Below are 57,671 nucleotides of genomic sequence, written 5' to 3' on the forward strand. Positions count from 1 at the left end.
GAGATCAGTGACGTGGCAAATGCCGTGCTAGACGGTACTGATGCTGTTATGCTAAGCGAGGAGAGTGCGATCGGTAAAAACCCAGTCGCGGTCGTGGAGGCGATGAGTAAAACGATCATCCAAACTCAAAGCATCTATCCATATAATAAATTTGATGAGTTTGACTTTTTTGACGAGACTGATATGGTGGCAAGTAGTGCCGCATCTCTTGCTGTTCGCATAAAGGCAGATGCTTTAATCTCAATCACTGGCTCAGGAAAATCGGCTATAAAATTAGCTAGAAATCGCACAAATATCGACATCATCGCAGTAGCTCACGATGAGCAAACAGCACACATGCTTACTCTTGCTTGGGGTGTTACACCAGCGCTTGTACTAGAAAAAACAAAGCTTAGCTCACTTTTAGCAAATGTCATGAAAAAGGCGTATGAAGAGGGATATGTCGAACACGACAAGACCTATCTTGTCACCGCCGGTCACCCTACGGGCGTTGAGGGTAGCACAAACCTTATACGTATCATCAGACGCGATCAGCTTGATTATTATTTGGAGCTTGCAACTGAGTAAATTTATACTCTCTTGCAAATTTTAAAATTTTGCTTGCTCGTAAGAATTGACTGCTAAGATTCGTTCTTGCTTTTTGCTTGGCTTAAATTTTAGAGCTGAAATTACTCGCTCATGAAATTTTAAAATTTGTGTGAAATTTACTTGTAAAAATAAGGTGCAAAAGTCTGTTTTAGAGAATTTGTGACGCTAAATTTCACGTCACAAATCAATTTTATTTTTTCTTTTTCTTCTTTGGCTCATCGCCTTTAAACCAGCTTTTTATCTTATCAAAGACGCTTTCATCGGTATTTGATTTGCCTGATTCTATGCCAAAGCTAGCTTGAAGCTTATTTAAAAGCTCTTTTTGCTCATCGCTTAGTTTTTCAGGCGTTTGAATAGAAATTTGCGCTACAAGCCTACCTTTTTTGCGCGAATTTACGCTTTTGATACCTTCGTTTTCAAAGATAAATTGCTGCTTATCCTTTGCTCCAACAGGTAGTTTTAGCTCAGTTTCTCCTCGAAGCGTTGGAATTTTTATGCTTTCGCCAAGTATAGCTTGCGTGAAAAAGACAGGAATTTCTAGATAAACATCGTCATTGTGACGAATGAAATGCTTATCTTCTTTTACGTTTATGCTTACATAAAGATCGCCTTGAACGCCGTTTGTGCCGATATTGCCTTTACCAGCTACTCTCATTCTCATGCCGCTATCAACGCCTTCAGGGATGGTAATCTTTACAGTTTGTTGCTGGATTTTATAAGCTTTCGCGTTACAATCGGGGCATGGTTCGCTTATTACTTCACCGCTTCCGTGACAATATGGACACTCTTGGACGATATTCATAAAGCCATTTCCGCGTGTTATCCTGCCACTTCCGCCACAGTGCTGGCAAGTCTTGCTCTTGCCATCTTTACTGCCGGTTGCATTGCATGTTGGGCAAGGCACTTTTTGATCAAATTTTATCTCTTTTTCACAACCAAAAATAGCTTCGTTAAACTCCAAATTTATAGGAATTTCAAGATCGGCTGAGTATTTTTCAGAGTATCTTCTTCTCTGCCTAGAACTACTTGCAAAACCGCCACCAAAAAATGAGTCAAAAATATCTGAAAGATCAAAATCGGCACTAAACCCGCCGCCGCTACCAAATCGACCCTCAAGGCCTTCTTTGCCATATCTGTCGTAGATAGAGCGTTTTTGCTCGTCGCTTAAAACTTGATAAGCTTCATTTATCTGTTTAAATTTTAGTTCAGCCTCTTTGTCGCCAGAATTTCTATCTGGATGATATTTTAAAGCGAGCCTTCTAAAGGCTTTTTTGATCTCATCTCCGCTTGCATTTCTTGAAATTTCAAGGATTTCGTAATAGTCAAATTCCACATTTTTCCTTGTTAATTAAGCTTATTTTAAATATGGGATTTTACCCAAAAAAGTTTAAATTTAAAAAAGAATTTACATTTTTGCCGTATAATCTCTACTATTTTTAATAAAAAGGATAATTCATGGTTAATGTTTTAATGATAGAAGACGATCCAGAATTTGCACAAATTTTATCTGAATATCTTGATAGTTTTAATATAAAAGTTACGAATTTTGAAGACCCTTATTTAGGACTTAGCGCTGGGATAAAAAACTATGACCTGCTAATACTTGACCTTACTTTACCGGGCATTGATGGGCTTGAGGTTTGTAAAGAAATTCGCCAAAAATACGACATTCCTATCATCATAAGTTCAGCTAGAAGCGATATTAGCGACAAGGTTGTTGGACTTCAGCTTGGTGCTGATGATTATTTGCCAAAACCATACGATCCAAAAGAGATGTATGCTCGTATCACAAGTCTTATAAGAAGATATAAAAAGACAAATGAAGTACAAGAAGAGGTTGTCGATAGTGCATTTAGGATCGATGATAAACGTCACGAAATTTACTTTAACAATGAGCCGTTAGCTCTTACTCCAGCTGAGTATGAAATTTTAACTTATCTCATTAAGCAACACAGCTTTTCAGTATCACGCGAACAGCTAGTTTATAACTGTAAAAGCCTAAAGGATAAAGATTCAAAGAGCTTAGATGTTATTATCGGACGCCTTAGATCAAAAATCGGTGATAGCTCAAAAGCCCCAAAACATATATTTTCAGTAAGAGGCATAGGATATAAGCTTATCGGATGAAATATTCCATAACTACGAAGATAACTATTATCTTTGCCATAGCTTTCTCGCTGATGTGCTTGCTCTTTGTAACTTTTGCAAACATTCAGCAAGAGAGCGCTTTAGAAAAGCTAAAGGATAGACAAATAAGTGCGATGAACTACCTTGTCGCACTCTATGAACGCGGAAATCCTCCAAGAGATTTAGAGCATTATTTTAAAAATTTTTACTTAGAGTATGTTGGAAATAAAAATTTAGCCACTTCAATAGCTACAAACGGGACTGTTGTTTTTACACAGCACACGCCTCTTGGAGTGGTACAATCGGTTAATTACAAAGGCGATTTGTATTTGCTTATTAAAAATCCGTCTTTTCAGCTACTTCTTGAAAGTAATGACGCAAGACACGTAAATGATCCGCTTTGGGTTGCTTTTTTGATAGTTTCAGCCCTTCTCATCTCACTTTATGTTTCTGTTCTTAGAAGTCTTTCGCCGCTTAGAAGGCTTAGTAAAGACATCAGAAAATTTGCCAGTGGAAATATGGAAATGGCGATGACGGCTAGGCTAAATGAAAATGAGCAAGATGAGATCGGTCAGGTCGCAGTGGAGTTTGATAACGCCGTTTGTAAGATAAGAGAACTCATCCGTTCAAGGCAGCTATTTTTGCGTGCGATTATGCACGAGCTAAAGACTCCTATTGGCAAGGGGAGGATCGTCTCTGAGATGGTCGCAAACGAGACTCAAAAGATGAGACTTATCAATGTATTTGAGCGACTTGAGATGCTGATAAATGAATTTAGTAAAGTTGAACAGCTCCTTTCTAAAAGCTACGCACTAAACTACCAAGAGTGCCATTTTTCGCTTATATTAGAGCAAGTGCAAGATATGCTTATGCTTGATAAATTTGAAGAGCGAGTGAGCTGTGATATCAGGGACGATGTCATATTAAGAGTGGATTTTCAGCTTTTTAGTTTAGCGATTAAAAATTTGATAGACAATGCCCTAAAATACGCAGAGGATAAAAAGGCTATTTTGATCTGCGATAGCGAATTTATTGCGGTTAAAAATTTAGGCAAAAAGCTAAATCATCCGATTGATTACTACAAACAAGCTTTTGTGCGTGGCGATAAAGTGAGCGTAGGGAGTGGCATGGGGCTTGGACTTTATATCATCGAGCAAATTTGTCAGATGCAAAAATTTGAGCTTACTTACGACTACGAAGACGGCTATCACGTCTTTAAAATTTTACTTAGATCAAAGGCGAAGCGAGCATGAAAAGAGGCTTAGAAAAATTTAACGAGCTAACTGAGTCTTTTGCAAAGCTCCCTGGTGTTGGTAAAAAATCAGCCGCAAGGTTTGCTTACTTTGTCTGCATGCAAGATAGCTTTGCAGGGCTAAGACTCGCTCAAAATATCGAAGATGCGGTGAGGTTTATTAAACGTTGTGAGCGTTGCGGTGGGCTAAGTGAAAATGAAATTTGTGATATTTGCAGCGACGAGAGCAGGGATAGCGAGGTCATTTTGCTGGTTGAGAGCCCAAAAGATATTCTAGTCTTTGAGCAAAATGGCATCTACAACGGCCTTTACTTCGTACTTGACGAGATAGATGAGGATGCCATAGAGAGACTACGAAGTGCTATCAAGCAAAATGGCTCAAAAGAGGTCGTTTTTGCCTTTACACCAGGGCTAAATTCTGACGCGCTCATGCTTTACGTCGAGGATAAGCTTGGCATGAGTGAAATTTCATTTAGCAAGATCGCCCAGGGCGTGCCAACTGGTGTAAATTTAGAAAACGTCGACATGCTTTCACTTTTAAAAGCCTACGAAAGCCGTACAAAAGCCTAATTAAACTTTCTTTTAGTTATAATTTTGCCTAAATTTATAGAAATTTAGGCAAGGCTCAACCGCTGCTAAATTTAAAGGATATAGGTTGATTTTACTCATAGATAATTACGATAGTTTTGTTTTTAATGTCGAGCAATATGTAAAAGAGCTTACTGATGAAGAGGTCAGATGTGTTAGAAACGACAAGATTACACTTGATGAGATCAAAAAACTAAACCCAAGCAAGATCGTTTTAAGCCCAGGACCAAAGCACCCAAAAGATAGCGGAGTTTGTTTAGAAATTCTAAAAGCCGACCTTGGCGTGCCTGTGCTTGGAATTTGCCTTGGACACCAAGCTATCGGCCTAAGCTACGGCGCAAAGATAAAAAGACTAGATGACCCACTACACGGCAAAACCTCATTTATCGACGTGAAAAACAAAGAGCCGCTCTTTGCTGGGCTACCTGAGCGCTTTGAGGTCATGCGCTACCACTCTCTCTATGTCGATGAGCTCCCAGCTAGCTTAAGCGCTGATGCGGTGAGCGATGATGGCGTAGTTATGGCACTTAGCGTTAAAGATAAGCCGATCTTTGGTATCCAGTTTCACCCTGAGAGCTACTTTACGCAATACGGCAAAAAGATCGTTGAAAATTTTGTAAATTATAAGGCAAAAGATGAGGTTAAAGAGCCAAAAATTCGCTCTCTTAAGCCATATCTTATCAAGCTTCAAGAGAGTATACCGCTTGATGATAGCGACTTTGAGCAAATTTGCGAGATAATAGCCAGTAAAGAGTACGAGATAGTGCAGCTTTCAGCCCTTTTGGTGCTCATTAGCGAAAAGAGCCTCTATCCAAAAAGTCTCGCTGCGCTTGCAAAAAACATCCTAAAATACTCGCAAACCTACCGCGATGATACGCCTATGATCGATCTTTGTGGCACAGGAGGCGATGGCTTTAAGACGATAAATATCTCAACAACTGTGGCATTTATCCTTGCAAGTCTTGGCATAAAGGTCGCAAAACACGGCAACAAGGCAGTTTCAAGCAAGTCTGGCAGCTCTGATGTGCTTGAAATTTTAGGTGTAAAAAGTGAAAAATCACTGGCAAAACAGCGTAAAAATTTAGCTAGTAAAAATTTAGCCTTCTTTCACGCGCCATTTTTCCATCCGCTAGTGGGTGAGGTGAGAGAAGTGCGCCAAAGACTCGGCATAAGGACCGTATTTAATGTGCTTGGACCGCTTTTAAATCCAAATTTAAACCTTACAAACCAGCTAGTTGGCGTCTATCATAAGCCTGTTTTAAAACTCTACGCCCAGACGCTTAAGATCCTTGGCAGAAAGCACGCTCTAGTCGTTCGCGGCGATGACGGACTTGATGAGATCACACTTTGCAGTGAAACGAGCGTTGTGGAGCTAAAAAATGGCGAAATTTTTGAATACAGCATCACGCCAGAGCAGTTTGGCTTTAAAAGAGCGCTTCACAGCGATATCGAGGGTGGCACGCCTGAAGAAAATGCCAAAACATTGATCCGCACGCTAAAAGGCGAGGAGCAGGGGGCGAAATTTGACATCGTGGTCTTTAACGCTATGTTTGCGCTTTATGCAGCTGATGGCGCAAAGAGCCCAGACGAGGCTAAAAAAATGGTGCTTGAGGCTATAAATTCAGGCAAGGCGTATAAATTTTATGAAGAGTTTATAAAGGCTGGGGCTAATGGCACTAGTTAAAATTTGTGGCATCAAAACGCTAGATGAGGCAAGTGCGGTTTGCGCTTTGGATGTTGATTTTATCGGGCTGATATTTGCCAAAAGTAAAAGAAGGGTTGATCTAAATTTAGCTAGGCAGATAGCCAAATTTGCTCACAGTAAGGGCAAAAAAATAGTTGGCGTTTTTGCTGAGCAAAGTGATTGCGAGATAATGGAAATTTGCCAGTTTGCTGGTCTTGACGTGGCTCAGGTGCATGGAGCGATGAGTGAAAATTTAGGTGCAAATTTAAAAGATATGGGGCTTGAGATTTGGCAGGTTTTTAGCGTGAAAGATAGCTTGCCAGAGGTTGATTTTAAGCATTTTGACATGGCACTTTTTGACTGCAAGGGCGAAAATGCCGGCGGAAACGGCACTAGCTTTGAGTGGGAAATTTTAAAAGAGGTTAAATTTAAATTTGGCATGGCTGGGGGCATAGGCGAGCACAACATCAAAGAGGCGCTGAAATTTAGGCCATATTTAGTCGACATCAACTCCAAAGTCGAGGACGAAAACGGCATAAAAGATGCGCAAAAGATAGAGAGAATTTTAAAGATCATAGGTGAGGTAGAAAATGAACACTAAAGCATATTTTGGAAAATTTGGCGGGCAGTTTGTGCCTGAGACGGTGATGTTTGCTCTTGATGAGCTAGAAAACGCCTATGCCAGTATCGCAAAAACAAAAGAGTTTAAAGACGAGCTTGATGATCTGCTTAAAAATTATGTGGGTAGGCCTAGTCCGCTCTTTTTCGCAAAGCGCCTAAGCGAGCACTACGGACATGAAATTTACCTAAAAAGAGAGGATCTAAACCACACTGGCGCGCATAAGATAAACAACGCCCTAGCTCAAGCGTTGCTTGCTAAAAAAATGGGTAAAAAGAAAATTTTAGCTGAGACTGGAGCTGGACAGCATGGCGTGGCGACAGCGACTGCAGCGGCACTTTTGGGCTTAGAGTGTGATGTCTATATGGGCGCAACAGACGTTGCTAGGCAGCAGCTAAATGCCTTTCGTATGCAGCTTCTTGGAGCAAAGGTGGTGAGCGTTGAAGACGGGCTAAAAACGCTAAAAGAGGCGACTACGGCGGCCATACAAGCGTGGGTAAACGAGATAGAGAGCGCATTTTACGTCATTGGCTCAGCCGTTGGCCCGCATCCGTATCCAAAGATCGTGCGCGACTTCCAAAGCGTGATTGGCACAGAGGCCAAAGCTCAGCTTGCAGACTACGGCAAAAAGGCTGACTACGCCATCGCCTGCGTTGGTGGAGGTAGTAATGCTATTGGAATTTTTAGTGCATTTTTGGACGATGAGAGTGTAAATTTAGTAGGTATCGAGGCTGGCGGTCTTGGTATAGAGACGCCTTATCACGCAGCTACGCTTAGCAAAGGCAAAACCGGCATCATCCACGGCATGAAAACGACGGTCTTGCAAGATGAATACGGCATGATCTCACCAGTTCACAGCATCTCAGCAGGCCTAGACTACCCAGGCATCGGCCCAGAGCACGCCCACCTAAACGACATTAAAAGGGTAAAATACGAAGCTGTAACTGACGATGAGTGCATAAACGCTCTTTATTTCTTAAGCAAGATGGAGGGCATCATTCCAGCCATCGAGAGTGCGCATGCACTAGCGTATCTAGAGAAGCTTTGCCCAAAACTTGATAAAAAAAGCGTCATAGTCGTAAATGTCTCAGGTAGGGGCGATAAGGACATAAATACGGTTATCGGCTACGAAAAAGGAAAAATTTATGGATAAGATCAAAAGTGCATTTAACGGCAAAAAGGCAAACATCGGCTACATCGTGGCTGGATATCCAAGCTTAGAAAAAACGAAGGAATTTTTAGAAAATTTAGATGATAGCACGCTTGATCTAGTTGAGATCGGCATCCCTTACTCTGATCCGCTGGCTGATGGTAAACTCATAGCGCAAGCTAGCTTTGAGACGGTGCAAAACGGCGTAAATACGGACATTGTCTTTGATATGCTTGAGAGTTGCAAGGCAAAAGTGACAAAGCCACTTATATTTTTGGTTTATTACAACATCATCTTTGCTTATGGTGTTGATAAATTTCTAAAAAGATCAGTTGAGGCTGGAGTTAGCGGCTTTATCGTTCCGGATCTGCCTTGCGAGGAGTGCGAGGAATTTGCTCTAAAGTGCAAGGAGCTAAATTTATGCCTCGTGCCACTTATCAGCGTCACATCTGGTAGTAGAGCGGATGGAATTTTAAAATTTGGCTCAGGATTTATCTACGCTCTTGGCGCAATCGGCGTTAGCGGTTCAAAAAGGGCTGATGAAGATAGGATAAAAAATTTGGTCCTAGAGCTTAAGAAAAAGAGCGATCTGCCAGTAGCTGTGGGCTTTGGTATAAAAAACAAAGATGATGTTAATGAGGTAAAAAAATATGCTGACGGAGCGATAATAGGTACTCAAATAGTTAAGCTTTGTGCCGAATTTAGCGGTGAAAAGCTAGTAAAAGAGATAGATAAACTCTTTTAAAATGCTTAATAAATTTATAGCTAATTTAGTAAAGCCAAAGTATAATTGAAAATGCATTTCAAGTCTTAAGGAAGAGATATGAGAAAAGTTATAGATGAAGCTACAAGCTATCTTTGCAAGGATACTTTAGGGCTGGATTTAGAGTTTGGTAAGAGTCTGGGCAAAGGATTTTACGGAGCTAGCATACCAGTCTATAAGGGCAAAAGCGAGTATTATTTTTACCTATTTTTTAAAAAAGATACTTTGAAAATTTTCATGAATGCCTTTTTTGGTCACGAAGATGTTGATGGTGGCGATTTAGACGATCTTTGCAAAGAGATAGCCAATCAGATCATTGGCAAAGCTAAAAATTTACTAAATGAAAAAGAGCCAAATACTTATAAACTTGGGACACCTGAATTTTTAGGTGAAGTTGAAAATTTTGGTATCAAACTAAAAGAGAAATTTGTATATAAAATAAAAAATAGAACATTTCAAATAGGCTACGACATACAATGAACGACGAGAGTGCGATAGAGACGCTAGAGCAGCTAGGGCTTTTTAAGAGCTATGATGAGCTTATGGATATAAGCGTTGATTTTATAGCTGAGCTAGGAACTACCACGGTTAGTATAAATGAGCTTTTGAAATTTGAAGCTGGCTCGGTTATAGACCTCGAAAAGCCAGCTGGTGAGAGCGTAGAGCTATATATAAATAATAGAATTTTTGGAAAAGGCGAAGTAATGGTTTATGAGAAAAATTTAGCCATCAGGATAAATGAAATTTTGGATTCAAAGTCAGTTATTCAGTACTTCAAAAAAGAACTTTTATGAAATTTATACTATTTTTCTTACTTTTTGCAACTCAAATTTTAGCTTCAAACCTATTAACTTACAATATCTATGAACGTGCTGATAGAGTCGATATTATGCTTAGCTTTGATGCACCTTATGAAGGAAATATCTTTCAAAAGCGCGAAAAGGACACAACATCTTTGATATTAAATTCGCTAAATTACGATCAAAGTGCCAGCAAAGATATAAACTCAAAGATTATTCAAGAGCTTGAGATAGAGCCAAAGCAAAACTCGCTTGTCTTAAATTTGCGCTCAAATGATGCTATTATCGTAAATGCTTCAAAGACGACTGATAGTTTTGGGCTCCGCATTCGTGTAACTCTAAAAAATGCAAAACCTCAAATACAAAATATGCCTCAAGCTAGTGCAAAAATAGAGAGCCCTAGCACTCCAAAGATAGATGAAGAGCCTATGTTAAATATAGACTCAAGGTATTTTATAGTCTTAAGTGTGCTTATTGCGCTTCTTGTATTTTTATATGTATTTAAAAGATATATTACTTCAAAGAGTAGTGATTTTAGCGGGTTTAAAACACCTAGAAATCAGTCTCAAAATGATACAAAATCAATGAACTGGCTACTTAAAAATCAAAATAGTAACGTCAATATAATATATGAAAAGTATCTTGATCGCACTAATAAACTAATGCTATTAAGCTATGAAAATAGACGTTATTTAGTGATAGTCGGTAGCTCAAATGTAATGCTTGATAGCTTTGGTGAAGACAAGATACAAAATGAGCAAGATTTTGCTATATTTTTTGAAGAGAACAAGAAAAAACTAAGCTCATTTTTGGAAGAGCGAAAAAATAGTTTAAGTAACTATAAAGATAAAATGAGCGGAGAATTTTAGTAGTTTTAGCTAAAATTCTCGTCCAATTTAAATTTTTAGCGTTAAAGCTAGTTTCAAAATTTATACAAACGAAATAGCAAAAATTTCAGGTTTTGTGATCTTTTTTATCTCTTCTTTTGCCATAGCAAATTCTTTTGCACCTTCTATTTTTAACGTGTGCCCACTAAATTCGAAGTTTAAATTTAGCCTTTCACAGGTTAGATCAAGTGCCTTTGCTAGTGAGAGTATAAAACTTAGCCATCTTATACACTCGGCTTTTGGAAGTAAATTTTTATATCGCTCAAATTCATAGATGTTTTTCTTTCCGTTTGTGCCAATTACTACTGCAATCAATGCTTTTTGTTCATGCGAAAAGCCATAATTTAAGGCATTTAGGACTATATAGGCTGAGTTTTTATGATCGCCATAAAAGCCAATCTCTTGACCGACATTGTGAAGTTTTGTAGCAACTAAAAGTACTTCAAGATAGTTATCGCTTAGACCATGAAGCTTTTTTAATACCATAAATATATCTTTTGCATATCTTGTGACCGATTTATTGCATGATAATATAAAACGATCTTGCAAACTTTTGATACTTGGATTAAAATTTTGCGGAAATTTAATGCTAGGGCGTAAAAAATCTTTTAAGAACACTCCCTCTCTTACGCCAACCCCACTTGTTATAATATTTTTGGCATTTAGAGCTTCGGCAAGGGCTAAAAAGATATGTGCGCCTTCTCTAATGGTGTCGTATCTATCTTTTTTAATAGGAAATTTATTTAGCTCAAGCACGCTAACATTTGCAATACTCTCGATGTAGGCTTGCTCGTCGCTAAGCTTATAGCAAAAGCCATGCAGTGATGAGAGTGGATATAAATTTTTGCTCATTATAGCAGATGATATCGCTCTAAGAGAGCCACCAATAGCGATTATATTTTGGCATTTAAATCGCTCATCTATCTGTTTTGTAACTTGTTCTAAAAATTTTGGCAACTTATTTAAGTTTTTCTTATCAAAAAAAAGCTCTTTTAACCTAACTGTACCAATGTCAAGTGAGAGCGTATCTATTATTTTGCCTTTGCTTATTCTGGCAAGCTCAGTTGATCCGCCACCGATATCAATAGTGACGCATTCAGCGATGTTATGGAGCAAATTCTTGGCCGCGATTGCACCAAAAGTAGCCTCTTCTTTGCCGTCTATGACTTTTAAATTTATGCCAAGTTTTTTTCTTAAAAGAGAAATCAAAACATTTGCGTTTGGAGCATCCCTAAGCGCTGAAGTACCAACACATAAGACTTTATTGCATTTGTAGCTTTTTATGATATTTGAAAATTCTCTAAAAGCCTTTAGCGCTTTTTTCATTGAGCTTTCGGATATTTCATTGTTTGAGCCATATCCGCCTTCACCTAGGCGAACCTTTGTTTTATATTCAGCTAGTATAAAAAATGCTAAGCGTGACGTTCTCTCAAATATCGCCATTCGCATGGAATTTGAGCCAAGATCGATTACTGCGGTTCTCTTTGCCATTTTTATCCTTTTATATTTAAAACTAGGCTTGCGACTGCACCGCTTCTATCGTTTCTATTTTTAATGTCTACTTCGCCACCAAGAGCCTGTGCTGCACCTTTAGCTAGAAACAACCCAAGCCCAGCACCACCTTTGTCGCCATATCTTTTAAATGGAGCAAATAAATCTTTACTCTCATCTATGCCTATTCCTTCATCTATTACTTCGATAATAAATTTATTTTTTATAAGCTTAGAGCTAATCGTAATGGTGCTATTTTTTGGTGAAAATTTAATGGCATTTTGAACAAAATTTTGCACAATGTGAGTTAGCAAGCTAGTTTGTATTTTTAGATTTAAAATTTCTGGTTTTAGGTCCAGTTTTATATTTTTTTCATCATTTTTTGCAAGTATCTCATAGTTTTTCACAAGTTTTTTTAAAAATCCTATGACATCGGTATTCACTGGCTCTTCAAACTGAGCTCCTTCTTGACGGCCGATCTCAAGTATAGAACTTATCATCGCGTTCATGCCGTTTATAGCTTCATTGTTTGATTTTAGAGCTTCGATATATTTTTCACTCTCGCGTGGCTTTAAAAGCGTAACTTCATTTTTTGTTTTCATTACGGCCAGCGGTGTTTTTAACTCATGTGCCACGCCTACAAAAAGCTCTTTTTGGTATAAGACAAATGTTTGGATACGAGAGATTAGCCTATTTATGCTCTGTCCAAGTGGTAAAAACTCATCTGGTAGACTTTTTATATCGATCTCATGAAGAAATTTTTCATCTAAATTTGCAAGCTTATGACTCAAAATTTTTATAGGTATTAAAAGCATTCTTGATAAAAATAGTGCATAAAAAAGTACCAAAAGTATCGCTGATACATTTACGATTATAATATCTATAAAAATTTCTTCTACTATATGGGCTTGAAGAGTAGTATCTTTTTCTAGGCTTAAATAACTGCTTTCATCAAGTTTTGTTATTAAAAAAGTTTTACTCTGATCCTTTGATTTTCGTGTTACGATATATGTTTCTTTATCTTGTGGCTCGTCTGTTTTTATCGTTGCTAGAGTTTTATTTGGATTTTCTATCGTAAATGTTTTTGAATTTAAAGGATTGAAATTTTGAGGATTTTTTTTATAAGCTTCGGCTTGATAGTTTAGCTCATTAACGACACTTTGAAAAACGGTAACCCTTATATAGTGATAAAGCATTACCGAAATAACTACAATTAGCATCATAGCACCAGATGCTAATTGTAGTATAAATCTATTCCTTAGGCTTTTTTGGGAAAACAAAATCTATATCCGCGTCTTCTAACAGTTTCAATTGTTGAAATATTTAGTGGTTTGTCCATTTTTTGGCGGATTTGGTTGATAGCGACTTCAATGACGTTTGGAGTGACGAGCTCTGGCTCTTCCCAGATAGCATCAAGCAGTTGCTCTTTAGATACGATCTGATCTGAGTGTCTTGCAAGATGAGTTAAGACTTCAAAAGGTTTACCTTTAAGCTCAATATCACGACCCAAATATGTGATTTTTTCTTCATCTGGATTGATGATGAGCTCATCAATTTTTATAATATTTGTGCCGCCAAAGCGTAGTCTAGCTTCAAGTCTAGCTACTAGGATATCAAAATCAAATGGTTTTTTGATATAGTCATCAGCACCAGCTCTAAGTGCTTTTATTTCGCTTTCTTTGTCATCTTTTGCAGAAAGAACTACAACTGAAGTGCGTGGAGATTTATGTTTGATGATGTTTATAAGATCTATGCCATCGCCATCTTGAAGCATCCAATCAGTCAAAACTAGATCGTAATTTCTGATACCTATATAGTACTCAGCATCTTTAAAATTTTCAGAGCTATCAGTTTGATAGCCAAACTCTTGCAAGCCCTCAGCAATCGTCTTATTTAGCGTCACTTCATCTTCAACTATTAAAATACGCATTTTGCTTCCTTAAACTAAAATTTATGGGCGATTGTATCATAAATTAAGCAATATTTCAAGATAGTTTAATAAATTTTTAAAAAATAGTGTTTATTTTTGCTCCAACAACCGCATTTGGTAAAATTTCAGTTTTTAAAATTTCCATTTTAAGGCTAGTTAGTGAGCTAAATTTCTCTTTTAATGCTTTGCTGGTTTCTTCAAGCGACTCTTCAACGCTTTGAAACTGTCTTTCATTATAAAAATTTTTAACAAAGTCAATAATTAAAACATAATCAATAAAACTAGTTGAGCAAATTTCTAGATTCATTTGCACCTCTTGCTTAGCGACTCGCTCAAAATCAAGCATTCCAATGATCGTTTCAAATTTATAATCTTTAATGATCGTCGTCATCTCGCTTTTCATACGACTTTTTTCTCCTTGCCAGATATTAAGCGAACGATATTTGGTATGTGTTTATAAACCACCAAAAATGCGATGATTAGTATCGGAGCGTGTGTATAGATTTCATCTAACTCTGGGTGGATTATAAAGCTTGATGCTATGAGAGCTATCAACGCACAAAGTGAAGCAAGAGAGCTAATTTTTAAAAATTTTCCGACCACAAACCAAACAGCTAGAGCAATAATGATCTCAACTGGTAAGAAAAATGCGATCACTCCAGCTCCAGTTGCCACGCCTTTGCCGCCTTGAAAGCCCAAAAATATAGAAAAACAATGTCCAGCCACGCTTAAAACCGCCATCGTCCAAAGTACACTTTGGCTAGCTCCTAAATATGAAGCGACAATAAGTGGCAAAACTCCTTTTAAAACATCACAAACTATCGTTAAAATGGCTAGTTTTTTGGCTAGTTTTGGATCTTTTTGTTTTAAAACTCTTAAAACATTTGTCGCACCGATGCTCTTGCTGCCTTCGTTTTTTATATCAACATGCCCAAAAATTTTTGCAAGAATGAGACCAGATGGAATACTTCCAAGTAAATAACTAATGGCATAAAGTATTAAATTTTGCATATTTTACCTTTTAAATTTAAAGAGAAATGATATTAAAAAAATACTAATTTTTTTATAAATCATCTCCACAGAAGCACGATTTTTTCGTCGTAGATGTCGCTTTTCTTTGGCGAAATTGGCGTTTCGTTTATCGTGATGTTTTGAACATCATTCGCCTCTTTTAGTGCATCGCACTCTTGTGCAAATTTCTCCTCAAGCTCGCTTATGGCTAAGCTTATATCATTTACGCTTTGCTCGCTAAGCTTGACGTCACTTCGCTCTTTTAAGACTCTATTTGCACTTCTTGCACTCGATGCGATTTTACCCGCATTTTGACGAGATAAAAGCTTGTTGCCAAATATCGCTCCAAGTATGCTAGCGCTTATATTTATGGCAGCATCAAGCCCACTTGTGGTCATCTCTTTTTGCTCTTTATCAAGCTTTGCTAGAGCCTTGTTTAGCTTGTCTTGTAAGCTTTTTCGCTCTTTTTCAAATTTAGCTGTGAGTTTTGCAGTTTGTTCTTCTAAAATTTCATTGCACCTATCTTGAAGTCTGATATAAAACTGCTCCTTTGTTTCATTGTTTTTTGAATAAATTCTCAATGCTTCAAAGATATTAAATTTAAAATTTCTATACAGATACTCTTTAAAATCTTTTTGGATATTGTCAAAATTTTTAGCTTTTAAGATGAAATTTGGCACAGCTGCAAAGCTTGCGTCACTTGGCTCATTTCCGCTTGCATCAACGTGCAAACCTTCACTAGCCTCGCTCCAGTTTGGCTCATTATCATTTTCGCTTAGTTCATAAAGATAGCCTACTTCATAAACGCTATCGATATCTTTTTTGGTGTCATAAATTCTTATCTTTGCGCTTGCTAGTAAATTTGGCGTGAGGCTTTTTGAGTTAGCATAAAGCTGCGTGATCTCATTTGAGATTATGGGCTTTATGCTAAATTCCATCTCGCTTTTATCGATCCTTGTATCAGATAAATTTTCTTTTTGCTCTTTCATCAAATTTGAAATTTGTTCGCGACTAAGCGGGCCTTTTAGATAGCTAAGTGCCCAGCGTGTAGAGATGACGTTTAAGCCGTCCTCATTTATATTTTTGAGTAAGAAATTCCTCTTTGCCAAATTTGATATGAGGCTTTCTAGTGAGGCTTTATCTAAGCTTGAGCCAGAGATACCACTTAGTCCGTCGATCACACGGGCTTTATCCTGCGCTGTTTGGAGGCGGCCGATAAACCAAGTGCCTATGTTGCTAAGGCCTTTGTAGTCAAGATCGACCGGGTTTTGCGTACTTAAGACGCAGCCAAGACCAAATGCACGAGCTTGTTTTAAGAGCGTAAGCATAGGCGTTTTTGACGGTGGGTTTGCATTTGGTGGGAAGAAGCCAAAAATTTCGTCCATATAAAGGATCGCTCTAAGTGAGCTTGTGCCCTCGGTGCCGCGCATCCACGCGATAATCTCATTTAGTAAAAGGGTAACAAAAAACATCCTCTCAGCATCATTTAGGTGTGAGATTGTAAAGATATTGCACTTTGCTTTGCCGTTTTCGTCAAATAGCATCTTTGAAATTTCTAGTCTAACGCCTTGAATCCAGCCTTTAAAACTTGGGCTTGCGATAAGTGCGTTTATCTTCATGGCAAGCTTTAGGCGTTCACTGCTTGGATAGAAGGTATCCACGTCAAAGACACCTATCTTTTTAAAAGGTGGATTTGCGATGAAATTTATAAGCTCTTCGATGCTGACGTCTTTTTGCTCTTTAAATTTAGTATCAAATATGGTTGAGATGAGTAGCTGTTCTTTTGAATTCATGTCCTCGGAATTTATACCTACAAGAGATAATACTGAGGCTGCAAGCGAATTTATATAGTTGCTAAAAATTTCTTCATCAGTGATATTTGGGCAAGCAAAGTCACTAAGTAGCGCCACGCCTATACCAGCTGAGCTTTTTGGTGTGTAGATGTTAAAGTTTGCGCTTTCTTTTAAAATTTTTACTCGCTCAAGATCTTGAAAGCTTGACTCTATGCCGTTTCTCCAAAGCTCGGCTTGAGAGGTGGCAAATTCCTCTACGCTTTGACCTTTATTGGTTGCTTCTGCTTCATCTATGTATGGTAAAAAATCCTCCGGCCTCATCTGCGGAAAGGTTAGAGCTAAATTTGTGATGTCGCCCTTTGGATCGATGATGATAGAAGGTATATTGTCTATGCATGCCTCTTCTAAAAGCGTGATACCAAGGCCTGTTTTACCGCTACCTGTCATACCTATGATAGCTGCGTGGGTGGTTAGATCCTTATTTTTATAAAAAAATGGCTCTTTGTCTTTTAGTCCGATATAAAAAAGTTTTAAATTTTCTTGTATTGTTTTCACTAGCTGCCTTATTCGTATAAATTTATACGTGAGCGAAGCTCGTCAAGTGTCTCTTTTATGCGCTTTTGCGTAAAATCTTTTATCGTTTCATCATCATCGATAAGCTTCATACAGTATCTAATGTAGCCTTTATATGCCAGCTCTGTAACAAGTCTTAGTTTTAAAGTCACGTTTTTTACTTTATCTGGCGCAATTAAGATTTCAAAGGTCGCTTCTAGCTCTTCTCCATCTTGAAAATTTGTAGTTTGCGGGCTTAATACGCTTATGCCACCCTCAGAAACATCATAAAGGCTACCTTCGATCTTGTCTTGCTTTCCTTTGATAATAGTTTTGGTGAAACGATTTGGCAAGATACGTTGGAATTTTCTTTTATATGCGTACATCGTCGTATTTCGTAAGAAATTTGAAAGAGTGACGCCTTTATTGACTATATTGTAATTAACAATATCAGCACATAATGGCTTTGAGAAAAAGCTATTGGGCAAAATAAAACCTTTGCCGTCTTGTTTCATAGCTAAAATTTGCATCATATCCACGCGAAAAACGACACTATCTTCTTTAACTTCTAAAATTTCAGCCTCATATTTTATATTTAATCCATCATATAAATTTAAAAGCTCTGGCCTTACCTTGGCTTTTTTCATACGAGTGAATGTATTGATCGGATCTTCATAAAAAAATGTTCCGGTTTCGATCATATCTTTTACATTTGTTTCTTGCTGGTCTTTGGCACCACATAAAATTTCTTTGATTCTTGAAACAGCATTTACGAAATAACCTACGAAGGCACTGTTGTCGCAAGAGTGACTGAAATTTAAGGTCAAATTTAAAAGTAGGAAATTTATTAATTCGTCTCTTGCGTTTGATTTTGGTATTAGATTATTTAAATCATCTTGTAGCTGCGTAGCATTTGGCTTTTGAATAAGCAGTGTATCAAAGATATTTTCAAGACAAATTTTTACCTGATCGTGCGGCACGATAAATGTTAGTTGCCTACAAAATTTTATACCGTCATCGATAAATTTATCTCTTAATTTAAGTATGCTGTCTTCGCAATTTATTACAAGCTCTTGCCTGCCTTTAAAATCCATGTAGTCTCCGGAATGTTATTGATTAAAGCCAAGGCTATGATATAAAAAGTTATATTAAAAAAGTATTTAAATTTATTTGGGGGAGAAATTTCTAGGTAAAGATACCTAGAAATTTCTATTGATTATAGTTTGCCTTCGTTGTGTGAAAGGTAGTCGGCAACACCTTCAGTGCTTGGTTTCATGCCAGCATCACCTTTGTTCCAGCCAGCCGGACAAACTTCGCCGTGCTCATTTGTAAATAACATAGTATCTACCATTCTGATCATCTCGTCGATGTTTCTACCAAGCGGTAGGTCGTTTATAACTGCGTGGCGAACTGTGCCATCTTTGTCAAGTAGAAATGATCCGCGAAGCGCTACACCAGCGTCTTCTAGAAGTACGTCAAAACCGCGAGCGATTGATTTTGTCATGTCAGCTACGATCGGGAAGCGAACTTTGCCGATACCGCCTTTGTTTACTGGAGTCTCTTTCCATGCAAAGTGTGAGAACTGGTTGTCGCAAGAAACCGCGATAACTTCGATACCGCGTGACTTGAACTCGTCATATCTTTTATCAAATGCGATGATCTCGCTTGGGCAAACGAATGTAAAGTCCATTGGATAGAAAAATACAACCGCGCCTTTCTCGCCAATATTTTTATAAAGATTAAAATCATTTACAATTTGATTGTTTCCTAAAACTGCTGCAGCTGTAAAATCAGGTGCTTTTTTTGTTACTAACATTTGTTCTCCTTAATAATAAATTTTATTGATTGCGAAATTATATCTATTCAAAATTAAATTTAGTTTAAACATATTTTAGAAATTTTTTTGTAGTAAATTTAGCGTTATTGATAAGAGTAGAAAATGGATTTTTGTTAAAAGTGTTAAAAATTTGAATTTTAAAAATTTTATTGATGAGAATACTTGAAAGAAATTAGTAAAAGCGTTACTAAAAATTTAGAAAATTACTTGCTGTAATTATTGTAAGTCGCTAAAATTTTTTCCACCAAATTTTAGAATTGCTGATCCCCATGTAAAGCCGCCACCAAATGCATCAAGAAGCAAAACTGAACCATTTTTGATACGGCCGTCTTCATAGGCATTATTTATAGCCATCGGAATTGAAGCGGAGCTTGTATTGCCATATTTAGCAACAGTCAAGACACACTGCTCATCTTTAAAATTTAATCTATTTTTTACTGCATCTATTATTCTTATATTTGCTTGATGAGGTATAAAAAAATCAATATCTTCGCTTTGCATTTTATTTGCATACAAAATTTCTATTACGCTTTTGCTAAGTGTTTGAACTGCTATTTTAAAAACTTCATTTCCACTCATATGGATGAAATTTAGTCTATTTTTTAGCGTTTCCTCACTGGCTGGAAATACACTCCCACATCCTGGAGTTATTAAAAGTTCAGCTTGCTTGCCGTCGCTTGCCGTATGAATATCGATGATCTCATTTTCATTGCCACTACTAATTACAGCCGCGCCCGCTCCATCACCAAATAGTATACAAGTGCTTCTATCTGTATAGTCAACAATAGAGCTTAATTTTTCGGCTCCGATAATTAATACGTTTTTTTTAGCACCGCTAATAATGAGAGAATTTGCAAGCTCTAAAAGATAAATAAAACCTGTACAAGCCGCACTTATATCAAATGCTGTAACTCCATAGTTTAAACCCAAATTTGCAGCTATTTTGCAAGCAGTAGATGGCATGCAAAGATGATCTGGAGATATCGTAGCACAGATGATTGCATCGATTTGAGCTTTATCAAGCCCTGAGCGTTTTATGGCTAATTCACCAGCCTTTGTACCAAGATCACTTGTTGTTTCGTTAGTTGCAATATGCCTTTGTTCGATACCTGTTCGCTTTACTATCCATTCATCACTCGTTTCAACCATCTTTTCAAGGTCAAAATTTGTCAGAATTTTTTCTGGAATATAGGAAGCGATAGAAATCAGTGAAGCTTTTGGCATATTTTACCTTGCAAAGTGCGAAAGTTCTTCTTCGATAACTTTGTTTATATTTGAATTAGCAAATTTTATTGCTTGAAAAATTGCATTCTTTATAGCTTTTGAATTGCTTTTGCCGTGACTTATGATAACACAACCATTTACACCAAGAAGCGGTGCACCGCCATATTCGTCATAGCTAACCTGCTTTTTAAGTGTCTTAAAAACTTTTCTCATGAGTACAGAGCCAGCTATAGCAAGAGGTGATTTTTTAATTTGTTTTTTGATAATTTTACCTATAGCATCTGCAACGCCTTCGCTAGTCTTTAAAAGAATATTTCCCATAAAACCATCACAAACCATTACATCGATACTACCATCAAAAATTTGATTGCCTTCTGCATTACCAACAAAGCTATCAAGCCTAGAAACTAATTTAAATGCTTCTTTGCTAACTTCATTACCTTTGCTCTCTTCTTCACCATTTGATAAAAGACCAACTTTTGGCTCTTTTCTACCTAAAATTTCTTTTGCATAGGCTTCACCCATTATGGCAAATTGAAACAAATGCTCACTTCTGCAATCAACATTTGCACCAACATCTAAAACTAAAGTAGCAGATTCTTTTGAATTTGGCATAAGTGTTGCAATTGCTGGGCGAGAAATATTTTTTAGTCTACCAATTCTTAGGGTAGCTAAACTCATAGTTGCACCACTATGACCAGCAGAAACTACAGCATCAACTTCCTTGTTTTTTAAAAGTTCAATCGCTTTGTAGATCGTACTATCTTTTCTTTTAAGCGCATCAGTTGCGCCATCTGCCATTGAAATAACTTCACTAGCTTCTAAAAATTCGATATTTTTTAAATAAGACTGTGGAATGAGTGGTTTGATGACATTGCTATCGCCGACTAATACAGCTTTAAATTCTGTCTCTTTTAGTGCATCAATAACACCAGATATTATAGGATCTGCACCAAAATCACCACCCATAGCATCGATAGCAATGCGAATCATATTTTAATATTCACCTGTAGTTTTGTTTATGCGGTGAGGCATTTTCCAAGAACCATCTTTGTCTTTTACAGGCACTGGAAGTGTAACTTTATAATGTGTTCTACGTTTTGCTGCACGAGAATGACTCACTCTTCGCTTTGGTACTGCCATTTTTACTCTCCTTTATAAATTTTTACATTTTTCACAATAGAAATAATCACTTTTAAAAGCTTCTAACTCGCTCTCAAAGACTTCTTTTAAATTAATATTGCCATCAAAAAATTCCATCGTATCGCTAAGCTCATTTTCGCTATCTTTATAAATACCATCACTTAAATTTAGCTCTACATCTTGATCGATAGGTAGCATAAATACTTCACCGCATCGATCGCAAACATAATTTATATTCCCTTTTATCTTACCTTGGCATTTTACCAAAAAAGGATCTTTTCTTTTTAAAATTCCACTAAAAACTAAATTATCATTTCCTGCTAGCTCAAAGCTTATATCTTTGTTTGCTATTTTAGAAAAAGATATAATCAATTTTCTTGACCTAAAATTAGCAAATTTCTCTTGAAGCAAAGAAGAAATTTATTTCATTCACAGCATTTTCCAGGCTGTCACTTCCGTGAACTGCATTTGCATCAATACTATCAGCAAAATCAGCTCTTATAGTGCCAGGAGCTGCTTCTTTTGGGTTAGTTGCACCCATTAACTCGCGGTTTTTAGCAACTGCATTTTCACCCTCTAAAACCATAACTACAACTGGTCCGCTTATCATAAATTCGACTAGATCGTTGAAGAAAGGTCTATCTTTATGAACTGCATAAAATGCTTTTGCATCGCATTTGCTAAGTTGAATTTTCTTTGCAGCTGCGATCCTTAGGCCGTTACTTTCAAATCTATCTATAATTTTTCCAACAACATTTTTCTTAACAGCATCAGGCTTAATAATAGAAAGTGTTCTTTGCATAAATTTTTCCTTAAATCTAGGTTATTTAAATTGAAGTTGGCAATTATATCAAATAAAGCTTAAAAATAAAATAGGCTCAATTTGAGCCTAAAATTTATAAATATAAATTTATTGAATAACTGGAATAGAGCCATTGCGTGCATCAGCACCAATTTGATCGCGAGAAGGTTGTCCTGCTACAACAGCATCCCATACGATACAACCATCAGTTGGACAGGCAGATGCACAGGCTGGCTCATCATTATAGCCTACGCACTCAACGCATTTATTTGAATAAACATAGTATGTATCTGCTCCAGTTGGGTTATCGCTATCATCAACGATAGCTGAAACTGGGCATTCATCAATACATGAACCACAGCTTATGCATATATCAGTTATTTTTACAGACATTTTTTCTCCTTAGATTAAAATTTGGCGTAGAATATCAAAAAAAGCTGAAAATGATATAAATAAGCCCTTAAATTTAACTACGATCTTAAATTTTATAAAAACTACTTTATAAATCTTTTATCACTTTTAGACTAAATTTACAGATTAAAATTTTAAAAAGGTTGTATAAATTTAATGAACGATATTATTGAAATAACTGGTGCAAGAGAACATAACTTAAAAAATATTAATCTCAAAATTCCAAAAAATAAATTAGTGGTTTTTACCGGTCTTAGCGGAAGCGGCAAAAGTACGCTAGCCTTTGATACACTCTATGCTGAGGGGCAAAGGAGATACATGGAGAGCCTTAGCAGCTATGCTAGGCAGTTTTTAGATCGCGTTGGCAAGCCTGATGTTGATAAGATCGAGGGTTTAACGCCTGCTATCGCGATCGATCAAAAGACAACTTCAAAAAACCCTCGCTCAACGGTTGGAACGATTACTGAAATTTATGATTATCTAAGGCTTTTATATGCAAGGGTTGGTGTTCAGCACTGCCATCAATGTGGCAAACCTATCTCAAAAATGAGTGCGAGCGATATCATAAATGAAATTTCAAAGCTCCCGCTTGGTGCAAAAGTGATCATTTATGCGCCACTAGTTCGTGAGAAAAAGGGCACATGGGCGGACTTGATCGAAAATTTACGTCAAAAAGGCTTTGTCAGAGCGCAGATAGATGGCGTGGTGGTGAGGCTTGATGAAGAGATCGAGCTTGCAAAAACAAAAAAACACACAATAAAGGTCATCGTTGATAGGATCGCTATCGATGAGCAAAATCACGAGCGCCTTGCAAGCGACGTAGAAAAGGCGCTAAATGAGAGCTTTGGTGAGGTCGAGATAGAGATCGCAAATGCCGATGAGCTGGGACTAAAAGAGAGTTTTATACATTACAGTGAGCACATGGCTTGTTTTGACTGCAAAATTTCATTTACACCGCTTGAGCCACTAAGCTTTAGCTTTAATTCGCCAAAGGGCGCTTGCGAGCACTGCGACGGACTTGGTATAAGATACAGCCTAGATATGAGCAAGATCATCGATGAGGAAAAGTCGATAGAAAATGGTGCGATCAAGCTACTTTATGGCTACAACATGAGCTATTACTATAAATTTTTACTCGCTTTTTGTGAGCAAAATGGTATCGATATCAAAAAGCCCTATTATGAGCTTAGCGAAGATGAAAAAAGGCTCGTTTTATATGGAAATGTCAAAGAAGTTGAGTTTTTTTGGAAGCGAAATAAACTACTTAGAAAATTTGATGGAGTGGTTAAAATTTCACATGGGCTTTTGAAGGATTATAAGGACTTTGATGAATACATGAGTGAGAAAATTTGTGATGCTTGCAACGGTCACAGGCTAAAGCCTCAAAGTCTAGCGGTCAAGGTCGCTGGCCTTGGACTTGGTGAAATTTTAGATATGAGCATAGAAAACTGCACCGCTTTTTTCTCGAATGAGAAAAATTTCGCCTATCTTAGCGACTATGACAAGGCGATCGCAAAGCCTATCTTAAAAGAGATCAACGAGAGGCTTTTCTTTTTATATGACGTGGGGCTTGGCTATTTGTCGCTTGGGCGAGATGCTAGGACGATCAGCGGTGGCGAGGCACAGCGCATCAGGATCGCCAGCCAGATAGGAAGTGGGCTAAGTGGCGTCATGTACGTGCTTGATGAGCCAAGTATCGGTCTGCACGAGCGCGATACGCTAAAGCTCATAAAAACACTTAGAAATTTGCAAGCTAAAGGTAACTCTGTAATCGTCGTTGAGCATGACAAAAAGACGATAGAGGAGGCTGATTTTATCGTAGATATCGGCCCTGGAGCTGGTAAATTTGGCGGTAATGTGGTCTTTGCTGGTAGCTCAAAAGAGCTTTTAAACTCAGACACTCAGACCGCCCTATATATAAATGGTAAGAAAAAGATCGACTATCAAAAAAATAGAAAAGCTGAGAAGTGGCTCGAAATTTCAAATGTAAATATCAATAATATCTCAAATTTAACCGCGAAATTTCCGCTTAAAAACCTTGTAGGTATCACTGGCGTTTCAGGATCTGGCAAGAGCTCGCTAATACTTCAGACCTTGCTTCCAGAGGCGCAGGAACAGCTAAATAGAGCAAAAAAGGTAAAAAAGATAGCTGGGGTAAATTTAAGTGGACTTGAGAATTTAGACAAGGTCATATACCTAGATCAAAGCCCGATCGGCCGTACCCCACGCTCAAATCCGGCAACATATACTGGTGTGATGGATGAGATAAGAAATTTATTTGCGCAGACCAAAGAAGCTAAACTTAGAGGCTATAAAATAGGGCGCTTTAGTTTCAATGTCAAAGGTGGGCGCTGCGAGAAGTGTCAAGGCGAGGGCGAGATCACGATCGAGATGCACTTTTTGCCCGATATCAACGTGGTTTGTGACGTTTGTAATGGTGCTAGATATAACGCTCAGACCTTGGAAATTTTATATAAGGGCAAAAATATCGCCGAAGTGCTAAATATGAGCATAGATGAGGCGGTTGAGTTCTTTAAGGCTGTGCCAAAGATCGCTTCAAAGCTCACGACACTGCAAGACGTGGGGCTTGGCTACATCACGCTTGGACAAAATGCAGTCACACTTAGTGGCGGCGAGGCGCAGCGCGTAAAGCTAGCAAAGGAGCTTAGCAGAAGCGACACTGGAAATACGCTTTATATCCTTGATGAGCCAACAACAGGGCTTCATTTTGCTGACGTAGATAGGCTAGTAAAGGTGCTAAATCACCTAGTTGATCTTGGAAATTCTGTCTTTGTGATCGAGCATAACATGGATGTCATCAAAAACTGCGACTATATCGTAGATATGGGGCCAGAGGGCGGCGCAAAAGGTGGTAAAGTGATAGCGTGCGGCAATGTCAAAGAGGTAGCTAAAAACTACAAAAAAACTGGCAGCTACACTGGAGAATTTCTTGCACAAGAGCTTGAGGAAATGAAGAAAAAGTAGAAATTTAACTCAACCGTTTCTTTATAAAATTTGAAACGGTTGATATACACTGTGGTATTAACTAATTTTTGATGTTGCTTTCTTATCTATGGCGCTTAAAGCTAGGGCCCAAAATAGTAGCATTAAAAGTGCATTTTCATGATGAAATGTTGTATTTGCAAGTGAAATTATATTATTAGCCATAAGCATTAAAAGTGCAAGAAAAACTATGCTATTTTGTCTAAAATTTTTAATGAATTTTATAAAGAGTAATAGTTGAAATACCAAATATGCAAGCAAGGCAACGACGCCCTTTTCTGTTAAAAATGTTAAAAAGGTATTGTGTGCGTGACTAACATGAACTTCAACATTGCCTGGAAAATATTTTGTTATATCAATGATCTTAAACTCACCAGAACCTATCCCAAATAAAGGGTGTTCCAACCACGTATAAAACGCGCTAGCAAAGATCGGATATCTAGTCTCTGATCCAGTTACCCCCTTTGTTATTTGACTATACAATCTTTCATCTTGAGTGATATTTGTTGATATATATATATAAGAAATAGCTATTACACTAAAGAAAATTATCAAGCCTAATAAAAATTTTATTTTTATCTGTTTATTTAAAATTTCAAAAAGTAAGTAAGTAAAAATAATGATTGGCAAAAGATACATTGCAGCTCTAGAGCCAGCTATCATTATACCAAGGACACAAATTCCGGCAATGCTTATGCCTATATACTTTTCAAAAATTTCTTTGCTATTTATCGAAACTAATGCTACACAAAAAACTAGTAGCATAAAAATGGCACTATGATTTACGTGTCCTATTGATTTAAGCTCAAAAAGCGCTAAAGGATTATTTGAAGTGAATTTTTCTATACAAGCAGGGATAAACGCGGCAATGAAACCGGCAAATAAGGCAAAAAATAAAAATTTAAAATTTATTTTTTCTACACCGACACTTCTGGCCACAAAGAAAAATAGCATACACCTTAGCGGATCAAGCGCTCTTGATGCAGAAACTCCATTTACCAAGCAGCTTATAAAAGTAGCCAAAACAAAGATAAAGAGTGAGATATTTATGAGATCAAATTTAAATTGCCTTTTTTCTTTGACACAAATATAAATTCCAGCCAAGACGAAAAGTGTAAGTGAAATTTGCTTTAAGCCCTCAGTTACTGGTAGTGTAAATAAGACAATAACTAAAAAAAGATTGTAGAGCTTAGACACGATGTCGTTTTTCATGCAGATCCTTTAAATTTTAAGTGGACATTTTATCATTGCTGAACTAAAAATAATATACAATTAAACAAAAATTAAAAGGAAGTATCGTGTCTGATGTGAAAATAAGCTTTGTAGTGCCTGTTTTTAACAAAAAAGAGCACATTAGGGATTGTTTAAATTCGCTTATATCTCAAGACATGGATGATATTGAGATTATAGTTATTAATGATGGAAGTACTGACAATACGCTAGAGATATTAGAAGAATATAAAGATAAAATAATATTAAAAACAAAGAGCAATGCCGGTGTTAGTGCTGCTAGAAATGACGGTATATTGCTAGTTAGTGGGAAATATACTATCTGCGTAGATGCTGATGACTATGTGGAAAAAGATTATGCTTCAAGTGTTTATGATATCGCAGAAAAATTTGATGCCGACATAGTGATAACAGATATGTGTAAGGTCTATGGTCATAAAAAGCTCTTTTTGAAGGATTTTGAGACAAAAGAGGACGGCGTAATCGATAAAAACGAGTATCTAAAAAGGCTTTTAGCCTCAAGGCACAACAAAGTCTTGCATAATGCGGCAAACAAGGCGATTAGGACTAAAATTTTAAAAGAAAATTTATTTCCAGTTGGGATCACGCAAGCTGAAGATTTTCACACTGTAGTGAGAAATATTATCGCTTCAAAAACTCTTGTAAAGCTAAATAAGGCATTTTATTGCTATAAGATAGGAGACAACAACACTGCTGGTTTTGAAAAGCTAAAAGCTGTGATGGATCATAAATTTGTTTATGAAGACATAATCTCAATTTTAAAAAACAAAAATTTAACACTTGAAATGGTGCCTGATCTAGAGCTTAGAAAGATAAAAAGCGTCTATATGCCAGCTATTTCGGCGAGACCAAATCTAAAAAATAGTAGCTATGTAAAGGCACTTGATCTTTTTTATGAAGATATTGATAGCATCATAAACTCATCTGGTTTTTCAAAACTTAGACTAAAACAGAGAATTTTGCTTAAAGTGCTAAAAAATGTAAAATCGTACGAAAATGTATCAAAAATTTTAAAAATCTTTAATACAATAAATGGCTTTTTGTCAAATAAAAAAATGAAAGAATTTAAAGAGTAGAAGATGATAAATATACTTGAGCTTGAAAGCTCTCTTGGATTTGGCGGACAGGAACACCGTACTCAGCGTGTGATAAATGGACTAGATAAGAGCAAATTTAAGGTTTTTTATGGGCTAAATCCTGGCTCAAAAAGCTTTGAAAAGCAAATAGATTGCAAATTTGTAGAGTTTAATCTCAGAAAGTCTTTTAATATCTTTGAAATTTTTAAAATTTGCAAATTTGTAAAGAAAAATAATATAAAAATTATCTCGACCCACTCTGGCAAAGATGGTACCATTGGAGCTATTGTAGGTAAAATTTGCGGCGTTAGCGTGGTTCGCACTAGACATTTGCAGCTGCCTATAACATCGCCTTTGCCTTATAACCTAAGTACAAAAGTGGTAGGAGTTTGCGACTCGGTTTGCGCGGATCTTATAAAAAGAGGTGTGAAAAAAGAGAAGGTACTAAAAATCTACACTGGCATTGATACGCAAAAATACACGCCAGAATTTAAGATAAATATGAAAAAAGAATTTGGCCTAAGTGACGATGTGGTAGGTGTTTGTATCGTTGCAGTGCTAAGAGCTGCTAAAAATCATAAGCTCTTAATCGATGCATTTAGTGAACTAAATTTGCAAAATTCCGCCCTTTTTATCGTAGGTGATGGTCCACAAAATGACAACCTAAAAGAGTATATAAAAGATAAAAAAAATATCTTTATGCTTGGCAACAGAACCGATGTGAGCGACTTTTTTGGCTCGCTTGATATCTGTGTGTTGCCTTCAGATATGGAGGCTATCGGTGGAGCGTTGCTTGAAGCGTCTTCGTGCAAGTTAGCCACTATCGGAAGCGACGTGGGCGGTCTTGGCGAGGCAGTGAGTAATGGAAAGAGTGGATTTTTATTTCAAAATGGCGATAAAGAGGGGCTAAAAAAAGTGCTTGAAAGGCTTATTTTGGATGAAAATTTAAGAAAACAGATGGGTGAGTTTGGCAGAGAGTACGTAAAAGAAATTTTTAGTATAGAAAAAATGATAGAAAACACACAAAATTTATATATGGAACTTGCAAAATGAGTGTAACAGTTTTAATGTATCATCATGTGCTGAAAAAAAGTGGGTTTATTGCAAGTAGCGTAGATGATTTTAGAGATCAGATGAAATTCTTGGCTCAAAATGGCTACAAATCGCTAAGTTCGGCTGAGTTTGTGGCATATAAAAAAGGTGAGCTTAGTGTGCCTAAAAAGAGTGTATTTATCACATTTGATGATGGCTGGAAGGATAATTTTGTCTACGCATATCCTATTATCAAGGAATTTAATCTTAAAGCGACTATTTTTCTAGTTGCTGGCTGGGTAGAGCAGGCGAGTAGAAAAAGTGGCGAGTTTATAGAGCTAGATCATAACGAATACAAAAATGCTGCACCAACTAGACCTGAAGATGTCTTTTTAAACTACGAGGAAATAGTAAAGATGAAAGAGTGCTTTGACTTTCACTCGCATACTTATACGCATTTTGATGATTATTTTGGTATTTGTGAAATGAAAGAAAATTTTACAAAATGCAAAGAATTTATGTATAAAAATTTTGGCTTTGATGACAAGCTTCTTTGCTGGCCAAGAGGTAAATTTAATGATGAGCTAAAAAATGTGGCAAAAAGCGTTGGCTATGAGGTATTTTTTACAACAAAGCGTGGGATAAATAAACCCGATGGTGTGCTTGATGATATAAGGCGAATAGCGGTAAAAAAAGATGCAAGTTGGCTAAAAAAGACACTATTTATCTATCAAAATGACTTTTTAGGCTCACTATATTCAACACTAAAATCTTAGGAGAAATTTTTACTTTGTAAAAATTCTCTCATTTTTAGCAATATGTTTTTCGTAAAATCTTGAAATTTTGTATGAGAAATTTTTATTATATTTTTTAAAAAGAGAATTTATCCTATCTTTTTGCTTTCTCTGCATCTCTAAATTAGAGTTGTTAAGCTCCTCTGGATGAGAAAAGATATTACTAAAGTACATTTTTAGATCAGTGTTTTTTAGGATCGCTTCCCATTTATCGGCTCCGTAAAGGCCATTTTTGTAAAAATCAAGCAGAGCTTTTGCACTCTTTCTTGTTAGAATGTAGGCAGCCGTTCTATATATACTAGCGTATGAGTATGGTGAGATAAGATATAAATTTTCTTTTATTTTTTTGCCAAAAGCACGAAATCTACTATTTAATCCATCTTGCACACCGCATATCAAAATGCTATCACTACTTATATCTTTGCATAGCAAAAAGGCTTCATTTATTAGTTCGTCATTTCCAATAACATCATCCTCTAATATTAAAGTAAATTCCGCATCGCCTTGTAAAAAATCCTCATAAGCTTTTATGTGCGACATTGTACATGCTAGCTCACCTGGTGTCGCAATTAATGGCGGTATTTTAAATTTATAATCTTCATCACAAGATTTTAACAAGCAATCTATCATGGCGCTGTAATACTCATTGACGCTAAAATTTTTAGCATCAACTGCATCTATTATTTTAAATTCATCATATCTTTTAAATTGTCTTTGTAAATTTTGCCTTCGCTCTTCATCTCTTTTTAATGATATTACATAGATGGGATTATTCATTTTTTGCTCCAACTTTTGAGTCAAATTCTAACTTGACTTTATATGCAAGGCCTGCTAGATCAAGCTCTTTTTTGTTTATATGCTTTTGGGTGTTGATTAAATCGTTACTAGAATTTCTTTTATAAATTCCAGCGATTCGAGCTTCTTCATCAGCGTTTAAAATACAAAGAATGTCACATTTACTTATACGTAAAAGTGGGTTTGCGCTTACGTATATTACGACTTTTACGAATGGCATGATAAATTTAAAAAATGGTTTTAACTCATCTTGATGATCGCTTTTGATTTTTATCTTTGGACGAGCTATAAATAAATTTAGACTCATTACATCATCATCGATTACAGCGATTTGATAAGGTTTAAAGTTTTTAAATCCATTTTTTCTAATTTGTTTTGCAAGTGTACTTTTGCCACTGCCGTGAAGCCCAGTAAGAGCGATTAAGGCCTGTTTTTTATCTTTTAAAATTTCTTTACAAGCCTCATTTAATGCTTCAAGCATTATTTATAGCCTCTATTTCTAAAATTTGAATATAAATTTCCTAGTACCGGCGTAGAATAGATAAAAAGCTTCTTTTTAACTCTAAAAATGTAATCACTCTCGCTCTTCGCGTTGTTTGATATATCAATGCGTCTTATCTTAAATTTATCATCTCCTACGCAAAATCCACCATCTATCACACTAAAAGCAAAGTCATAATACTCTCTTACAACTTTTAGTGAAAGCTCGTTAAAGTGCCCTTTTGGAAAGCAAAAGCCAAATTCTTGTTTTTCAGGAAATAGCTCTTCTATCTTAGCTAGCGAGCTAGAAAATTCCTCTCTTAATTTTTCTTCATCGTTACTTTTGCAGGAAAAGTGGCTCGCTGTATGGCTATCAAACTCAAAAAGGCCACTCTCTTGCATCTGCCTGATCTCGTCTAAATTTAAAAAATACTCCGCATCTTTTTCGTAGTCTATTTCTTTATGTTTTTTAAATGCAAAGTCGTAATCTTGTCTTTTAAAATCTTTGATCTTATCTGTTATCAAAAAGCACACAGCTGGGATATTTAGCTCTTTTAAGATAGGAAATGCAAATTTATAATTATCAAAATATCCATCATCAAAAGTTAGTAAAATGCTCTTTCTTGAGGCTTTTACTCGGCCACTAGCTATATCTTTAAACTGGCTGTAGTTTATAAATTTATAGCCCTCATCTAGCGCCATAAGAAGTGCTTTTTTAAATAGCTCTGGTTTAATGGCAAAGTCATTTTCATTGTTATTGCAGTGATGCATCGTTAGCACGCAAACTGGGTAGTTCATTGTTGCTCCAGTAAATTTTTAATAGCCTCTTTTAGCGCTTTATGGCTAAAGTGTTCATCCACAAATTTAAAGGCGTTTTGTGAGTAAATTTTGGCTTTTTCAGGCTCATTTATCAGCTCCAAAATGCACTCTTTTAGCGAAATTTCATCTAAATTTTTAGCACAAAGCCCACGCTCTTTATCTTTAACTAGCACGTTCATCGGTGCGTTGTCATAGACCACGATAGGTACTTTTGAGCTCATTGCTTCAAGCAAAACTGTACCAAGCCCCTCAGAGTGCGATGCAAAGACGTAAATATCAAAGCCTTTTATGATATTTGCCGCGTCTTTTCTAAAACCAGTAAATATAATCTTATCTTTATTGCTAAAAATCGAGGCAATCTCATTTTTTGTGCTTTCACTGATATTTCCTGCAAAAACTATTGTGGCGTCCTTCTCTTTTAAAATCTCTTTTGCTGCATTTGCAAAGTCATAGACACCTTTCTTGCGGTAAAGCGAAGTAAATGTACCGATAACTAGCTCATCTTGAGATATATTAAACTCATCTCTAAAAGTACTTTTTGTAGCATCTATCACCTCCACATCAACTGTACTTGGCATAAAAACTAACCTATCTTTGCTAACGCCGATGCTTAGCAGGTACTCTTTGACACTATCTGAGATGTATAAAATTTTATCAAATAGTCTTTTGTGCATGAGTTTTGAAAGGAAGCCTTTTATAGGAAAAAGATTATGCCTTTCCTTGTAAAATTTAACGCCTTTACTTCGGTAAAATAGTCCAGCAATTGCCCCAACCCAGCTATCAGTCGAGCCATGTGTGATTACGATATCTATCTTGTTTGAACTTATCACTTCGCAAAGTGCTGGTACGCTTTTATAAAAATTTTTCTTATTCATCTCTTGTGCTATAACACTAAAGCCTTCTTCTTTTGCAATACTTTCTATCTGAGAGTTTGGATTACAAAAAAGTATGACATTGTGACCCATCTCGCGCATAAAACGCATCTCATTTAGCGTCTTATTTTGCTCGCCACCCCAGTTAAAAAGTGTCTGCGTGTGAAGAATGTTCATCTGCCTATCCTAAAATTTCTTTTATTTTGGCTTTTATTTTTGGCATTTCGTCGCTAAAATCCATCAAGGTCTTTTCTATGCCATGCTTTGCTATACCTTCTTTGTCGCAAGGCACAAAGTCCCAGTCTTTTTGATAGACGATGTGTTTGCCCATACTTTGGATGCCATTTTGCGCTGTGTAGCCATTTTCCATGAGTGAGTTATCCCAAGGTCCCCACTCAAAAGCATTGCTTGGACCAAAAAAAGCGATCACAGGCACGTCATTTGCCGCAGCGATGTGCATTATAGCTGTATCTACTCCGATAAAAAGGCTTGAATGCTTTGATAGGGCGATCGTTTGTTTCAAATTTAGCTTACCGCCTAAATTTATAGGCTCACTTTTGCAAATTTTTAGCACGCTTGCTAGCTTTTCTAGCTCATTTTCTTTATTGTCGCTTGTTAGCACGACCTTTACGCCAAGCTCATTTTCGCAGTAGTCGATGAGCTCTGCCATGCTCTCATCATTTGCGCATTTAAACATCCAGCGGCTTGTAAGATGCATATGTACAAAGCGTTTTGGTAAAATTAGATGCTCCACACTCTCGTCCGAAAATACACTCACCTTTTTGCTAACTGGTTCAAATCCCAAAGCCCTTAAAGCGTTTAGATTATGATCGATCGTATGTGAAAAATTTTCATAGTATTTTGCCTTGACGTTTAGAAGTTTATTTATTGATTGATTTTTGCCAAGAAAGCCTACTATTTTTTTGATCTTTGCGTATTTTGAGATGATTATACCACGATCCCCTGTGGTTGTTTGCACGGCCATATCGTATTTTTCTTTTTTGATGGCTTTTATAAATTTTATCTCGGTAATTAGTTTTTTAAAAAAGCCAGAATTTGCACTTTGTCTATCGTAAATGTGAATTTTATTTATGTAAGGATTTCCTTCTATCATCGCTTCTGTGCCTTTGTTTAGGGCAAAGTCAATGGTTGCATCTGGGTAATAATGGTGCAAATTTTCAATAAGAGGCGTAGTCAAAAGCACGTCACCGATGTTTCTAAATTTAATCACAAGTATTTTCATTTTATATATTTCCAAAATGTGTACTGAGCATAAAGTCTGGCTATAACATAGCCAGCAAAGCCCTCTTTAAAGCCACCTTTTAGCACATAAAGCTTAAAAAATGTCCAAGCTGGGCTTGTTAGAGCTTTAAATAAATTCCTTTTTGCCCCCATGCTTGAGTAGCGATTTTGCTTAGCGATAAACTGCTCGATGCTCTCATATGCGTAGTGCAAGAAGTGATTTTTAAGCGCTCCAAGCTTTTGCGAGTTGTCATTTAAAATGACCTTTTCATGCACTGCTCTGCCATCAAATTTGGCAAAATTTTTGTTAAAAAGCCTCACCGTGTAGTCTGGATAGAGCCCCATATTTTTGATCGCTTTGCCAAAGAAAAAATTTAGCCTAGCTACGTTGTAGGCCATAAATTTTGGCTCTTTTAGTGTATTTACAAGCTCATTTCTAAGCTCATTTGTGATCACCTCGTCACTATCAAGTACAAAGATCCACTCATTTTTAGCTAGATCCACGCCCTTTTGCTTTTGCGCGCCAAATCCCAGCCAAGCTTGCTCGTGAAATCTCACGTTGCTAAAGCCATCACAAATTTGCCTTGTGCTATCTTTTGAGCCGCTATCAACCACGATGACCTCATCTACAAAATTTGTACTTTCTAGTACTTCTTGTAGATATTTTTGGCTGTTGAAAGTTAAGATGACGACACTTAGCATTTATACTCATTTTCGTAAAATCTTTTAAAGCGTTTGTGAAACCAAAAGTATTCCTCAGGCCTTGCTCTAACCATCTCTTCGCACGCACTGCACTGCATTTGCGTCGCTTTTTGCACGGCATCTTCTTTGTCAAACGTACTTATGTCAATAGGCTGCTCAAAGTAAATTTCGTTTAAATTTTCATCTTTTTGGTAGATAAATGCGTTTATGATAAGGGCATTTGTCTTTTGCGCTAGCACGCTTGCTGCTGGTGTGTGAAGCACATCTTTGCCAAAAAACTGCACCTTTATGCCATCTTTTGGAGCGGTGTTTTGATCGACTAAAATCCCTACTATTCGTCTAGCTTTTAGCGCTTTTAAAATATCTTTTGCACCGCCATCTTTGTCGATGAGCTCCACGTCAAACTGCGATCTGTTTGCTCTTAAAATTTTATCCATGATGCTACTATCAAGCCTTCTACCAAGCACTGAAGATGGCCCAAAATGAGCTGCGACAGCTAAGCCAAATATCTCCCACTGCCCAAAATGCGCTGTTGTAACTATAATAGACCTGCTAGACTTTATTGCGTCAAGCAAAAAGTGCTCATTTTTAAAAACAACTTGCTCTAGTATCTTTTGTTTTGTCGTGTTTTGATTGAGGATGAAATTTATACCAAGATATTTTGCGAAGTTGTAGTAGCATTTTTTGGCGATTTCAAGCTTCTCTTCTTTAGTTTTTGACTCGCCAAACGCAAGATTTAAATTTGTCATAACGACGTGGAATCGCTTTTTATTAAGCTTCATATACGAAAAAGCTAAAAATTTAGCGAGCAAATCTCTAAGTGAGCTAGGTAGTAAAAATATAAAAAACTTTAAAGTATAAAAGCCAGCCAGATAGAGCCTATCCATTTAGTAGCCTTTTTGCAAAATTTGCAATCGTTTCTGGGAAAATCTCTCTTATGCAAAAGTCGTTTTTATCGATACTTCTGGCGTCTATTTGCTTGCCCATATCTATAACTAAATTTTTATCCGTGATGTAAGCATTTCTGTGGCTTGGACGGTTACCAAAAAGTGTGATAGAAGGCCTATTCATCGCCCAAGCAAGGTGTGTTAGGCCACTATCGTTGCCAATTACTAAATCACAGCTTGCAATGAAGCTTATCATCTCTTTTATGTTAAGTTTTTCAAGTAGCTTTGCCGAGGTGCCTGAGATGATCGCCTCAGCCCTTACTTTCTCGCTCTCACTTCCGTAGCAAAGGCAAATTTCGCATCCATCAAGTAGCCTGATCACATCTTTAAATTTGTTATAAATTTTGCTTTCTTCGCTTGCAAAGGCAGCGATCAAAACGCGTTTTTTATCACTTTCATTTTTATAAATTTCACTTGCTTCAAAGCAAGACATTTTTTCTAAAATTTCACTTGCTTCAAAGCTAAAATTTAGAGCAAAAGCTACAAGCGCCAAATTTCTAATGATTATATTTTCGTTGTAATCAATTTTAAATTTATGCCTATAAAGCCTGGCTGCGATCTTTTCTTTGACACTTTCTCTGCTAAATCCATAAGTTTGCTTGCCTATTATTTTTGCGACGATAGCTGATTTAAAAAGTCCTTGCAGATCGATCACTTTGTCAAATTTACCAAGCGTTTTTAGTATCTTGTAGCTTTGTTTAAAGCTTTGTTTAAGCGGTAAAACGACTAGCTCGTCGATAAGTGGATGGTCTTTTAAAAGGCTTGCAAAACGGGCATCAACTAGCCACGTGATATGGGCATTTGGGTGGTGCTTTTTGATAAACTGAAGCACAATAGCTGCGTGCACGATATCCCCAAGAGCGGAGAGTTTGACGATGGCTATTTTTAGTTGATTTTTGTTTTGCATTGATCACTTTAGATATAAATTTTTGGTATGATTTTAAAAAAAAATGCTTAAAAAAGGGCTAAAATGGCAAAAAGTTACATCTGTGTCTTTGACTGCGAGACGATACCTGATGCAAATTTGATAAGAAAAATTTATGGCATTAATGGGAGCGATGAAGATGTGAGCGTGCAAGCGATGGCGCTGCAAAAAGAGGCCAGTGGGAGTGAGTTTTTGCCTGTGATGTTTCATAGAGTAGTCGCCATCTCTGCTGTTATGGCTGATGAGTACGGCAAATTTTTAAAAGTTAGCACGATGGAGGGCAAGGATGAGCGCGAGATCATCGCTAAATTTTTAAAATTTATAAATGATTATAACCCAAGGCTTGTTAGCTTTAATGGAAGGGGTTTTGACCTGCCGATGTTAATGGTGCGTGCGATGCGCTACAATCTAAATGCGGTGGCATATTATGAGAGCGAAAATAAAGAGCTAAATAAAAACAAATGGGAAAACTATAGGGCAAGGTATTCGCCTAAATTTCACCTTGATCTGCTTGATTTTATAAGCGATTTTGGAAGTGTGAGAGGGCTAAAACTAGATACTCTTTGCGCTAGCTTAAATTTACCTGGAAAATACGACGTGCACGGCGATCAGGTGCTTGAGCTTTACTACGCAGGCGAGCTTGATAAGATCAACGAATACTGCGAAAGTGACGTACTAAACACCTACTGGCTCTTTTTAAAATTTGAGCTTTTACAGGCGAATATCTTACAAGATGACTATATAAATCACCTAAACATGATGAGTGAATTTCTAGCCAAAAACTGCGCTCACAGAGGATACACTGAGATCTTTTGCGCTGCGATAAGCGACGAGCTAGCTAGACTTAATGGCAAGCTTGATTACGAGATCAAGGTTCAAAAAGAGAGTGAGGATTACGAGGAATTTAATGATTTTAGTGATCTTGACGGCACAAAAGATACACCAGAGCAGCTAAAGGAGCGTTTGGTAAGACAAGGGCTTGATGGGCTTTTAAAAAAAGCTAGCGAGGTTACGTCAGCTGCCAAAAAAGATAAGAGTTTTGCCGAAGAGAAACTACCTGAAATAAATTTAGACGAAGAGTAGAAATTCTACGCTTTTAGGCCGTAAAATATCTTTTTGCTACTCTATGGAATTAATATCCTGATCCGCAGAATATCACGGGTACTCAAAGCCAAATTCATACTCTTTTAAAACTCCATTAGAAAAGATGAATTTCTCGTAGTAGAGTGGTATATCAAATTCTTGTAAGAGTTTGCTTTCATTTTGCTCAGTGATGTAGGTGACGATAGAAATGGCGTTTTCTTCTTGTAGATCGTTTGGTTTTTAAAATTTGGTCTTATTTGTCGCCAAGTTTTATGCCAGAATTTGTAGTGAAATCTTTTATTATATTTACTTTTGCAAAATATTTTTGATGCTAATTGGATCATCTATGACTGTTAAGTTACCTTTATCTCACTATCTTCTATTTATTTGAATTTTCCGGTCGATATTCTAGTGGCTTTGCTAAGTATTAAGAGCTCAAAAACACATAAAATTATCCTATAAATATATTTACTTTTTAATATATTACTCAAATTACCTAGTTACTGCTTATTTTTCATAAAATTTTTTCTCATGTCATTAAGAATTTTTGGAGTGATTTGATTTATATAAAGTTTATTCTTTTTACCATGATCTGTATAGTAGTTTTCTATCTTATTAATTTTTTCATCGTTTGTAGTTTCATCTATATATCCAAATTTCCAAATGTACTCATATAAATAAAATTCTGAGGCTAAATTTTTAAAAAGTATATAAAAATCTACTATATTTCCGTCTCTGTCTTGGGTTCCGCCTTTAAACTCAATTATATTGCCACTAGCCGTAACACTCCACATAGACATATCGTCATAACAGAAACTCCATTTTTTTATCTTGTCTTTGTAAATAATGGCGCACTCTTTTATATCTATTGCCCGACCTAGATTGTCGTCATTATAATCACGTAAAATTTTTACAGAATAGCTATTACTGCCTATTTTAAAATAATAGTTGGATGTGTCTTTGTGTTTAAAATTTGGTATTTCGTCTTTTCCCATACCATTGCAAGCCAGCAATAATATTAATAAAAATGCACTATTTAAAAATTTGAAAAAATTCATATTCTATGATCCATCGGTACTATATCCATCAGGGTTTTTTATTAGGAATTTTTTAACAGCATCCGCGTCATATCCTTCACAATCATCGTCACACTGAAAGTCTATGATTTTTGCTAGAGGTGAAATAATGATCGAATTTTCTTTTTTGTTTAACTCATAGCAGTTGGTTGAGTTGCTCTTTGTGCCATTTAAAGAGTAGCTATTGATAACACAAAGATTTTTCTTTTGATTTATATCCGTAAAAAACACTGACTTTATTTCATCAAATATATCTATAATATCAGGTTCTACTAAGGTTTTATCTGTGTTTAAGAGCACCATTTGTGTTTTGTTGTTTTGTGTTTTTAAAAACGTAAGTACAGCTAAAACACCATCTAGTTTTACTATGACTGGTTTATGTGGCATTGTATTATTGCTATCTATTTTGCATTGCTCATAGTCATCTTTTGTCTATTGGCTTTGAAGCTTTTTAGAGATAAACATGCAGTTTATTTCGGCTATATTGGCATTTTTTTGAGGCTCAAAAGCGTTTAAATTTATGACTATTAGAAAGCTTAATAATAGTATGTTTTTAAATTTCATTTATATCCTTATATACATTTATTAATCAGGTAAATATCTTGATGTAAATTTATAAACATCTACGCTACCATTCCTTTCTTCATATAGCCATAGCTCACAGATATTTTCAGGATTAGTGTCAAAGAACTGAACCAAAAGAGTGTCTTTGTTTATCCATTTAAAATCAAAGTCATAAGAATAGTTATTTGCATCATAAGTCTTGTATCTTATATTTTTCATACATTCTATGTCTTTTATAGGAGGTTCATAAATAAGAACATTTAAAATTGGCTCTTTGTACATATTTAATATTGTATCTCCACGGTAAGTGACCATACTTTCAACCCAAATTTTCTTTGCAAGCTTTTTACAGTCTTTATTTAAAAATTTCTTAGGTATCGTCTTTTTCTCCAAACTATCGTAATAGTCATCTGTTGCAAATGATAAATTTACAGCTAAAAGTAAAGCTAAGATTATTTTAAAGATTATCCTCATAATATTTCCCCAAAAGTATTTTTATATCCCTCTTTTAATATCTCAATAGGATCTGCTAAGTCTTTACGCCTTTTAAATTTATTGTTTGGATCATTGGTGACGGTTAAAACATCACAATAGCTATTAAAAATTTTTCATTTTCATAGTAATATCCTATTTCTTCGGCTTTAAAAAAAGTAATTACAAAATCACGCACGCTAGCCCTATTTATCAAATTTTAAATATTTACTATCGCAATCTTTAAAATGATTATACTCGTTTATAGAGTTTCCGTAGTTTTGTATGACTATGCTATCATTTTCATACATCCCGTCAATCTTTTTAAATTTTATATAAAATCCACCTTCGCCATTGCTTTTTATGCTTGATATATAGCCTTGTGATTTTGTCTGATTATTATCAACTATCTTGTAAAAATACTTTGTCTTATTAGTATTTTTCGTTATTTCTATTGAAATATTACAAGGCTCATTCTTGTAAAACCCAGTTAAATTTATGTCTTTTGTGTAGGCATTGTGTGTCATAAACACTAGCACCATAAAATAAAAAACAACTATCTTGTTTGTCATATCTACCCACTCTTTTTTAACCGCATTATATCTATTTAACAAAGGCAAAACTATATCTTTTTGATCTTTCCATTCTCAAATTTATATTTTCTTTCATCTGATAGTTTTCCACTGCTTTTAAAATTTGGATCGCCATTGTTGGTTAGTGCATTTTTGTGTGGTTTGTCTATTATCAAGATGCCTTCATTAGTGACTTCGAAAAATGGCACACTCGCGCACCAATCTATCTCGCCTTGAAATTTTATCTTGTCGTCATCTTTCTTTTCAAAAATTCTCAAAGGCCCGTGTCCATTGCAAGCAGCATAGTTTTGTATGTCTTGAAATATCCACACTTCACTTCGATTCAATTTGGTATAAAATATTAAATTTGGTTCAAGCTCATGCTCACACTCTCTGCTATAAATCTTTTCATCGTTTATACTTATGGAGCATTTGTTGTCCTTGCTGTACGTTTCTATACTTAAGTTTTGGGCATTAGAAAATATAGCTAAAAGTAGCAATAAGTATAAAAATCTAGTTTTTATCATCATTTTTTCTATTCTCAGGCAAAATCAAATGACCATTTTTGTCTATTAAGGAGTATTGGATTAATAAAACATAGCTTGCATCCCAGTAGTGGTTATGCCCAAAACCCTCAATATCGTAGTCCTTATATTTTTCTTCAAAATTTTCATAAAGCTTTAAATTTTTTTATTTTTGTTTTGCGCTTATGCCTTCAAATTTTAGGTCTGATATAGAGATAGTATCTTCAAAAACCTCTTTAAATTTCTCATAGTCTTCGCCGTAAATTCTTCTAAATAGCTCTTTATCGTCCTTATAAAGCATTAAAGTTAGCTTTGCTGCAAAGTCTCTATATTTTTCACTTATACAACCTATACTTTCAGATACAAATAAAGCCTTGCTCTCTACAAAGCTATAGCCATACTCTTTTTTTAAGTATTTAATGCACTCCTTTTGGGTTTTGGCTATCCTCTCTCTAGCTATCTTTTGAGCCTTTTCTTTTAAATTTGGATTTTCTTTTACTATTAGATTATAAAGATCGCTAAAATAGTTATCTCTAAAAGAATTATAGTCTGACTGGCATATAAAGTCTTCTAAAGAGTATTTTTTAAATTTATATTTGCCCTTGGCATCATAGCAAGCAAAGCTTGGTAAAATAGTATGGCTGCCATAGTCCATTATGGGATCAAGTGGATAGTCGTTTATCTGCGAAAAGTCAGAGGCAAATTTTATCATAGCTTCGTCTGGGCTTAAAGGCTCGTAAGCATATAAATTTAAGCCTATCGTCAAGCTAGCTAATAATATAGTTTTAAATTTCATCCTATTTCCTAGCTGAAGTATCTTAAATGCTTTATCTATCTTTTTCTATTATGCGGTAAATTATATGCAATATAACAATGAATACAATTAAGGCTAAATTTATTAATGTTAGTACTGATATAAATGGTAAAAAAAGAAAGTCTCCAGTATCTGGATCCCAAAAAGTAGGATCTAAAAGATCTTTTGAGGTATTGTATAAAAAGCTACCACATCCGACCCAAACGTTTAGCGTGACAAATAAAACTAGCTTAAAAAAGAGCGTATCAAATTTTTGAGAGATCTTTTTAAATAGTGTACTAAGAAAAAGAAAGAGTAAGAATATGCCTATTTCAAAGAAAATTATGATTAAGATAAAATTTAAACTCATTAAAATTACTTGTAGAAAATTTATGCACTACTCCTCTTTTCTATTCTCTGGTAAAACTAAATGACCATTTTTGTCTATAAGGGAGTATTGGACTAATACTATATAAATTAGATCATGGATTTTGTAATTACCATAATTGCCAGTATAGTCATCATATTTTCTTAAAAACTCAGCATAAGGATTTTTGTCTGTATTTTTAATACCATTTAGCTCTACTTCTGAGTAAAGTATCGGCACATACTTTAAAGTATCTTCAAATACCTCTTTAAATTTCTCATAGTCTTCGCCGTAAATTCTTTTAAAAAGCTCTTTATCGTCCTCGTAAAGCATAAGTGCTAGTTTAGCTGTAGAGCTTCTATAGTGTGATTTTATGCAGTGAATAGTATTTGACATAACATCAGTATCGTTGCAATTTACCTCAAATTTTTTATAACTACGTGCTATGCACTTTTTCTTACTGTTTTTTATTCTATCCCTATTTATCTTTTCAGCTTGAACCTTTAAATTTGGTTTTTTTTTTACGATTAGATTATAAAGATCAGCAAAGTAGTTATCTCTAAAAGAGTTATAGTCTGACTGGCATATTAAATCTTCTAAAGAGTACTTTTTAAATTTATACTTGCCACTATTGTCATAGCATTTAAAGCTAGGAGTAATTGAATTGCCATTATTATAGTTTTCACCACATGATATAAGAATATTAACCTGTAAAAATCCTCCATAAGATGCTTTATTGGTAGACTCGCTCGGCATCATAGGTTCAAAAGCATATAAATTTAAGCTCATTAGAAAGCTTAATAATAGTATGTTTTTAAATTTCATTTATATCCTTATATAAATTTATTAATCAGGTAAATATCTTGATGTAAATTTATAAACATCTACGCTACCATTCCTTTCTTCATATAGCCATAGTTCACAACTATTTTCAGGGCTTGTATCAAATAGTTGAACCAAAAGAGTATTTTTATTTATCCATTTAAAATCAAAATCATAAGAATATTTTTTTGTATCATAGGCTATATATCTTATGTTCTTCATACGCTCTATATCTTTTAACTCTGGCTTAGGCGGGAAAAATATCATTAAGATCGGTTCTTTCCACATATTAGTTATTGTGTCTGATACGTATGTATATTTGCTTTCACAAAATATTTTTTTTACTAATTTACGACAATCTTTATTTAAAAGCTTTTTAGGTACCGCCTTTTTCTCCCAACTATTATCATAGTCATCTGTTGCAAATGAGGTACTTATTGCTAAAAATAAAATTAAGACTATTTTAAAAAATGCAGTTTTCATAGTGTTTCTCCAAACGTGTTTTTATATCCCTCTTTTAGTATCTCTAAAGGATCTGCTAGGTCTTTACGCCTTTTAAATTTATTATTTGGATCATTTGTGACGGTTAAAGGATCATCTTTGTTGGCCCCATTTGTAAAATACTCAAAGTGAAGCATGGTGACTATCTCGTTTTTAATTATTCCTGGATGCTTTCCATTATTGATCATAAATCCTGCATATCCTATAATCTGACTTTTTCTTACCTTATCGCCTGCTTTTACTTTTACTCTTGAAGGATCGACCTCTCCATATCTTATTATAAAGCTACCAAATTCTACTGTGTCGTATTGTATCGTTATGTGATTGGTTTTATAGTAAAACCTATCGGTACTCAATACTTCACCATCAGCTATAGATACTATCTCTACATTTGATGTAAATGCTTTTTCGTTATCACTAGTTTTGGATACTCTATCCGTATATAGATCTCTTGCAGCATGCTTTCTACCACCAAGTCTATCCCAATTAAATATAGCCTGACTCTGACCACTGTCTCCTAACATAAGTGTCCAGTCATATTCCATATCTTTATCATTTAAAGGCTTGATTTTTAGTGGGAAAACTATCTCATTTCCTATCTCTATCTTGACTAAGGCTTCCTCATCTCCATCTTTCCACATACCCTTATCTGCTCTTGTTATACTCTTTGACTCATTAAAAGAGCTTATGAAGCTATCCATATTATCTTTGCTTAGTAGGTTGATGCCATACTTGGTATCTTGGTTTATCTTTGTTTGACCTGTTTGGTTTGTATTGCTTTGGTTTTGATAGTTTGCGGAATTTGCTTCATCTATGTAAATTTGATAGCTCTTATTTGTCTTCTCATCACTTTTTAGCTCTTTGCTTAGCTTATCATCTTCATAGATACTTATCTCATTTGATGAGATATCTTTACTTATATATAAGTAATTATCATTTTTTATCAAAGCATCGTCTTTATTATCACTAAGCTTTAATTTAGCATCAAATGCCTTCTCTTTTATAGCATGCTCAAACTCATATATAACTAGCTTATCATCTTTAAATTTAATATATAGAGGTATCTTTATATCTATCCTTATATGATTTTTGCCATATCTTGTAAAAAACTTAAATTTATCCTTATCACCTTCAAGATATGCAAAAAATACTATAGTATGACCACCTTGTTTTAGCTTATCTAGATCATCTTTTTGTATAACATCTGAAATTTTAAATGTTATCTCTTTGCCTTTTTGATCTTTTAGAGCTACTACATCTTTTGGATTTGATTTGGATAGCTCATCATACTCTTTACTTTTTATGACCTTATATCCCCAAAGTATCTCTTTATATCTCTTACTACCTTTTTCTTGTTTATATATAGCCTTTAAGCATATTGGCTCATTTGTCTTAAATGGATACTCACTATCAGAGATTACATTTGTTATATGATCTGTTATATCTCTTAACGAGACCTTATTGCTATAGCAAAAGTTAGAGTTACTCTTATCTTGATATCCTAAAGATATTACAGCTGTATCAGTGTGAGCATGAATATCTTTAGTGCTATAAACTTTACTTAGATCACTTGAATAAAGTATAAATTTAGTATCTCCTTTATTCTCTTTATCTATTGGGATATTAAATGTAGCTGTATATGAGTTCTTGATATCTGAGTCTTCATTTTTTACTAAAGATATACTCTCATATATACTTTTATCAAAGCAGTGATGAAGATATATCTTATCTATATCTTCACTTGCCTTACCATCTTCGTTTTCAATGATGAGATTATTTATTGTAAGAGTAAGACCTGAACTTGATGCTGATGTAGGCACTATATTGTTGCCATGAGCTAGACGAAGCTTTATATCAAACATAGCTGAATCTTTATCATCTCTTAAGGTAAAGCTATTCTCTTTGGCGAAATTTAATAAGAAGAAATTTAGGTGTTTGTTGTTAGACGTTTGGTCTTTAAAGTACTTCATGCTTATAACGCCATCTTCTAGCTTATACTCTATATCATCGCTATTTTGCTTTATGCTAGTAAAGGTAGCACCATTTATCTTATCTTCTTCATTTTTGTTTTCTTGATAGAGTATTACCGTATCTTTACTCTTTGCATTTTTAAATTTTATCTCTTCATTTTTACTATCTTCATAAGAGTCAAATTTAAAGTCAGTAAGTATTAGCTCACATAAATTTACCTTGCCGTAGTTTGGCCTACTAGAATTTAGCTCCTTTGGATTTAGCTCACTGCAATCAAATGGAGTCTGACTAGCTAGAACAACGGTAAATTCGCTCTTTTTAGGTTGAAAGACTCTAATAGGAGTTGTCATCTTTCTTGGACATAGCAAGAGTATATTTTCTTGTTTGTAAAATTCCTCCTCTCTTTGCCTTAAGAGCTTATTTATTCTTGAAGTGTTTGAAGCATTTGAGCTGATTAAATTTACGCAGTATATGTTTTCAAGGCTAAAGGTCTTTGTACTTTGAGTGCTTAATAAAGAATTTATCTTTGTAACAAATGGCTGAAATAAAGCCTCACATTTTGATGCATCTGATGCATTTAAATTTGACTCATTTTCTTGAAGCTTCATAAATTCTAAATGAGTGACGTTTTGGACGATCTCTTTATTGTTTTGGTTTTTTGATTTATATTTTGCTTTGGATATATTTAAATGACTAAAAACATCTATGCACTCGACAAAATTAACATTTTGCTCATCGCTTTCATAAAGCCCAAACTGAGTTGAAATTTTTTCTCGCAAAAGAGATGTTTTATTGCTTGCCTCATCACTAAAGCTCTCATATGCTAGCCAAAACCAGGCCTTAAAACGATTTTTGCTTTTGATGTAGCTTGCTAGGGACGGATCAATATTACTTTTCTTGTTGATATAAAGAAGTGCTAAAAGTGCGACATGCTCTCTTGAAATTTGGCTGTTTTGTGTATCTGAAGTAAGTGAAACGGCTTGTAAATTTTCTAGTGGAGAGTTGTTTAATTTTTGATTTATCTCTTGGATTAGCGGTGCAAGCTTTTGCTCCAAGATAGCATTTAGCTGATCTTCTGAATTAAATTCAAACTCAGGCAAAGTATCGGCACTTCCAGACTTTGCATAAGCCCCTTTTGCGGCATCATTTATCTTTTTAAAAAGCTCATCTGTATCTATCTTTTCTATGGTAGCCGTACTCGTGGTGTTAGTGATAGTTCGCTTGACATCTTTTATGACTTTGTCTTTGTTGTTTTTATAAATTTGAGCACAAATAAGTTCTATATCATCTTTTAAGCTAAAGCCATATCCAATAAGTAGTTTGTTGTTAGATATAAATGGCCTACTTATGTCATTGTCATATGAAAATTTTATAATATCTATTAAATTTCTTTTAAAATTTACATCATTTCTGGGCGTTAGAGGCATTAAACTTCCTTGGAAATTTTTGCTAAATATTAGCACAAACTTAAAAAGTATTCAACAATAAAACTTTATAGTAAAAATTTATGTCAAAAACATAAATTTGCATGTTTTTATTTTTAACAAGGCTACTTAAAAGGGTTTGTAAATTTAAAGCGCCTTTATAAACTCTTTAAATTTATCGCCTCGCTCGGCATAGCTCTTAAACTGATCAAGGCTCGCAGCTGCCGGGCTTAGAAGCGCTATCTCGTTGGTCTTTAGCTCTTTATTTATCTCATTTACAGCATTTTGTAAAAAATCGCATTTTAAAGCCGGTATGCCAAATTTAGTCGCTAATTTCATGAGTTTGTCACTATTTGAGCCAATGGCGTAAATTTTTACTCTTAAACTCTTTAAGCCTTCAAAAAGTGGCGTCATATCAACACCCTTATCATCGCCACCAAGTATTAGATGTATGAAATGATCTTTGTAGCGTTTAACAGCCTGTATGCTCGCGTCTATGTTAGTCGCTTTTGTGTCATTGACCCAGATTCTGCCATTTTTGTCGCTAAATTCTTCAAGCTTGTTTGCCTCGATGACGAAGGTATTTAAAAGCTCTACGTCGCAGCGGTCAAATAAAATTTTTTCCACCGCTAGTGCTAGCAGTGCATCAAGCAAAAATGGCGTTTTAAAATTTATATCATCTACGCTTACACCACAAAATTTAGCCAGATCACTCTCATCTTTGTAGGCGATCACTTTTGCCTTTGTTGGTGTGCTGGCGTAAATTTCTGGCACTATCGCCACGCTACTTTCGCTCATGCTAGCAAGTGGCTTTAGCTTAGCCTTTTCGTATTCGCTCATGTCTCCATGCCAGCTTAGATGATCTGGAGTGATCGGTAAAAGCACGTAGATGCCAGGTGTAGCGCGGTTTGTGTAGTACAGGGTAAATGAGCTAGTCTCAAGTATCCAAATTTTAGCGTTTGAGTCTAAATTTGCTAGCGCAATGCCGACGTTACCGCCCATGACTGAGCCCTTGCTCTCTAGTAGGTGCTGTGTCATCTTGGTTGTCGTAGTCTTGCCGTTTGTGCCGCTTATCCAGATATTAAATGGCAGATTTTCTTTATAAATTTCATAAAAATAGTCATACTCGCTTACCAAATTTCTAGCTTTTTTAATAAGCTCATGATAAGGCGGAATGCCTGGGCTTGGTATCTCTAGGTTGCTTTTTGCTGGATCAAATTCGCTAACTGGCAAAAGAGCGTTGCCAAACTCATCTTTTGAAATTTCACTAAATTTATCATCATAGATATCCCAAAATCCATCTTTTATGAAATTTTTAGCGATCGCCTTTATCGTGCTACCGTAGCCAAATAGCGATTTTCTCATGACTTTCCTTATCTGATCTTTAGCGCAGTTAGTGCGATTAGGTTTGCTAAAAGTGCGATGATCCAAAAGCGAACGATGATCTTATTTTCCGCCCAGCCTTTTATCTCAAAATGGTGATGTATAGGTGCCATGAGAAAAATTCTGCGTTTGAAAATTTTAAAGCTGCCCACTTGTAAGATAACGCTTAGGGTCTCAACGACAAATATGAGGCCGATGATGATGAGCAAAATTTCATTTTTGGTTGCAACGCCCATAAAGCCGATATATGCGCCAACGCTTAGGCTGCCGCTATCGCCCATAAAGACTTCGGCTGGATGGCAGTTAAACCATAAAAAGCCCATTAATGAGCCAATTAGAGCTGAAGAGACAACAACACTTTCGCCAACGCCTATGATCTTTGGTAAGAGCAAATATGAGCTAAAGACAGCATGGCCGCAGATATAAGCAAAAACGCCAAGTGTCAGAAGCGAAAATATAGATGGCACAGTAGCTAGCCCGTCAAGCCCGTCTGTTAAATTTACTGAATTTGAAGCAGCGACTATGACCAGTGTCCAAAAGAAAATGGCAAAAATTTTCATGTCAAAGATCGGTTGCTTATAAAATGGTAGGTAAAATTCAGTGTTTAACTCTTTGCTAAAGTACAAAAATGATGCGATCAAAAAGGCGATGAGAAATTGAAAAAATAGTTTTGCTTTTGGGCTTAGGCCGGCGTGATTTTTTGCTCCTAAAATTTTGCTGTAATCGTCCTTGTAGCCAAGCAGCGTAAAGCAAACTAGGCAAAAGAGAGATGTTAAGACAAATGCGTTATCAAGCCTTGCGCAAATTACCGTGGAAAGTACGGCTGTGAAGACAAAGACAAGTCCGCCCATAGTCGGCGTTTTGGCCTTTTTTTGGTGAGTTTGTGGGGCAAGCTCGTAGATAGGCTGGGCGGCATTTTTCGCCTTTGCCCAAGTGATAAATTTGGGCATCAAATAAGTTGTGAGTGCAAAAGCGATAAAAAAAGCAATACCAGCACGGACGGTGATGTATTGAAAGATATTAAAATTTAAAATTTCATAGATATAGTAAAACATGAGAGCCTTTATTTTTAAAAAAAGCAATTTTAGTATAATGGCCTTAAAAATTATCTAAAATTAAGGATAAATTTTCAAAATGAGTCAAAAAACTATTTTAATAATAACTGATGGTATTGGATTTAATAAAAGCGGTAAATTTAACGCATTTGAGGCGGCTAAAAAGCCAAATTACGAGAAATTTTTTAAAGAAATTCCAAACTCGCTCATAAAAACCTCTGGAAACGCTGTGGGACTACCTGAAGGGCAGATGGGAAACAGCGAAGTAGGGCATATGTGCATAGGAAGCGGACGAGTTTTGTATCAAAATTTGGTCAAAATTTCACGCAGCTTCGCTGATGGCTCGATAGCAGAAAATGAAGCCCTAAAAGCTCTTTTTAAAAAGTGCAAAAAAATTCACGTCATAGGGCTTTATAGCGACGGCGGCGTGCACTCTCACATGGAACATTTTGATGGTATGTGTGAGCTTGCCAGCAAAAATGGTTGCGAAGTTTTTGTTCACGCTATCACCGACGGACGCGACGTTAGCCCAAATAGTGGCATAAATTTCATAAAAAGCTTAGAGGCTAAATTTAAGGTAGCGACCATTTGTGGCAGATTTTACGCGATGGATAGAGATAAGCGCTGGGAGCGCGTAAAAGAGGCCTATGATAGCTTGGTAAATGGGGCAAATTTAAGCAGCTTATCGCCTAGTGAGTATCTACAAAAAAGCTACGATGAGGGCGTGACAGATGAGTTTGTAAAGCCAGCTAGTTTTAATGGCTTTAAAGGCATAGGCGAAGATGACGGCGTGATCGTAATAAATTTTAGAAATGATAGAGCTAGAGAAATTTGCCAGGCTCTAGGCGAGGAGAAATTTAGCGAGTTTGAGCGACCTTTTGCTATCAAAAATCTAATCACCATGACCGAATACGACGCAAATTTTAAATTTGAAGTGCTCTTTAAAAATGAAAAGATAAAAAACACCTTAAGCGAGGTCATAGCAGCGGCTGGATTAAGGCAGCTTCACACGGCTGAGACTGAAAAATATGCCCATGTAACATTTTTCTTTAACGGCGGTATCGAGGAGTTAGCCAGCAATGAAACAAGGGTGCTCATCCCTAGCCCAAAGGTAAAAACCTACGACGAGAAGCCAGAGATGAGCGCAGCAGAAGTTTGCAAAGCCGTGCTAAAAGGTATGGATGACGAGCAAGACTTCATCGTGGTAAATTTCGCAAATGGCGATATGATAGGACACACTGGCAACTATGAGGCCGCTATAAAGGCGGTAGAGGCAGTAGATACGGCTCTTGGAGAAATTTGCACTAAGGCAAAAGAGAAAAACTATGCGATGATCATCACGAGCGATCACGGAAACTGCGAAGAGATGCGTGATAGCAGCGGTGAGCTACTGACAAACCACACGACTTATGATGTCTTTTGTTTTGTGATGGCTGATGGCGTAAAAAAAGTAAAAAACGGCGGTCTAAACAATATCGCTCCTAGTGTTTTAAAGATCATGGGGCTTGAAATTCCAGCTGAGATGGACGAGGCGTTAATATAAAATAATGGAACTAGTCGAGTTTTTTGGAGCGGATAAAGTCATAACCTTTATGCTCCTTTTTGCACGTCTTAGTGGGCTTATCGTATTTTTTCCATTCTTTTCTCACAATCAAATCCCGCTTAGTGTAAAAACTTTACTAGTTTTTGCTCTTTGTATTGTACTTTTCCCGCTCTCACACACCCATGAGCATGCTATAAATTTTTTGATCATGGAAATTTTAAGTGAGGCTATGCTTGGACTTTGTGCTGGGCTTTTGCTAAATATCGTTTTTGCTATACTTCAAATGGCTGGCGAGCAGATCTCGATGATTATGGGTTTTTCGATGGCTTCAGTGCTTGATCCACAAACTGGTACAAATTCGCCAGTAATCGCAAATATTCTAAATTTCATCGCACTTCTTGCATTTTTGATGCTTGATGGACACCATTTAATATTACAGTTTTATTCCACTTCACTTTCAGCTATACCGCTTGGAGATTTTTATCCAAGAAGTGGTGTGATGAGCTACGCCCTAAAGCTTTTTGGCAATCTTTTTATGTTTGGATTTGTTCTGGCTTTTCCTATTATCGCACTTTCTATACTTTCAGATGCTATTTTTGGCATGCTTATGAAAACTATGCCACAATTTAACCTATTAGTCGTTGGTTATCCTATTAAGGTAAGTATCGGCTTTTCGGTTTTGATAGCTATTTTAGCTGGCATTATAAAAATCATAACTGATATGATGGTGCAGATTTTAAACGATATGCCAGCACTATTTTTTTAAGTAAATAGCAATGAAATTTATCATAGAATACAGCCTCAAGCTCTTCAAGGAGGGATCATGAAAGTTGCACTTGTAAACAAAAACCCCGCAGTTTCTCGCCTTATAACGTTAAGTTTAAATAAGCTAGGCATAGAATATAGCGAATTTGACGATGTTAATAGTGTTGGAGATCAATTTGATTATATTATCATCGATAGTGATATGGATAGCAGCGATGTTAATTTAAATCAAAAGATAATGTATCTAGCACCTAGAGGCGGTGAAAAGCCAGATTTTGCTGATGTTATGCTTGAAAAGCCCTTTTTACCAACAGAATTTATTAGTTTATTTGAACAAAACAAAAATACTGACAATGATAAAGAACTTGAGCTTGGACTAGATGAGTCTGCAAATTTTAATGACTTTGACGAAAGCAATAAAAACTTTGATGATTTAGAAAATTTTGAGCTTCCAGAAATTGATATGGGACTTGAAAATTTAGCAAAAGAAGATGATAAGGCAGATAAATTTGATAATGAGGCTTTAGATGATGAGTTTTTAAAAGAGGAGCTAAGTGAGCTAGAGACCGAGGATTTAAAGGATAAAGATATCAGTTTTGATGAAACAGACACTGAACTCATAGATGATGATATGATAAATGACATAGCTAGCAAATATATGGCTGATTCAGAAGATCTGGATAAATCCTTAGAGCAAAATAATGAGCCGCCTGTGATAAAAGAAGAGCATAGCAATGACTTTGATGAGCTTAGTTCGCTTGTGGATGAGATAGATGATATGGGTGAGAGCGACTTGGCTGATGAAGAGGCTAAAAACGAGCTTGATAAAATGGTCGAGCAAAATTCTCAAAATTTAGAAACTGCCGAGCTTAATGAAGATTTTGTAGATGATATAAGTCAAAGTAAAAAAGAGCTCAGCGAGATCGAGTCTTTGGATAAAGAGCTAAACGAAGAATCTAGCGAAGATAGCGAAAATTTTGATGAGCTAGAGACTGATTTTGGCAATGATGAAAATTTTGAGCCTGAAAGCAGCGAGGCAAATTTGATAGATGAAGCTAGCCAAAATTTAGAGGAAGATATAGATGAAGAATCTACCAAAGAAGCAGAGAAGATTTCTTTAGACGAAGATATAGACCTTGAAAAAGAGCCAACTAAAGAAGATCATGAAGAAATTTCTGAAGAAGTCCTTGCTCAAGAAGATCTAGGTATGGTAGATGAGGTGTTTGAGGAAGAAAATTTTAAAGAAGAGACGTTGGGTAGCCCAAATTTTGATGTAGCGTCTATTGAAGAAATAGATGAAAATACGATGCAAGCAGCATTTGGATTAAATAATGCACCACAAACTAGCTCATGCGATGAAACAAAAATCGATGCTGACTATAAAGAAGAGCTAACCAAAAAGATCACAAAACATGTCCATGAGTCGTTAAATGAAAGCTCGCTAAGAGATGTGCTAAAAGATATGAATATAAAGATAAATATAAGTTTTGAGGAAAAGTAGTTGCAAGGACAAATTTTAGTAATTTCTGGGCCTAGCGGAAGTGGAAAAAGTACGCTTTTGGGTCGTCTTTTAAAGGAAGAGAAGGATCTTTATTTTTCTATTTCAAGCACGACAAGGGCAAAAAGAGAAGGCGAAGTCGATGGAGTGGATTACTATTTTATAAAAGAAGATGAGTTTAAAAGCGGCATAGAAAAGGGTGAATTTTTAGAATGGGCGCAGGTACATAAAAACTATTATGGCACGAGTCTAAAGCCTGTTTTGGCAGCACTTGAGGCTGGCAAGATAGTTATATTTGACATTGACGTGCAAGGCTTTCACATCGCACTTGAGAAATTTAAAAGCTATATAACTTCAGTTTTTATCACGACTGCAAATAAAAAAGAGCTTAAAAAACGCTTGAAAAACCGCGGAACAGATAGCGACGAGACGATAGAAAATCGCCTAATGAACGCAGTTGGTGAGATGGAGCACATCTTAGAATATGATTATTTTTTGGTAAATGATGACATTGAAAAGAGTTATAAAGGCCTAAAATCAATTCTTAGAGCGATGAGGCTAAAAAGTACGAAAATAGACTTAAGGCGCGTTATTGATGAGTGGATAGATTGCTAGAAATTCAGGAATTTATGATAACATTTTGAAAAATTTATTGAGGAGAAAAAATGGGTTCTTTTAGTATTGGTCACTGGCTAGTTGTTTTAGCGATTATTGTTTTACTTTTTGGAGCAAAGAAGATCCCAGAACTTGCAAAAGGACTAGGCAAAGGCATAAAGACTTTTAAAGCTGAGATGGAAGATGCAACACCTGAAAAAAGTGAGAAAGTCGAACATAAAGAAGAGAGTGCTGCTAGTCAAAAAATAGAAGAAACAACTAAAAACGCATAGGTTTTAGAGTTGAAAAATAAAATAAAAGCTGAAATTTCAAAGGTTTTAGAGCGTGAATTTGTGCTTGAAAAGCCAAAGGATAAAAATTTAGCCCACTATGCAACGCCACTTTTTGGCCTTGCAAAGGAGCTAAGAAAGTCGCCGGCCATGATAGCTAGCGAGTTTGCTGATAAATTTAGTGATAGCAAGATAGTCGAAGCCAGTGCGGTAAATGGCTACTTAAATTTCAAGCTAAAAAGCGAGTTTTTAGATGAAATTTCAAAGCAAATTTTGTTAGATAGCGAAAATTTTGCAAAAGAAGATGCGAAAAAAGATAGCTATTTAATAGAATACATCAGTGCAAATCCAACTGGACCGCTTCACATCGGGCATGTTAGAGGCGCAGTTTACGGTGATACTTTGGCAAGACTTGGCAAAAGACTTGGCTATGCTATCTCAACAGAATACTATATAAACGATGCTGGTAATCAAATAGATCTGCTTGGTACTTCGATATCGCTTGCGGCAAAAGAGCAGCTTTTTAATGAAAGCATCGTCTATCCAGAGAAATACTACCGCGGAGATTATATTTTAGATATCGCTAAGCTTGCAAATGAGAAATTTGGTAGGGAAATTTTTTATGATGAGAGTAGAAACCTCGAGCTTGCCGAGTTTGGCAAGGATATCGTGCTTGAGATCATCAAAAAAGATTTAGCAGATGTTGGGATATTTATAGAGAGCTGGGCTAGTGAAAAGGCTCTTTATGACGGCCTAGAGCCAACTATAAACAAGCTAAAACGTTCAAATCAAATGTATGAAAAAGAGGGCGCTACTTATATCGCTTCGACCACACTTGGCGATGATAATGATAGGGTTGTCGTTAGAAATGACGGCAGACCGACATATTTAGCTGGTGATATCATCTACCACAATGCTAAATTTGAGAAAAATTTCGATCACTACATAAATATTTGGGGTGCAGACCACCATGGATATATCGCGAGGTTAAAAGCTGCAATAAATTTCCTTGGATATGATGAAAACAAGCTTGAAGTGATACTCATGCAGATGGTTAGCCTGCTAAAAGATGGTAAGCCATACAAGATGAGCAAGCGCGCTGGTAATGCCGTGCTGATGAGCGATATCGTAAGTGAGATCGGTGCTGAGGCGCTTAGATTTATCTTTATAAGCAAGGCAAATACGAGTAGTTTGGAATTTGACGTAGATGAGCTTAAAAAAGAGGACAGCTCAAATCCGATTTTTTATATAAACTATGCTCATGCTAGGATAAATCAAGTCTTCGCAAAGGCTGGGAAAAATGTTCAAGATGTAATCAATGCAAACTTCGAATACCTAGACGAAAATGCTAAAAATTTACTTTTTGAAGCGCTAATCTTACCTGAAATTTTAGAGGATGCTTTTATCTCAAGGCAGCTTCAAAAGATCCCAGACTATTTGAAGTCACTAGCTGCTAGTTTTCATAAATTTTATAATGAAAACCGTGTGGTTGGAAATGAAAACGAAGATAGCTTGCTAAAAGTTTTTGCAGTTGTCGCTATCTCGATAAAAACAGCATTTAACATAATGGGAATCACAGCTAAAGATAGGATGTAGAATTTTGGCTAAATACAATAAAATTAAATTTGAAAAAAGGTTTATTTAAAAATATCTCAAACTCATGATGCTCTTGAGAATTTAAACACCTTTTTTCTCAAATACAATCGCAATAGTTTTTACTATAATCTTTATCTCCAGCCAAAGTGACCAGTGCTTTATGTAGTAAAGATCATACATCAGCTTTTGCCTGGCGTCGTGTGTATTTGAGCCATAAGGGTAGTTTACCTGTGCCCAGCCCGTGATACCAGGTCGAACGATGTGACGTTCATTGTAGTAAGGTATCTCTTTTTCAAAGAAATTTATCCAGTGTCTTCGCTCAGGCCTTGGTCCTATCAGATGCATTTGCCCTCGAAAGACATTTATACACTGCGGCACCTCGTCTATACGAGTTTTTCGCATAAATTCGCCAAACTCAAATACTCTTTCATCATTTTCACTAGCAAATTTTGCCCCATCTTTCTCGGCATCTTCCATCATCGAGCGAAATTTGATGCATTCAAATTCTCTGTTGCCCAGCCCAACCCTGTTTTGCAAGAAGTAAAGGCTACCAGGGGACTGCTCGTCTATCTTTTTCTTTACATAAAATTTAAGCACAAAAAGCATCACAAGAAGCATCGAGCAGCTTACATAGTCGATCACACGTTTTAAGGCGTATTCAAGGGCATTATAAGGCTTGATGTCGTTTAAAAAGTTTAAATTTTCCCCATTTTCTGGGATATAACATTTGTGCAGATAAATTTCTAAAAAATTCTCTACGTTTAGAAATTTTATCTTTTTATACTTCGTTTTAAACTGCAAAAGCGTGAGAAATCTCACCAGTTTGCCATCAACTGGCTTTGCGGTATTTAGCACGATTAGCCTTTGATCGCCTGATTTTATGAGATTTTCTAGTGCGCTTCGCAAGGCTTTTGCGTCGCTATTTTCATGGGATAAAAAATTTACCTGGCCAAATTTCTTCCTAAGCTTCTCTAGCTCGAGTTTGGTGAAAGTATATTTTTCGCCAAGGATGATCATGGGCCTATCCCTTTATCTTTATTTTAAATTTGCATTATAAAATTCGTCTAATTATACCCAAACGTGCTAATTGCATTTTTAAAAAATAGATTAAGGTTAAAATATGTCTCATAAATTTCTTGCTGTGCTTGTTCTGGCGCTAATCTGTGCCATTTCTTTTGCACTTTCAAACACGGTTTTGGCTAAATTTCACACCAGCCCGCTCATCATCTCGATCATTCTTGGCGCCATTTTTGCAAATCTTTTCACCAAACAGACTCAAATTTTAAAATCAAGCGGCGTCGTAGCGGTCGCTGGAAAGCAAATTTTAAGGCTTGGCATCATACTTTTTGGCTTTAACATAAGCCTTAGCGAGATCGCAAGTGTTGGCACTCTAGGCGTGATATATGCAGCTTTTATGGTATTTGCGACCTTTTGCTTTGCGCTTTTTACCGCTAAGGCTTTGGGGCTTAGCAAAGATAGTGCCGTGCTCATTGGCTCAGGGGCAAGCATATGCGGCGCAGCTGCTGTTATGGCTACTCAAAATGAGATAAAAGCAGACGCAAACAAGCTTGCTATCGCCATTTGCACGGTGGTGCTCTTTGGGACGATTGGTATGTTTATCTATCCATTTATCGCTAAATTTCTAGCTCTCACGCCACACCAAACCGGCTTTTTTATCGGTGGCTCACTTCATGAGGTAGCCCATGTAGTCGCAGCCTCAGCAGCATTTGATAGCACAGCAAGCAGCACCGCCGTCATCATAAAAATGCTTCGTGTCATCATGCTAGTACCATTTTTGTTTTTGCTAAATTTCTTAAATTTAAGCCAAAATAGCGGCGGCTCAAAGCTAAAGAGCATACCATGGTTTGCGCTATTTTTCTTAGTGGCGATCTGCGTTAGATCTTTGCCATTTTTCTCTGAAATTTTGGTACAAATTTTAAAGCTAGCTGCTAGTATCTGCCTTTGTGTTGCGATGTGCGCTTTGGGGTTTGGGATAGATAGGAGTATATTTAAAGCGACGGGCAAAAAGCCATTTTTGCTAGCATTTTTTATATTTTTATGGCTTATTTGCTCATCGCTTGTGTTTGTTAAGACTCTTTGCTAGTTTTTAGCTTTTGCAAAAACTCTTCGATGTTGTATTTTGCTCTGTAAGCTGGGCTTAAAAGATGTATCAAAATGTCGCCAAGGTC

The 57,671-nt window shown here is 36.1% G+C and carries 60 protein-coding genes (2 of these 60 cut by a window edge); 23 read left to right on the top strand and 37 right to left on the bottom strand.

From position 1 onward, the window contains the following. A protein-coding gene (gene pyk, locus CVS84_RS04470; protein ID WP_107691336.1) for a pyruvate kinase crosses the window boundary here: on the top strand, positions 1–567 show its 3' portion. The gene continues 885 nt to the left of window position 1, outside the view; 567 of the gene's 1,452 nt are visible here — the last part of the coding sequence; its start codon lies off the left edge, out of view; its stop codon occupies positions 565–567. 211 nt (positions 568–778) lie between these two features. Here the strand turns inward: pyk and dnaJ are convergent, their stop codons facing one another. Beyond that, complete coding sequence (gene dnaJ, locus CVS84_RS04475) at positions 779–1,921, bottom strand: molecular chaperone DnaJ (RefSeq protein ID WP_107691337.1); 1,143 nt, start codon at positions 1,919–1,921, stop codon at positions 779–781. A 122-nt stretch (positions 1,922–2,043) separates the two neighbouring features. Here dnaJ and CVS84_RS04480 point away from each other — a divergent pair, with 122 nt between their 5' ends. The 10 genes from CVS84_RS04480 (at position 2,044) to CVS84_RS04525 (ending at position 10,440) form a co-directional block, all read left to right on the top strand. Further along, the gene (locus tag CVS84_RS04480; RefSeq protein WP_021091583.1) at positions 2,044–2,715 is read left to right on the top strand and encodes a response regulator transcription factor; all 672 of its coding nucleotides are present in this window, start codon (positions 2,044–2,046) and stop codon (positions 2,713–2,715) included. Continuing rightward, positions 2,712–3,968, top strand: a complete 1,257-nt coding sequence (locus CVS84_RS04485) for an ArsS family sensor histidine kinase (protein WP_107691338.1) — start codon at positions 2,712–2,714, stop codon at positions 3,966–3,968. The genes CVS84_RS04480 and CVS84_RS04485 overlap by 4 nt, the downstream gene beginning before the upstream one ends. Then, on the top strand, positions 3,965–4,537 hold the full coding sequence (recR, locus tag CVS84_RS04490; protein ID WP_009294391.1) for a recombination mediator RecR: 573 nt from the start codon (positions 3,965–3,967) through the stop codon (positions 4,535–4,537). Before CVS84_RS04485 ends, recR begins: the two co-directional genes overlap by 4 nt. Positions 4,538–4,622: 85 nt before the next feature. After that, a complete protein-coding gene (trpD, locus tag CVS84_RS04495; RefSeq protein WP_107691339.1) occupies positions 4,623–6,239 on the top strand; it encodes an anthranilate phosphoribosyltransferase in 1,617 nt (538 codons plus the stop codon). Continuing rightward, a complete protein-coding gene (locus CVS84_RS04500) occupies positions 6,226–6,840 on the top strand; it encodes a phosphoribosylanthranilate isomerase (RefSeq protein ID WP_107691340.1) in 615 nt (204 codons plus the stop codon). The genes trpD and CVS84_RS04500 overlap by 14 nt, the downstream gene beginning before the upstream one ends. Continuing rightward, entirely contained in the window at positions 6,830–8,011 is a 1,182-nt protein-coding gene (trpB, locus tag CVS84_RS04505; RefSeq protein WP_107691341.1) for a tryptophan synthase subunit beta, read from the top strand. The genes CVS84_RS04500 and trpB overlap by 11 nt, the downstream gene beginning before the upstream one ends. Further along, complete coding sequence (gene trpA / locus CVS84_RS04510) at positions 8,004–8,753, top strand: tryptophan synthase subunit alpha (protein ID WP_107691342.1); 750 nt, start codon at positions 8,004–8,006, stop codon at positions 8,751–8,753. The genes trpB and trpA overlap by 8 nt, the downstream gene beginning before the upstream one ends. Before the next feature lie 78 nt (positions 8,754–8,831). Next, positions 8,832–9,251 carry a chemotaxis protein CheX gene (locus CVS84_RS04515; RefSeq protein WP_107691343.1) on the top strand — a complete coding sequence of 140 codons (420 nt, stop codon included), beginning with the start codon at positions 8,832–8,834 and terminating at the stop codon, positions 9,249–9,251. Next, positions 9,248–9,565 carry a flagellar motor switch protein FliN gene (gene fliN, locus CVS84_RS04520; RefSeq protein ID WP_021091807.1) on the top strand — a complete coding sequence of 106 codons (318 nt, stop codon included), beginning with the start codon at positions 9,248–9,250 and terminating at the stop codon, positions 9,563–9,565. Before CVS84_RS04515 ends, fliN begins: the two co-directional genes overlap by 4 nt. After that, positions 9,562–10,440: an excinuclease ABC subunit A gene (locus tag CVS84_RS04525; protein ID WP_107691344.1), complete on the top strand. Its 879-nt coding sequence runs from the start codon at positions 9,562–9,564 to the stop codon at positions 10,438–10,440. The genes fliN and CVS84_RS04525 overlap by 4 nt, the downstream gene beginning before the upstream one ends. A 60-nt stretch (positions 10,441–10,500) precedes the next feature. On the opposite strand, the gene CVS84_RS04530 is transcribed toward CVS84_RS04525, so the two are convergent. The 14 genes from CVS84_RS04530 to CVS84_RS04595 form a co-directional block, all read right to left on the bottom strand. Continuing rightward, a complete protein-coding gene (locus tag CVS84_RS04530; RefSeq protein WP_107691345.1) occupies positions 10,501–11,949 on the bottom strand; it encodes a Ppx/GppA phosphatase family protein in 1,449 nt (482 codons plus the stop codon). Between the two features lie 2 nt (positions 11,950–11,951). Further along, positions 11,952–13,169: a sensor histidine kinase gene (locus CVS84_RS04535; protein ID WP_199906110.1), complete on the bottom strand. Its 1,218-nt coding sequence runs from the start codon at positions 13,167–13,169 to the stop codon at positions 11,952–11,954. Positions 13,170–13,207: 38 nt separating this feature from the next. Beyond that, on the bottom strand, positions 13,208–13,879 hold the full coding sequence (hsrA, locus tag CVS84_RS04540) for a homeostatic response regulator transcription factor HsrA (protein WP_021091657.1): 672 nt from the start codon (positions 13,877–13,879) through the stop codon (positions 13,208–13,210). A 76-nt stretch (positions 13,880–13,955) separates the two neighbouring features. After that, the gene (locus CVS84_RS04545) at positions 13,956–14,282 is read right to left on the bottom strand and encodes a dihydroneopterin aldolase (RefSeq protein WP_021091633.1); all 327 of its coding nucleotides are present in this window, start codon (positions 14,280–14,282) and stop codon (positions 13,956–13,958) included. Continuing rightward, positions 14,279–14,890, bottom strand: coding sequence for a glycerol-3-phosphate 1-O-acyltransferase PlsY (gene plsY, locus CVS84_RS04550; RefSeq protein WP_107691346.1), 612 nt, complete (start codon positions 14,888–14,890; stop codon positions 14,279–14,281). Before plsY ends, CVS84_RS04545 begins: the two co-directional genes overlap by 4 nt. 59 nt (positions 14,891–14,949) lie before the next feature. Continuing rightward, positions 14,950–17,238, bottom strand: coding sequence for a helicase HerA domain-containing protein (locus CVS84_RS04555; protein ID WP_107691347.1), 2,289 nt, complete (start codon positions 17,236–17,238; stop codon positions 14,950–14,952). Positions 17,239–17,246: 8 nt separating this feature from the next. Next, positions 17,247–18,329 (bottom strand): PilZ domain-containing protein, encoded by a 1,083-nt coding sequence (locus CVS84_RS04560; protein ID WP_107691348.1) that lies wholly within the window; start codon positions 18,327–18,329, stop codon positions 17,247–17,249. A gap of 122 nt (positions 18,330–18,451) precedes the next feature. Then, a complete protein-coding gene (locus CVS84_RS04565; protein ID WP_021091673.1) occupies positions 18,452–19,051 on the bottom strand; it encodes a peroxiredoxin in 600 nt (199 codons plus the stop codon). Between the two features lie 237 nt (positions 19,052–19,288). Beyond that, positions 19,289–20,296, bottom strand: a complete 1,008-nt coding sequence (locus CVS84_RS04570; RefSeq protein ID WP_107691349.1) for a beta-ketoacyl-ACP synthase III — start codon at positions 20,294–20,296, stop codon at positions 19,289–19,291. Between the two features lie 3 nt (positions 20,297–20,299). Continuing rightward, positions 20,300–21,289 carry a phosphate acyltransferase PlsX gene (gene plsX, locus CVS84_RS04575; RefSeq protein ID WP_072594492.1) on the bottom strand — a complete coding sequence of 330 codons (990 nt, stop codon included), beginning with the start codon at positions 21,287–21,289 and terminating at the stop codon, positions 20,300–20,302. A 3-nt stretch (positions 21,290–21,292) separates the two neighbouring features. Further along, a complete protein-coding gene (gene rpmF, locus CVS84_RS04580; RefSeq protein ID WP_002942540.1) occupies positions 21,293–21,439 on the bottom strand; it encodes a 50S ribosomal protein L32 in 147 nt (48 codons plus the stop codon). Between the two features lie 12 nt (positions 21,440–21,451). Beyond that, entirely contained in the window at positions 21,452–21,811 is a 360-nt protein-coding gene (locus CVS84_RS04585) for a hypothetical protein (RefSeq protein WP_107691483.1), read from the bottom strand. Positions 21,812–21,827: 16 nt separating this feature from the next. Then, positions 21,828–22,241: a nucleoside-diphosphate kinase gene (ndk, locus tag CVS84_RS04590; protein WP_021091826.1), complete on the bottom strand. Its 414-nt coding sequence runs from the start codon at positions 22,239–22,241 to the stop codon at positions 21,828–21,830. Positions 22,242–22,349: 108 nt separating this feature from the next. Beyond that, on the bottom strand, positions 22,350–22,634 hold the full coding sequence (locus tag CVS84_RS04595; RefSeq protein ID WP_021091598.1) for an NADH-quinone oxidoreductase subunit I: 285 nt from the start codon (positions 22,632–22,634) through the stop codon (positions 22,350–22,352). Positions 22,635–22,808: 174 nt separating this feature from the next. Between CVS84_RS04595 and uvrA the strand changes: the two genes are divergently transcribed. Then, complete coding sequence (uvrA, locus tag CVS84_RS04600) at positions 22,809–25,637, top strand: excinuclease ABC subunit UvrA (RefSeq protein WP_107691350.1); 2,829 nt, start codon at positions 22,809–22,811, stop codon at positions 25,635–25,637. Positions 25,638–25,694: 57 nt separating this feature from the next. Here uvrA and CVS84_RS04605 read toward each other — a convergent pair whose 3' ends face one another. After that, positions 25,695–26,609, bottom strand: coding sequence for an O-antigen ligase family protein (locus tag CVS84_RS04605; protein ID WP_234411899.1), 915 nt, complete (start codon positions 26,607–26,609; stop codon positions 25,695–25,697). Between the two features lie 344 nt (positions 26,610–26,953). Between CVS84_RS04605 and CVS84_RS04610 the strand changes: the two genes are divergently transcribed. The 3 genes from CVS84_RS04610 to CVS84_RS04620 are packed head-to-tail and all read left to right on the top strand — an operon-like array spanning position 26,954 to position 29,790. After that, on the top strand, positions 26,954–27,982 hold the full coding sequence (locus tag CVS84_RS04610; protein ID WP_159070066.1) for a glycosyltransferase family 2 protein: 1,029 nt from the start codon (positions 26,954–26,956) through the stop codon (positions 27,980–27,982). Between the two features lie 3 nt (positions 27,983–27,985). After that, entirely contained in the window at positions 27,986–29,035 is a 1,050-nt protein-coding gene (locus CVS84_RS04615) for a glycosyltransferase (RefSeq protein WP_107691353.1), read from the top strand. Then, positions 29,032–29,790 carry a polysaccharide deacetylase family protein gene (locus CVS84_RS04620; RefSeq protein WP_107691354.1) on the top strand — a complete coding sequence of 253 codons (759 nt, stop codon included), beginning with the start codon at positions 29,032–29,034 and terminating at the stop codon, positions 29,788–29,790. Before CVS84_RS04615 ends, CVS84_RS04620 begins: the two co-directional genes overlap by 4 nt. Positions 29,791–29,799: 9 nt before the next feature. On the opposite strand, the gene CVS84_RS04625 is transcribed toward CVS84_RS04620, so the two are convergent. The 8 genes from CVS84_RS04625 to waaC are packed head-to-tail and all read right to left on the bottom strand — an operon-like array spanning position 29,800 to position 36,572. Then, positions 29,800–30,585, bottom strand: a complete 786-nt coding sequence (locus CVS84_RS04625; protein WP_107691355.1) for a glycosyltransferase family 25 protein — start codon at positions 30,583–30,585, stop codon at positions 29,800–29,802. Continuing rightward, complete coding sequence (locus CVS84_RS04630; RefSeq protein ID WP_107691356.1) at positions 30,578–31,084, bottom strand: hypothetical protein; 507 nt, start codon at positions 31,082–31,084, stop codon at positions 30,578–30,580. Before CVS84_RS04630 ends, CVS84_RS04625 begins: the two co-directional genes overlap by 8 nt. Next, positions 31,084–31,881, bottom strand: coding sequence for a polysaccharide deacetylase family protein (locus CVS84_RS04635; RefSeq protein ID WP_107691357.1), 798 nt, complete (start codon positions 31,879–31,881; stop codon positions 31,084–31,086). Before CVS84_RS04635 ends, CVS84_RS04630 begins: the two co-directional genes overlap by 1 nt. Beyond that, on the bottom strand, positions 31,878–32,951 hold the full coding sequence (locus tag CVS84_RS04640; protein ID WP_107691358.1) for a glycosyltransferase family 4 protein: 1,074 nt from the start codon (positions 32,949–32,951) through the stop codon (positions 31,878–31,880). Before CVS84_RS04640 ends, CVS84_RS04635 begins: the two co-directional genes overlap by 4 nt. 4 nt (positions 32,952–32,955) lie before the next feature. Continuing rightward, positions 32,956–34,017, bottom strand: a complete 1,062-nt coding sequence (gene rfaQ, locus CVS84_RS04645; RefSeq protein WP_107691359.1) for a putative lipopolysaccharide heptosyltransferase III — start codon at positions 34,015–34,017, stop codon at positions 32,956–32,958. Then, the gene (locus tag CVS84_RS04650) at positions 34,014–34,718 is read right to left on the bottom strand and encodes a glycosyltransferase family 2 protein (protein ID WP_107691360.1); all 705 of its coding nucleotides are present in this window, start codon (positions 34,716–34,718) and stop codon (positions 34,014–34,016) included. The genes rfaQ and CVS84_RS04650 overlap by 4 nt, the downstream gene beginning before the upstream one ends. After that, a complete protein-coding gene (locus tag CVS84_RS04655) occupies positions 34,712–35,605 on the bottom strand; it encodes a lipid A biosynthesis lauroyl acyltransferase (RefSeq protein ID WP_107691361.1) in 894 nt (297 codons plus the stop codon). The genes CVS84_RS04650 and CVS84_RS04655 overlap by 7 nt, the downstream gene beginning before the upstream one ends. Further along, complete coding sequence (gene waaC, locus CVS84_RS04660) at positions 35,598–36,572, bottom strand: lipopolysaccharide heptosyltransferase I (protein WP_107691362.1); 975 nt, start codon at positions 36,570–36,572, stop codon at positions 35,598–35,600. Before waaC ends, CVS84_RS04655 begins: the two co-directional genes overlap by 8 nt. A 63-nt stretch (positions 36,573–36,635) precedes the next feature. On the opposite strand from waaC, the gene CVS84_RS04665 reads away from it, so the two are divergent. Continuing rightward, complete coding sequence (locus tag CVS84_RS04665) at positions 36,636–37,673, top strand: 3'-5' exonuclease (protein ID WP_107691363.1); 1,038 nt, start codon at positions 36,636–36,638, stop codon at positions 37,671–37,673. Positions 37,674–38,173: 500 nt separating this feature from the next. On the opposite strand, the gene CVS84_RS04675 is transcribed toward CVS84_RS04665, so the two are convergent. From CVS84_RS04675 to mraY, 11 genes are all read right to left on the bottom strand, one after another. Beyond that, complete coding sequence (locus CVS84_RS04675; protein ID WP_159070067.1) at positions 38,174–38,668, bottom strand: hypothetical protein; 495 nt, start codon at positions 38,666–38,668, stop codon at positions 38,174–38,176. Positions 38,669–38,734: 66 nt separating this feature from the next. Beyond that, positions 38,735–39,136 carry a hypothetical protein gene (locus CVS84_RS04680; RefSeq protein ID WP_107691365.1) on the bottom strand — a complete coding sequence of 134 codons (402 nt, stop codon included), beginning with the start codon at positions 39,134–39,136 and terminating at the stop codon, positions 38,735–38,737. Positions 39,137–39,334: 198 nt separating this feature from the next. Then, on the bottom strand, positions 39,335–39,787 hold the full coding sequence (locus CVS84_RS04685) for a hypothetical protein (protein WP_107691366.1): 453 nt from the start codon (positions 39,785–39,787) through the stop codon (positions 39,335–39,337). Between the two features lie 203 nt (positions 39,788–39,990). Beyond that, entirely contained in the window at positions 39,991–40,404 is a 414-nt protein-coding gene (locus tag CVS84_RS04690; protein ID WP_103624811.1) for a hypothetical protein, read from the bottom strand. A 2-nt stretch (positions 40,405–40,406) separates the two neighbouring features. Continuing rightward, positions 40,407–40,883: a hypothetical protein gene (locus CVS84_RS04695; RefSeq protein ID WP_107691367.1), complete on the bottom strand. Its 477-nt coding sequence runs from the start codon at positions 40,881–40,883 to the stop codon at positions 40,407–40,409. A 163-nt stretch (positions 40,884–41,046) separates the two neighbouring features. After that, a complete protein-coding gene (locus tag CVS84_RS04700; RefSeq protein WP_234411900.1) occupies positions 41,047–41,676 on the bottom strand; it encodes a hypothetical protein in 630 nt (209 codons plus the stop codon). Between the two features lie 394 nt (positions 41,677–42,070). Beyond that, complete coding sequence (locus tag CVS84_RS04710; protein WP_107691369.1) at positions 42,071–42,865, bottom strand: hypothetical protein; 795 nt, start codon at positions 42,863–42,865, stop codon at positions 42,071–42,073. A gap of 21 nt (positions 42,866–42,886) precedes the next feature. Next, the gene (locus CVS84_RS04715; RefSeq protein WP_107691370.1) at positions 42,887–43,345 is read right to left on the bottom strand and encodes a hypothetical protein; all 459 of its coding nucleotides are present in this window, start codon (positions 43,343–43,345) and stop codon (positions 42,887–42,889) included. Beyond that, complete coding sequence (locus tag CVS84_RS09620; protein ID WP_234411901.1) at positions 43,342–46,761, bottom strand: M23 family metallopeptidase; 3,420 nt, start codon at positions 46,759–46,761, stop codon at positions 43,342–43,344. The genes CVS84_RS04715 and CVS84_RS09620 overlap by 4 nt, the downstream gene beginning before the upstream one ends. Positions 46,762–46,905: 144 nt before the next feature. Then, positions 46,906–48,123 carry a UDP-N-acetylmuramoyl-L-alanine--D-glutamate ligase gene (gene murD, locus CVS84_RS04725; protein ID WP_107691371.1) on the bottom strand — a complete coding sequence of 406 codons (1,218 nt, stop codon included), beginning with the start codon at positions 48,121–48,123 and terminating at the stop codon, positions 46,906–46,908. A gap of 8 nt (positions 48,124–48,131) precedes the next feature. Then, a complete protein-coding gene (gene mraY, locus CVS84_RS04730; RefSeq protein WP_087579155.1) occupies positions 48,132–49,196 on the bottom strand; it encodes a phospho-N-acetylmuramoyl-pentapeptide-transferase in 1,065 nt (354 codons plus the stop codon). A 79-nt stretch (positions 49,197–49,275) separates the two neighbouring features. On the opposite strand from mraY, the gene gpmI reads away from it, so the two are divergent. The 6 genes from gpmI to argS are packed head-to-tail and all read left to right on the top strand — an operon-like array spanning position 49,276 to position 55,482. After that, on the top strand, positions 49,276–50,739 hold the full coding sequence (gene gpmI / locus CVS84_RS04735) for a 2,3-bisphosphoglycerate-independent phosphoglycerate mutase (protein WP_107691372.1): 1,464 nt from the start codon (positions 49,276–49,278) through the stop codon (positions 50,737–50,739). 4 nt (positions 50,740–50,743) lie between these two features. After that, positions 50,744–51,505 carry a flagellar biosynthetic protein FliR gene (fliR, locus tag CVS84_RS04740; RefSeq protein WP_021091844.1) on the top strand — a complete coding sequence of 254 codons (762 nt, stop codon included), beginning with the start codon at positions 50,744–50,746 and terminating at the stop codon, positions 51,503–51,505. A 57-nt stretch (positions 51,506–51,562) separates the two neighbouring features. Next, positions 51,563–53,005 carry a Highly acidic protein gene (locus tag CVS84_RS04745; RefSeq protein ID WP_107691373.1) on the top strand — a complete coding sequence of 481 codons (1,443 nt, stop codon included), beginning with the start codon at positions 51,563–51,565 and terminating at the stop codon, positions 53,003–53,005. Further along, positions 53,006–53,617, top strand: a complete 612-nt coding sequence (gene gmk, locus CVS84_RS04750; RefSeq protein ID WP_107691374.1) for a guanylate kinase — start codon at positions 53,006–53,008, stop codon at positions 53,615–53,617. 50 nt (positions 53,618–53,667) lie between these two features. After that, positions 53,668–53,889, top strand: coding sequence for a twin-arginine translocase TatA/TatE family subunit (gene tatA, locus CVS84_RS04755; protein WP_107691375.1), 222 nt, complete (start codon positions 53,668–53,670; stop codon positions 53,887–53,889). A gap of 9 nt (positions 53,890–53,898) precedes the next feature. After that, a complete protein-coding gene (argS, locus tag CVS84_RS04760; protein WP_107691376.1) occupies positions 53,899–55,482 on the top strand; it encodes an arginine--tRNA ligase in 1,584 nt (527 codons plus the stop codon). A gap of 81 nt (positions 55,483–55,563) precedes the next feature. Here the strand turns inward: argS and CVS84_RS04765 are convergent, their stop codons facing one another. Beyond that, positions 55,564–56,499, bottom strand: a complete 936-nt coding sequence (locus tag CVS84_RS04765) for a sugar transferase (RefSeq protein ID WP_107691377.1) — start codon at positions 56,497–56,499, stop codon at positions 55,564–55,566. A gap of 103 nt (positions 56,500–56,602) precedes the next feature. Between CVS84_RS04765 and CVS84_RS04770 the strand changes: the two genes are divergently transcribed. Continuing rightward, positions 56,603–57,586, top strand: a complete 984-nt coding sequence (locus tag CVS84_RS04770) for a YeiH family protein (protein ID WP_107691378.1) — start codon at positions 56,603–56,605, stop codon at positions 57,584–57,586. Here CVS84_RS04770 and nadD read toward each other — a convergent pair. Further along, positions 57,570–57,671 carry the 3' end of a nicotinate (nicotinamide) nucleotide adenylyltransferase gene (gene nadD, locus CVS84_RS04775; RefSeq protein WP_107691379.1) on the bottom strand. 780 nt of this gene lie beyond the right edge of the window, so the window shows 102 of its 882 coding nt (coding positions 781–882); its start codon lies beyond the right edge, outside the window; the stop codon is at positions 57,570–57,572. The genes CVS84_RS04770 and nadD overlap by 17 nt on opposite strands.

Origin of the sequence: Campylobacter concisus, assembly GCF_003048575.1 — a bacterium.
Classification (GTDB): Bacteria; Campylobacterota; Campylobacteria; order Campylobacterales; family Campylobacteraceae; genus Campylobacter_A; species Campylobacter_A concisus_U.

What these genes read in the sequence shown, in the direction of transcription:
- CVS84_RS04700 (WP_234411900.1), bottom strand. Translation starts at nt 41,676, where the DNA reads ATGAAATTTAAAACTATATTATTAGCTAGCTTGACGATAGGCTTAAAT.
- trpB (WP_107691341.1), top strand. Translation starts at nt 6,830, where the DNA reads ATGAACACTAAAGCATATTTTGGAAAATTTGGCGGGCAGTTTGTGCCT.
- hsrA (WP_021091657.1), bottom strand. Translation starts at nt 13,879, where the DNA reads ATGCGTATTTTAATAGTTGAAGATGAAGTGACGCTAAATAAGACGATT.
- plsY (WP_107691346.1), bottom strand. Translation starts at nt 14,890, where the DNA reads ATGCAAAATTTAATACTTTATGCCATTAGTTATTTACTTGGAAGTATT.
- CVS84_RS04565 (WP_021091673.1), bottom strand. Translation starts at nt 19,051, where the DNA reads ATGTTAGTAACAAAAAAAGCACCTGATTTTACAGCTGCAGCAGTTTTA.
- CVS84_RS04640 (WP_107691358.1), bottom strand. Translation starts at nt 32,951, where the DNA reads ATGAACATTCTTCACACGCAGACACTTTTTAACTGGGGTGGCGAGCAA.
- CVS84_RS04570 (WP_107691349.1), bottom strand. Translation starts at nt 20,296, where the DNA reads ATGCCAAAAGCTTCACTGATTTCTATCGCTTCCTATATTCCAGAAAAA.
- CVS84_RS04715 (WP_107691370.1), bottom strand. Translation starts at nt 43,345, where the DNA reads ATGAAAACTGCATTTTTTAAAATAGTCTTAATTTTATTTTTAGCAATA.
- CVS84_RS04560 (WP_107691348.1), bottom strand. Translation starts at nt 18,329, where the DNA reads ATGGATTTTAAAGGCAGGCAAGAGCTTGTAATAAATTGCGAAGACAGC.
- CVS84_RS04485 (WP_107691338.1), top strand. Translation starts at nt 2,712, where the DNA reads ATGAAATATTCCATAACTACGAAGATAACTATTATCTTTGCCATAGCT.
- CVS84_RS04500 (WP_107691340.1), top strand. Translation starts at nt 6,226, where the DNA reads ATGGCACTAGTTAAAATTTGTGGCATCAAAACGCTAGATGAGGCAAGT.
- fliR (WP_021091844.1), top strand. Translation starts at nt 50,744, where the DNA reads ATGGAACTAGTCGAGTTTTTTGGAGCGGATAAAGTCATAACCTTTATG.
- CVS84_RS04480 (WP_021091583.1), top strand. Translation starts at nt 2,044, where the DNA reads ATGGTTAATGTTTTAATGATAGAAGACGATCCAGAATTTGCACAAATT.
- CVS84_RS04605 (WP_234411899.1), bottom strand. Translation starts at nt 26,609, where the DNA reads ATGCTATTTTTCTTTGTGGCCAGAAGTGTCGGTGTAGAAAAAATAAAT.
- waaC (WP_107691362.1), bottom strand. Translation starts at nt 36,572, where the DNA reads ATGCAAAACAAAAATCAACTAAAAATAGCCATCGTCAAACTCTCCGCT.
- rpmF (WP_002942540.1), bottom strand. Translation starts at nt 21,439, where the DNA reads ATGGCAGTACCAAAGCGAAGAGTGAGTCATTCTCGTGCAGCAAAACGT.
- CVS84_RS04770 (WP_107691378.1), top strand. Translation starts at nt 56,603, where the DNA reads ATGTCTCATAAATTTCTTGCTGTGCTTGTTCTGGCGCTAATCTGTGCC.
- CVS84_RS04530 (WP_107691345.1), bottom strand. Translation starts at nt 11,949, where the DNA reads ATGGCAAAGAGAACCGCAGTAATCGATCTTGGCTCAAATTCCATGCGA.
- CVS84_RS09620 (WP_234411901.1), bottom strand. Translation starts at nt 46,761, where the DNA reads ATGCCTCTAACGCCCAGAAATGATGTAAATTTTAAAAGAAATTTAATA.
- CVS84_RS04695 (WP_107691367.1), bottom strand. Translation starts at nt 40,883, where the DNA reads ATGATAAAAACTAGATTTTTATACTTATTGCTACTTTTAGCTATATTT.
- CVS84_RS04545 (WP_021091633.1), bottom strand. Translation starts at nt 14,282, where the DNA reads ATGAAAAGCGAGATGACGACGATCATTAAAGATTATAAATTTGAAACG.
- CVS84_RS04620 (WP_107691354.1), top strand. Translation starts at nt 29,032, where the DNA reads ATGAGTGTAACAGTTTTAATGTATCATCATGTGCTGAAAAAAAGTGGG.
- CVS84_RS04650 (WP_107691360.1), bottom strand. Translation starts at nt 34,718, where the DNA reads ATGCTAAGTGTCGTCATCTTAACTTTCAACAGCCAAAAATATCTACAA.
- CVS84_RS04635 (WP_107691357.1), bottom strand. Translation starts at nt 31,881, where the DNA reads ATGAACTACCCAGTTTGCGTGCTAACGATGCATCACTGCAATAACAAT.
- plsX (WP_072594492.1), bottom strand. Translation starts at nt 21,289, where the DNA reads ATGATTCGCATTGCTATCGATGCTATGGGTGGTGATTTTGGTGCAGAT.
- recR (WP_009294391.1), top strand. Translation starts at nt 3,965, where the DNA reads ATGAAAAGAGGCTTAGAAAAATTTAACGAGCTAACTGAGTCTTTTGCA.
- uvrA (WP_107691350.1), top strand. Translation starts at nt 22,809, where the DNA reads ATGAACGATATTATTGAAATAACTGGTGCAAGAGAACATAACTTAAAA.
- gpmI (WP_107691372.1), top strand. Translation starts at nt 49,276, where the DNA reads ATGAGTCAAAAAACTATTTTAATAATAACTGATGGTATTGGATTTAAT.
- tatA (WP_107691375.1), top strand. Translation starts at nt 53,668, where the DNA reads ATGGGTTCTTTTAGTATTGGTCACTGGCTAGTTGTTTTAGCGATTATT.
- ndk (WP_021091826.1), bottom strand. Translation starts at nt 22,241, where the DNA reads ATGCAAAGAACACTTTCTATTATTAAGCCTGATGCTGTTAAGAAAAAT.
- CVS84_RS04685 (WP_107691366.1), bottom strand. Translation starts at nt 39,787, where the DNA reads ATGAGGATAATCTTTAAAATAATCTTAGCTTTACTTTTAGCTGTAAAT.
- CVS84_RS04515 (WP_107691343.1), top strand. Translation starts at nt 8,832, where the DNA reads ATGAGAAAAGTTATAGATGAAGCTACAAGCTATCTTTGCAAGGATACT.
- CVS84_RS04595 (WP_021091598.1), bottom strand. Translation starts at nt 22,634, where the DNA reads ATGTCTGTAAAAATAACTGATATATGCATAAGCTGTGGTTCATGTATT.
- CVS84_RS04630 (WP_107691356.1), bottom strand. Translation starts at nt 31,084, where the DNA reads ATGCTTGAAGCATTAAATGAGGCTTGTAAAGAAATTTTAAAAGATAAA.
- CVS84_RS04615 (WP_107691353.1), top strand. Translation starts at nt 27,986, where the DNA reads ATGATAAATATACTTGAGCTTGAAAGCTCTCTTGGATTTGGCGGACAG.
- CVS84_RS04710 (WP_107691369.1), bottom strand. Translation starts at nt 42,865, where the DNA reads ATGAAATTTAAAAACATACTATTATTAAGCTTTCTAATGAGCTTAAAT.
- rfaQ (WP_107691359.1), bottom strand. Translation starts at nt 34,017, where the DNA reads ATGAAAATACTTGTGATTAAATTTAGAAACATCGGTGACGTGCTTTTG.
- CVS84_RS04765 (WP_107691377.1), bottom strand. Translation starts at nt 56,499, where the DNA reads ATGATCATCCTTGGCGAAAAATATACTTTCACCAAACTCGAGCTAGAG.
- CVS84_RS04675 (WP_159070067.1), bottom strand. Translation starts at nt 38,668, where the DNA reads ATGGGAAAAGACGAAATACCAAATTTTAAACACAAAGACACATCCAAC.
- fliN (WP_021091807.1), top strand. Translation starts at nt 9,248, where the DNA reads ATGAACGACGAGAGTGCGATAGAGACGCTAGAGCAGCTAGGGCTTTTT.
- murD (WP_107691371.1), bottom strand. Translation starts at nt 48,123, where the DNA reads ATGAGAAAATCGCTATTTGGCTACGGTAGCACGATAAAGGCGATCGCT.
- mraY (WP_087579155.1), bottom strand. Translation starts at nt 49,196, where the DNA reads ATGTTTTACTATATCTATGAAATTTTAAATTTTAATATCTTTCAATAC.
- CVS84_RS04525 (WP_107691344.1), top strand. Translation starts at nt 9,562, where the DNA reads ATGAAATTTATACTATTTTTCTTACTTTTTGCAACTCAAATTTTAGCT.
- CVS84_RS04680 (WP_107691365.1), bottom strand. Translation starts at nt 39,136, where the DNA reads ATGCCACATAAACCAGTCATAGTAAAACTAGATGGTGTTTTAGCTGTA.
- CVS84_RS04535 (WP_199906110.1), bottom strand. Translation starts at nt 13,169, where the DNA reads ATGCTAATTGTAGTTATTTCGGTAATGCTTTATCACTATATAAGGGTT.
- CVS84_RS04665 (WP_107691363.1), top strand. Translation starts at nt 36,636, where the DNA reads ATGGCAAAAAGTTACATCTGTGTCTTTGACTGCGAGACGATACCTGAT.
- CVS84_RS04655 (WP_107691361.1), bottom strand. Translation starts at nt 35,605, where the DNA reads ATGGATAGGCTCTATCTGGCTGGCTTTTATACTTTAAAGTTTTTTATA.
- CVS84_RS04625 (WP_107691355.1), bottom strand. Translation starts at nt 30,585, where the DNA reads ATGAATAATCCCATCTATGTAATATCATTAAAAAGAGATGAAGAGCGA.
- trpA (WP_107691342.1), top strand. Translation starts at nt 8,004, where the DNA reads ATGGATAAGATCAAAAGTGCATTTAACGGCAAAAAGGCAAACATCGGC.
- CVS84_RS04745 (WP_107691373.1), top strand. Translation starts at nt 51,563, where the DNA reads ATGAAAGTTGCACTTGTAAACAAAAACCCCGCAGTTTCTCGCCTTATA.